Genomic DNA, 57,671 nt, shown 5'->3' on the forward strand with positions numbered 1-57,671 from the left:
TTTCTACCTACACGCGGCGCGCGGTAGTGAAGTGAGAAACTGCCGAAACCTCTAATTTCAATACGCTCACCCTTTTGAAGAGTTTGCGCCATTTGCTCTAGAAGCTCTTTAATTGCTAGTTCAAGTTCTTTCGCTGGAATGTGACGCGCTTCATCCGCGAGCCGTTCAATTAATTCAGACTTGGTCATGCTTAACCTCGTTGTCAATATTATTGTTCAAACAGCTATCGCGAATTGGGTGTGCATATGCACACCCACAAAAGCATTATTCGCCTTTAGCAGCTTTAAATGCTTCTGCCATCGCGTTAGCGAAACCAACATCTTCTTGTTGGTTAACTTTATCGATAGCTTCTTTTTCGTCAGCCTGATCTTTCGCTTTAACAGATAGGTTAACAGTGCGGTTCTTACGGTCAACGCCCATGAACTTCGCTTCAATGCTATCACCAACGCTTGCTACTTCAGTTGCGTCTTCAACACGCTCTACAGCAAGATCTGCAACGCGGATGTAGCCGTCAACTTCTTCAGCTAGGTTTACAGTAACGCCTTTCGCATCAACTGCTGTTACTGTACCAGTAACGATAGCACCTTTCTTGTTATCTGTCAGATACTTGTTGAAAGGATCTTCTTCGATTTGCTTAACGCCTAGAGAGATACGCTCACGCTCTGGGTCGACTTGTAGTACAACTGCAGAGATTTCGTCGCCTTTCTTGTAGTCGCGAACCGCGTCTTCACCAGACTTGTTCCAGCTGATGTCAGAAAGGTGAACTAGACCGTCGATGCCGCCGTCAAGACCGATGAAGATACCGAAGTCAGTGATTGACTTGATCTTACCAGACACTTTGTCACCTTTTTCGTGTGACTCAGCAAATGTTTCCCAAGGGTTAGCAATGCACTGCTTAAGACCTAGAGAAATACGACGACGCTCTTCGTCAATTTCAAGAACCATTACATCTACAGTGTCACCTAGGTTAACAACTTTAGATGGGTGGATGTTCTTGTTAGTCCAATCCATTTCAGAAACGTGTACAAGACCTTCAACGCCGTCTTCGATTTCAACGAAGCAGCCGTAGTCAGTAAGGTTAGTAACCTGACCGTTGATCTTAGTACCTTCTGGGTAACGAGACGCAATTTCTTGCCATGGATCGTTGCCCATTTGCTTCATACCAAGAGAAACACGCTGCTTCTCTTTGTCGAACTTAAGTACTTTAACGTTGATTTCGTCACCAACATTCACGATTTCGCTTGGGTGCTTAACGCGCTTCCAAGCCATATCTGTGATGTGTAGTAGACCGTCTACGCCACCAAGGTCAACGAACGCACCGTAGTCGGTAAGGTTCTTAACGATACCCTTGATTTCGTGACCTTCTTCAAGGTTAGCAAGAAGTGATTCACGCTCTTGGCTGCTTTCAGCTTCGATAACTGCACGACGAGAAACAACAACGTTGTTACGCTTAGCGTCAAGCTTGATAACTTTAAACTCAAGCTCTTTGCCTTCAAGGTGAGTAGTGTCACGTACTGGACGTACGTCAACAAGTGAACCAGGAAGGAACGCACGTACACTGTTAACTTCAACAGTGAAACCGCCTTTAACTTTACCGTTGATAACGCCCTTAATAGTAACTTTATCTTCGTAAGCTTTTTCCAGCTCAACCCACGCTTCGTGACGCTTCGCTTTTTCGCGAGATAGGATAGTTTCACCGAAACCATCTTCAACTGCATCTAGTGCTACGTCTACTTCGTCACCGATAGCGATTTCTAGTTCGCCTTCAGCGTTTTTAAATTGGTCTGCTGGGATAGCACTTTCTGATTTCAAGCCCGCATCAACAAGAACGATGTCTTTATCGATAGAAACAACAGTACCTTTTACAATTGAACCAGGACGTGTTTCTAGTTCTTGTAAGCTTTCTTCAAAAAGTTGTGCAAAATTTTCAGTCATAAGTCTCAAATAACTTTTAAGTTGATATCCACGCTTCTTATCCGGATAACGAGGGGTTATTAAAATTAGTCGCCACTTCCTGTAGCAACGCTGCTTTGGATGCGATCAGCTCTCGTCTTTACAGGCGTGAGGAAATAATATCCATCGCTTTTTCAAAGACTTGGTCTATATCCAAGTCTGTCGAATCAATAATTACAGCATCTTCTGCCGGTACCAAAGGAGCAACCGCGCGCTGTGTATCACGCTCATCTCTTGCCTTGATATCGGTTAAAAGGCGCGCAATATTAACATCCATGCCCTTTGCTTTCAACTGGCTATAACGTCGCTCGGCACGCGCTTCAGCGCTAGCCGTAAGGAAAATTTTCACCGGTGCTTCTGGAAACACTACTGTGCCCATATCGCGACCGTCTGCAACGAGCCCTGGTTCTTGTTGAAATGCTCTTTGGCGACGAAGTAGCGCTTCGCGTACACGTGGTAGTGCTGCTACTTTTGACGCAACGGCACCCACTTCTTCAGTGCGAATATCGTCTGTAACATCTTCGCCTTCAAGAATAATGCGCGTTGTATCTTCATTCGTCTCGAAACTTACATCAAGACCGGTTGCCAGTGGAACAACACATTCTTCATCATCACACGGAAGGTCGTGGTGTAGCGCAGCTACTGCTAAAACGCGGTAAATTGCGCCGCTATCTAGAAAGTGCCACCCTAGTTTCTTCGCTAATAAGCTACTCAACGTACCTTTACCAGCACCACTAGGACCGTCAACCGTGACTACGGGTGTGGAATGCATACCTGCTCCATCAATTATTTACTTAAAAAAACGCGCGCAATTATACGCTTTAGTACAAGATAAGCAATGCCACCTAACTGAGGCGGCATTGATATGTTTAGGCATGTAACAAATTTAATTTGCGCATATTGGCTCGCGTCAGTGTAACCAAAGCGTTTTTTATGCAGAATAAAGGGTTTTAAAACGCGTAAAATAATCTGGAAATGTTTTACGTGTGCAGCCTGGGTCATTAATAGTTACTGGCGTATCGCTTAATGCCACAAGCGAAAAGCACATAGCAATTCGATGATCGTTGTACGTATCTATCTCTGCATGATGTAGTTGGTCAGTGGGCCAAACTGTAATGTAGTCGTGCCCTTCTTCAACTTTCGCACCTAGCTTTTGAAGTTCTGTCGCCATGGCATTTAGTCGGTCTGTTTCTTTAACACGCCAATTATAAATATTGGTCATTGTCGTTGGACCTTCCGCAAATAAAGCAGTCGTTGCAATGGTCATTGCCGCATCAGGAATGTGGTTCATATCCATATTCACGCCTTTAAGCGGAGCACCAGTCACTTCAACATATTCGTCATGCCACACCACTTTTGCGCCCATCGCTTCAAGCACATCAGCAAAACGAATATCACCTTGAATGCTGTTTTGGCCAATTCCGGTTACGCGTACCGTGCCACCTTTTATAGCTCCAGCTGCAAGGAAGTAAGAAGCAGAGGATGCATCGCCTTCAACCATGAATTTACCAGGCGCAACGTATTTTGCTTCGCCAGAAATCGTAAATGTTTGGTAGTTATCGTTATCAACCGATACACCAAATTTAGCCATGGTGTCTAACGTGATATCGATGTAGGGCTTAGAAACAAGTTCGCCTTTAATGCGAATAACCACATCACCCGTGAAAAGTGGTGCAGCCATTAGCAGTGCTGTCAAAAATTGACTTGAAACGCTACCGTCAACCGACATCTCGCCGCCGCTTAATGTTCTTCCCTTAATATGCAGAGGTGGATAGCCATCGTTCTTCATGTAGGTTACATCAGCATTTGCTTCTCGAAGTGCATCTACCAAATCGCCAATTGGGCGCTCTTCCATGCGCGGCTCACCAGTAAGCACCGCGTCTACGTTACTTGCGGCTAGTGCGGCGCATAGCGGGCGCATCGCTGTTCCGGCGTTTCCAAGAAAAAGCTCAACAGGATTGGTTACTTCAAAAGCACCACCATTCCCCTGCACTTTACAACGTGTTTTATCGTCGTTAAGCGTGTAAGCAATACCTAGCTTGGTTAGCGCGTTTAGCATGTGTGAAATGTCATCGCTGTCTAACAAGTTAGTAAGTTCTGTTTCACCTTCTGCAAGTGCTGCAAGCAATAAGGCACGGTTGGATAAACTTTTTGAACCAGGTACATTGACCTCGCCCGACACACTTGAAATCGGGTCTAATGTTAACTGCTCCATCTTTATCCATTCACTCTTTCAAATTCACGCATAAACTCAACTAGCGCAACAACGCCATCTACTGGCATTGCGTTATAAATACTGGCACGCATGCCCCCTACCGAACGGTGCCCTTTTAATGCAAGTAAACCCGCTGCTTCAGACTCTTGTAGAAACAGTTTATCAAGCTCAGGGTTTGCTAAATGAAATGGCACATTCATTTTTGAACGGTTGTCAGGGTGCACCTTACTCGAATAAAAATCGGAACTATCGATAGCTGAATACAATAGCGCCGCTTTTTCTTGATTACGCTTGGCCATTGCTTCTACACCGCCCATATCTTTGAGCCACTCAAAGACTAAGCCAGCTAGATACCAGGAAAACGTAGGAGGCGTGTTGTACATAGAATCTGACTTCGCTGCCAGCGCATAGTCGAATATTGATGGCGTTTCCTTGCGAGCCTTACCTACTAAGTCTTCACGCACAATAACGACCGACAAACCACTTGGGCCAATGTTTTTTTGTGCGCCAGCGTAGATGACGCCGTGCTTAGCGACGTCAATAGGTTGTGACAGGATAGTTGAAGACATGTCTGACACAATAGGCACATTGCCAGCGTCAGGAAGCCAGTCGAACGCAATTCCGTCAACTGTCTCGTTTGGACAGAAATGGTAATAGACAGCAGATTGGTCAATGTCTTCAATTGAAGGATTAGCAACATATTGCAGCCCTCCTTTTTCAGACACATTTCCCACGACAATCGCGTTGTTATATTTGTTGGCTTCTTCAACAGCGCCTTTCGACCATGAGCCACTTACAAGGTGTAAGCTTTTGTCGTTGCTGTTCGATAGATTAAGAGGAACAGCTGCGAATTGTCCTCGACCACCACCATGAGTAAATAAAACGTGGTAATTAGAGGGAACAGACAGTAAGTCTCGAAGGTCTTGCTCTGCCTTTGCTGCTATTTCAATGAAGTCTTTGCCGCGATGACTTACTTCCATTACAGAGCAGCCAAGGTCGCGCCAGTTTGTGAATTCAGATTGGGCCTTCAGCATGACTTCTTTTGGAAGCATTGCCGGGCCAGCACAAAAATTAAAAACCTCTTTCATTGCGTTTTTCAACACCTGTAAAAAATAACAAGCGGCAAAAGCCGCTTGTTTGAAAGAACACTGATAATGCGCATGGACTATGCCTGCGCGTCATCCCTACTCTTCTGTCGTTGAGCTATCACCGTCTTCTGCGGTGTTTTCTTGCTCTTGAACAGCAGTTTCTGCTTGTTCTGGCGCATCTTCAGAAATAATTGGGTTACCGTCTTCATCAAGTTCTTGTAACTCTTCTACTTCTTCAATACGTTGTAACCCTACAACGTGCTCACCTTCTACAGTACGTATTAAGCGAACACCCTGTGTGTTACGGCCTACAACTGACACTTCGCTTACACGGGTACGAACCAGTGTGCCTTGGTCACTAATAAGCATAATTTCGTTGGTTTCATCTACCTGAACAGCACCAACCACTTTGCCGTTTCGCTCAGAAACCTTAATTGACACAACACCTTGAGTTGCGCGGCTCTTCGCTGGGTAATCTTCTAGTGGTGTACGCTTACCGAAACCGTTTTCGGTTGCGGTAAGAATAGGCCCATCGCCCTTCGGTACAATAAGCGAAACTACTTTTTGACCATCTTGCAGACGAATACCGCGAACACCTGTTGCTGTTCTGCCCATTGGACGAAGCGCAAGCAGTTCTTCGCCTGTTTCTGGGTCGCGTTTTACTTCACCCGTTTCGCTGTCGCGAAGCTTCTCGTTGAAACGAACCACTTTACCTGCGTCAGAGAACAACATGATGTCGTCATCACCGTGGGTAATATCAACGCCAATGAGTTCATCACCCTCGTTAAGGTTTACGGCAATAATACCGCTTGAACGAGGACGAGAGTATAGGCTTAGGTCAGTCTTTTTCACTGTACCGTTTGCCGTTGCCATTAACACAAACTTTCCTTCTTCAAATTCTTTGATTGGAAGAATGGCAGTAATACGTTCATTTTCTTCAAGCGGCAAAATGTTAACGATTGGACGTCCACGTGCATTTCGGCTTGCAAACGGCAATTGATACACTTTTAACCAATACAAACGACCGCGGGTAGAGAAACAAAGAATGTGATCGTGGGTGTTTGCCACAAGCAGCTTTTCAATGAAATCCTCGTCTTTCATCTTCGTCGCTGACTTACCACGACCACCACGGCGCTGTGCTTCATAGTCAGTTAGTTTTTGATACTTAACATATCCTTCGCGAGAAAGCGTAACTACAACGTCTTCTTGCTCAATCAAATCTTCAATATCAATATCGTGACTCGCCGCAGTTATTTCAGTACGACGTTCGTCACCAAATTCATCGCGTACTTTTTCAAGTTCTTCTTGAATTACTTCCATCAAACGCGCAGGGCTGTTTAGGATGTGAAGAAGTTCTGCGATGAGCTCTAGAAGTTGTTTATATTCTTCTAGAATCTTTTCGTGCTCTAGACCCGTTAGTTTGTGAAGACGTAGGTCAAGAATAGCCTGTGCTTGCTGCTCAGTTAGGTAGTATTTGCCATCGCGAATACCAAACTCTGGCATTAACCAGTCTGGACGCGCTGCGTCATCGCCAGCACGCTCTAGCATTTGCGCAACGTCACCTAAATCCCAACCTTGTGCAACGAGTGATTTCTTCGCATCAGCCGGGCTTTGCGATGCTTTTATCAACTCGATAATTGGGTCGATGTTTGCAAGTGCAATTGCCAAACCTTCAAGGATGTGAGCACGGTCACGCGCTTTACGTAATTCAAATACGGTACGACGAGTAACCACTTCACGACGGTGAAGAATGAACGCCTCAAGCGTTTCTTTAAGGTTGAATACCTTTGGCTGACCGTTATCAAGCGCAACCATGTTAATACCGAATACCGTCTGAAGTTGGGTATTGGCATACAGATGGTTAAGAAGAACCTCTGCAGACTCGTTTCGCTTAACTTCAATAACAATACGCATACCGTCTTTGTCAGACTCGTCACGTAGTGCAGACACACCTTCGATACGCTTCTCTTTTACAAGTTCTGCTATCTTTTCGATAAGGCGTGCTTTGTTTACCTGATAAGGGATCTCGTTTACGACAATAGTTTCTTTGCCGTTAGCATCTGTTTCAATCTCCGCTTTGGCGCGCAGATAAATTTTTCCACGACCCGTACGGTAAGCATCTTCAATACCCTTGCGGCCACTTATCATTGCTGCCGTTGGGAAATCTGGGCCAGGAATGTGCGTCATCAAGTCGTCAATGGTAATTGAAGGGTCCTGAATAAGCGCAACACACCCATTAATGACTTCTGTAAGGTTATGCGGCGGTATATTGGTTGCCATACCTACCGCGATACCAGATGAACCATTAACAAGAAGGTTTGGAACTTTGGTAGGCAATACCTCAGGAATATGCTCTGTACCGTCATAGTTGGGCACAAAGTCGACTGTTTCTTTGTCTAAATCCGCAAGTAGTTCGTGGGCGATTTTTGCCATACGGACTTCGGTGTAACGCATTGCAGCTGCCGAGTCGCCATCGACTGAACCAAAGTTACCCTGGCCGTCAACTAGCATATAGCGAAGCGAGAATGGCTGCGCCATACGTACAATAGTGTCGTAAACTGCTGAATCACCATGAGGGTGATATTTACCGATTACATCGCCTACCACACGGGCAGACTTTTTGTATGGCTTGTTGAAGTCGTTTTTTAACTCGTTCATTGCAAACAGTACACGGCGGTGCACTGGTTTTAAACCATCTCTAACGTCGGGCAATGCTCGCCCGACAATAACGCTCATCGCGTAATCAAGGTATGAGTTCTTTAACTCTTCCTCAATATTAACGGGGAGGATTTCTTTAGCGTTATCAGACATAAACTGCTTAATCCCTTTATCTTGATTTGTTCTGCGTTTCCCTTGCAGCCACTTTACATGAACTGTTAAAGCGGCTCATAGGCGCGCACTGTTATTATTATGTGGGTCATAATCGTGTCTCGAGTGTACCACTTGATGACAGATTTATGTAGCGCTTAATTACGCATATTAATACACAAAAATGCAAGCGATTATTTTTCATTCATACAGCGCGTAAAAAAGCATAGATTTGACCAAAAACAGTGAAATACATCCGCAAATTGCGATATGTTAAAAGGAGAAAAATTAAGGACTGTTTTATCCATGTCGAATGTAGATCAACAAGAAATTAGCAAATTCTCTGAACTGGCCTCGCGTTGGTGGGATCCAGAAGGTGAATTTAAGCCTCTGCACCTTATTAACCCACTGCGCTTAGATTTTATAAACCAACACAGCGGCGGCCTTTTCGAAAAGAAGGTATTAGATATTGGCTGTGGTGGCGGCATTCTTGCTGAATCGATGGCAAAGGCAGGCGCAAAGGTAACTGGGCTTGATATGGCCGAAGCATCGTTAGAAGTGGCTAAGCTACATGGTTTAGAGTCTGGCGTGAAAGTTGAGTACGTATGTGTTACTGCTGAGGAGTTTGCTGCGCAACATAAAGGGTCATTTGACGTAGTGACATGCATGGAGATGTTAGAGCACGTTCCAGATCCAGCGTCGGTAGTTCGCGCCTGCGCAGAATTAGTTAAGCCCGGCGGCCATGTATTCTTTTCTACCCTTAATAGAAATATTAAGTCGTATTTGATGGGGATCGTTGGCGCAGAATATGTACTTAAGCTAGTGCCAAAAGGCACTCATGATCATTCAAAATTCATCAAGCCATCTGAGCTTATGGCAATGACCGATCAAGCAGGTTTACTCCCTCGCGATATGACGGGTTTACACATGGACCCAATCTCGCAAGGTTTTTACTTGTCATCAAGTAATGTCGATGTGAATTACCTACTATATACAGTATCGCAAGAATAATTTAACACTACATATTGGGCTGCGGCGATAATTTAAACACCATATATCGTGTTTTTATAAAAACTTGTTTCTAAGAATAAATTAATTTTTTTCTGAATCATTTAAAGAAAAATGCTTGCATTCCCTTTGTTTTACGCTTTTACAAAGCTAAAAAGTTAGTTGTTACTAACGTAAATTTCATGCCAATTTGAGTGCTTGAAATACCACCAGATATTGGGTTGCATTCGAGACAAAACCTCACTATCTTGTGTTTAATCCAGACAGCGATCCTACAGTTCGATCAGCGGTTTTCTGACACGACTAATACGGGATCGCGTACATCGCACAGTCGCGTAGTGATACGCCACTCTTTATCACTGGATAAACTAACGAAACGAATTTAAGTAGCAGTACAAAAAGCAGTCTTCACGTAAAGCCTCACTTCGTAGAATGTAGAAAGGTAACGGTTAGGACCGCTTTGGTGTGTGTTTTATTTGAGCGTTTATCGCATGTTGTGTTAAGAACAGAACTGTGCTCAGAACGCTAAGAGAAAGCACTCACACAAACAAACACAAATTAAAAAATTAAAATGGGCAAAAAGCCCACGCTTCAAGCGCTAACAGACAAACGGCCAGTAACATGAACAACAATCTATTCGTCACCAAACGCAACGGTGAAAAAGAGTCAATCGACTTGGAGAAAATCCACAAAGTCGTCACATGGGCAGCAAAAGGACTTAAAAACGTCTCTGTTTCTCAAGTTGAAATCAAAGCTCAAATTCAGTTTTTTGACGGCATTAATACTAGCGAAATTCATGAAACGCTAATTAAGTCGGCAGCCGACCTTATCTCCACCGACGCGCCTGATTATCAATATCTGGCTGCACGTTTAGCTATTTTCCACCTTCGCAAGAAAGCGTACGGCCAGTTCGAGCCGCCAGCGCTTTTCGAGCACGTTGGTAAAATGGTAGACGCTGGCAAATACGACAATCACCTTTTAGAAGATTACACGCCTGAAGAATTCGCCGAAATGGACAGCTACATTGACCATTGGCGCGATATGAACTTCAGCTACGCGGCCGTAAAGCAGCTTGAAGGCAAGTACCTTGTTCAAAACCGTGTTACCGGTGAAATTTATGAAAGTGCACAGTTCCTTTACATTCTTGTAGCAGCGTGCCTTTTTGCGAACTATGACAAAGCAGTGCGAATGGACTACATTCGTCGTTTCTACGATGCAGCATCAACGTTCAAACTGTCTCTACCTACGCCTATTATGGCAGGCGTACGTACACCAACACGTCAGTTTAGTTCTTGTGTACTTATTGAAACCGGTGACAGCCTGGACTCTATCAACGCGTCAGCGAGCGCTATTGTAAAATACGTGAGTCAGCGTGCTGGTATTGGTGTTAACGCGGGTCGCATTCGTGCTTTAGGTAGCCCTATTCGTGGCGGTGAAGCCTTCCACACCGGCTGTATACCTTTTTACAAGTATTTCCAAACTGCGGTTAAGAGCTGTTCACAAGGCGGTGTTCGTGGTGGCGCTGCTACCCTGTTCTATCCAATTTGGCACATGGAAGTCGAATCACTTCTGGTACTTAAAAACAACCGTGGTGTAGAAGAGAACCGCGTTCGTCACCTAGACTACGGTGTTCAGTTCAACAAGCTAATGTACCAGCGCATGATGAAGGATGGCTACATCTCATTGTTTAGCCCTTCTGACGTTCCTGGATTGTACGATGCGTTCTTCGCTGACCAAGATAAGTTCGAAGAACTTTACGTCAAGTACGAAAATGACGACAGCATTCGCAAAAAACAAATAAAAGCGATGGAGCTTTTCAGTTTGTTTATGCAGGAGCGCGCAAGCACAGGTCGTATTTATCTTCAAAACGTTGACCACTGTAATACGCACAGTCCGTTCAACCCAGAAGTTGCGCCAGTTCGTCAAAGTAACCTTTGTCTTGAAATTGCGCTACCTACTAAGCCGCTTCAGCACGTTAACGACGAAAACGGTGAAATTGCGTTATGTACCCTGTCTGCATTTAACTTAGGCGCTATCGAATCGTTAGACGAATTTGAAGAGCTTGCAGACCTTGCCGTACGTGCTCTTGATAACTTGTTAGATTACCAAGACTACCCTGTGCCAGCTGCATACAATGCAACGATGGGCAGACGTACATTAGGTGTAGGCGTAATTAACTTTGCTTACTACCTTGCGAAAAATGGCGTTAAATATTCTGACCACAGCGCGAACGGTCTTGTTCACCGCACGTTTGAAGCTATGCAGTATTATCTACTGAAGGCGTCGAACAACTTAGCTAAAGAGAAAGGCGCATGTCCGAAGTTTAACGAAACTACGTACTCTCAAGGTATAATGCCAATCGACAGCTACAAGAAAGATCTTGATAGCGTGTGCAACGAGCCGCTACATTACGATTGGGATACACTTCGTGAAGAAGTGAAAACTCACGGATTGCGTAACTCTACACTGTCAGCGTTGATGCCGTCTGAAACGTCGTCACAAATTTCTAACGCAACAAACGGTATTGAGCCGCCTCGTGGCTTTATCAGTATCAAGTCAAGTAAAGACGGTGTACTTAAGCAAGTAGTACCTGAGTACGAAACGCTTAAAGACCAATACGAACTACTTTGGGACATTCCATCTAACGACGGGTACCTTCAGCTTGTTGGTATTATGCAGAAGTTTATTGACCAAACTATCTCTGCAAACACAAATTACGACCCAAGTCGTTACGAAGGTAATAAGGTACCTATGAAGCTTCTTCTTAAAGACCTTCTTACTACGTACAAACTTGGCGTTAAAACCCTTTATTACCATAACACTCGTGACGGTGCATCAGACACATCTGCGCTAGATGCCAAAGCGAATGTGCCTTTACCTCGCCAAGAAGAGGTGGTAGTAGAGGAAGATGATGATTGTGCAGGCGGTGCGTGTAAAATATAACAACAGCACGCACTACCCTGTCTGATAGCAAGCGCATGAAAGTGCGTTTGTTATCAAAGAAGTATCGCAGCAAGAACACAAATAATAACACGCGTTAATCATTAAGTTTTTAGTTAGGCCATCATGAAATACACTACGTTTAATCAGCAAAGTACAAATCCATTGGTTGAGCCAATGTTTTTCGGTAATCCGGTAAACGTTGCCCGTTACGACCAACAAAAGCATGCCATTTTCGAAAAGCTTATTGAGAAACAGATAAGCTTCTTTTGGCGTCCAGAGGAAGTTGACGTGTCTCGTGACCGCGTGGACTTTCAGAAACTCACCGATCCTGAAAAGCATATTTTCATCTCAAACCTAAAATATCAAACCCTGCTTGATTCGGTTCAAGGCCGCAGCCCAAACATTGCGTTCTTACCAATCATCTCACTGCCAGAGCTTGAAACTTGGGTTGAGACTTGGTCGTTCTTTGAAACCATTCACTCGCGTTCATACACGCACATTTTGCGTAATCTCTTTTCAGATCCGAGTGAAATTTTTGAAGACATTGTAGTTAACGATGAAATTAAGCGCCGTGCAGCCGATATTTCGAAATACTACGACGACCTAATATTTGCTACACAGCTTTGGCAAACTCAAGGTGAAGGCGTTCACACTGTGAACGGCTCTACTTACACCGTGAACATGTACGAACTTAAGAAAAAGCTCTTCCTATGCATGAACTCGGTAAACGCGCTTGAAGCGATTCGTTTTTACGTTTCTTTCGCCTGCACATTCGCATTTGCAGAGCGCAAGTTGATGGAAGGTAACTCGAAAATTATTCGTCTAATTGCACGTGACGAAAACCTTCACCTTTCCTCAACACAGCACATTCTTAACCTGTGGGCAAAAAGCAAAGACGACCCAGACATGGCGCAAATTGCTGAAGAATGTAAAGACGAAGCACGTGATATCTTTTTGAACGCTGTTGAACAAGAAAAACAGTGGGCCGACTACTTGTTCCAAAATGGTTCAATGATTGGACTTAATAAAGAGATCCTTTGCCAATATGTTGAATATATTGCTAATCAACGAATGACTGCAATTGGTCTAGACGCACCGTTCGATGTTAGCAGCAACCCACTTCCATGGATGAACAACTACCTTAACTCTGACAATGTACAAGTTGCACCGCAAGAGTCTGAGATTAGTTCATACTTAGTAGGTCAAATTGATTCTGCGGTAAGTGAAGACGACTTTGCTGACTTCGAACTGTAATCTACAGTTCGATGAGCAATCCGCCAAACAGGCTTCGCATCGACATTGTCGATGTGGGGCCTATTGAAGCCCCTGCCGATAAAACCATTCTAACTGCACTTGAAGCAGCAGATGTCCATATTCACTACCATTGCCGTGAAGGCTTTTGTGGTGCATGCAGGACCAAGCTAATTGAGGGTGAAGTAGAATACACTACCGATCCTCTGGCCTTTATCGATGACGATGAAATACTGCCTTGCTGTTGTGTAGCAAAGTGCCCATTGAAGATCAAAGTGCCGCTGTAAGTCAGTATTCTTTTTAATCGACTAAAAGGTTACGATTAACACTTAATACCGCATACTGTGCTATTGATCAATCTCTTCAACAACGTCTTTGCTTTTGCGCATTTTAGTCTTTAATTCTCTCTCATATTCGCGCTTTTCTTTAGCCGATTCACGCTTTTGCTTTTCCCACGCTCTTTTTTCTTCACGCTCGTTTTTTCGCGCTTCTTTTAACATCTCACGTTTTTCTTTTGCCGCTTCACGCTTCGATTCTCGTTCTTGTTTAGCGAATTCTCGCTGTAACTCTCTTTGCTCTCTAGCTGCATCGCGTTCAAGCTCAGCTTCTTTTTTTGACATGTCACGAAGCAAGTCGCGCTTCTCTTTTGCAAGTTCACGCTCTTTCTCCGCTAGGGCTTTTCGTTTCTCTTTGATAACTGTCTCTTTATCCTTGAGCCTTTCATTTACAACACTTTCATTTTCCTGAGAAAGTAACGGGTTAGAGAACGCTACGGCAATAATTAATAAACTTGCTGATGTTAAGCTTTTCATCTTCATTTTCCTTTTAACGTAGGTACTGTTTTGCCATGTTTTCTTAGGCAGAAAAACAGTGTCTAGTTGGTCAATGCCGCCATTGCTTCATGCAAACATTGCCACTCCCAACTGAGCAAAAAACACACTCTACACTTACCTTAAAGCAACGGTAGATAACGTTCAACAATGGTAAATGCTAGTTACAGATTATGAATGGAGATAAAAGCCTTACACGCTTTGACTTTCACTGAAAAGAAGATGGTGTTGAACCAAACCATTTTATAAACGCACGCCTGAAGTTAGACGGGTCGGCGTACCCAAGGATATCGGCAGTTTGCTGTACGCTTAACCTTTTAATGTGAAGTAGTTCATAGGCTCGCAGCATTAGAAAGGTGTCTCGCTCTTTTTTAAAACTTGTGTGTTCTGCCTCCAGTTGACGGTGTAATGTACGCTTACTCATATTCATGGCGCTCGCAGCGTCATCTAATATAGGCATACCATGACATTCATTTTCAAGGTAACGCTTAAGTTTGTGGGAAAGACTATTTCCTATAATACGCTCTTTATCCGCCTCACATAACTGCACTGCATACTGATAACTTACTGGGTCGCTTCCTATTAACGGTCTGTTCGCGTTTTCTGCATCAACAATTACGCCGCATAAAGGCTGCTGAAACTTACAGTCAAAGTTTGCCGTGATGTCTTTGCTTGTTTCATCAGTGTGTTTTGAATAATCGAACAGTAAACCTTTAATAATAGGCGGGTTACCGGCCTGAGTGATACCGTTATGTAAATTTATGAAGGCAGCCGTTAATACATCGATAAAAAAACAATGAGTTTCATCTTTCCAAAAACGGTCGATAACGTTAACTGTAATAAGGTTTTCATGCTCAATAACATTAAGCGATACGTACGGAATTAGCACGTTAATAAAACGCTGAACTAACCTAATAATGCCCATTCCTGAATTACAGTTCATAACGGCTAAGCCAAAAGAGCCATGGTGTATAGGCTGCAGCGCACTACCCAGCAACATGCCTGGGGAGCAAACATTTTTTTGCGTTACAATATGCGTAATAAGTCTTCTAAAAACCGGCGCGGGAACCCTAACGTTTAACGACGTATAGTCAGACATATTAAGCCCTAACTCAGTAAAACACTCGCTTAGACACACTCCCTGCTTAGCAAGCACATTACTAAACTGCATAATATAAAATGTTGGAACGTCGTGAGTAGTACTCTTCATTACTTCGCCAACTTCATAATCTCCTATCAAGCCAGCCTAAATCAGTTACTCGCAATTGGCAATAAATGACCGCACTTTGTCAATTAATACGCTCTTATATCTTCTTGCTTTATTTCACACTAAAGAAAAACAAAAAATGAGGATAAAGCCATGTTGCATTATATAAAGTTCTTCAATTTTTATTTTGCTGTCTCACTTGGGCTGGTGTCTATTTGGCTAGGAGGAATGTACATTGTTTACGGTTATGCATTGTATCTCGCCTTTTATATCATTGGTGATGCTGTACTTGGTGACGATGTGTCAGAGCCTCCATTGCTTAACGATACGTTGCTGCGCTATATGCTTTACAGTGCACTGCCCTTAAGTACTGTGATTTATCTGTCTGGATTATGGTTAGTATTGCCGAATGACAGTGCTTTATGGCAATGGCTGTCTCCTTACCTTCCTACCTTGTTGATTAAAGCGAAAAAGGTAACTACGTGGTGGCAAATAGCCGTAGCCGTTCCATTTTTAGGGCTAATGTTAGGCGGTGTTGCCACCGTTGTAGCGCATGAGTTAGTGCATAAGATAGGTAACCCAGTGTCGGTGACTATTGGGCGCTGGCTACTTGCTTTTAGTTTTGATGCTAACTTTTCTGTGGAGCATGTTTACAACCATCATATTAAAGTTGCTACTGCCGATGACCCCGCTACGGCTCCAAGAGGAAGAGACGTTTACAGTCATTTTGTGAAAGCATTTATTGGCACACAAAAGGCTGGCTGGCGAATAGAAAAGAAACGACTCACAAGAAAAGCGTTACCGTTTTTGAGCTGGCGAAATGCCTGTATACGCGGATGGTTAATGAGCGTAACGCTACTAGGTAGCGCATATTTGTTAGCCGGTATTGCAGGTGTGCTAATGTTTGTTGCCCTAGGGCTTACTGCAAAATTCACATTGGAAATTGTTAACTATATGGAGCACTACGGCTTAGTTCGTCACCCAAAGCAGCCGGTTAGACCACGTCATTCTTGGAATTCTAATCGACGCGTAAGTTGCTGGACGATGTTTAATTTACCACGACATAGTCATCACCATGCACAAGGTGCTGTTCCGTTTGAGAAACTTAAAGCCCTACCCGATTCTCCTGAAATGATTGGTGGTTACATATCGACTATGGGCATAGCGTTAATCCCCCCACTTTGGTTTCGTATTATGAAGAAGAAGCTTGCCCATTGGGATGAACATTATGCTAATGAAGAAGAGCGCAAAATAATTGCTCAGCTAAACAATAAAAATTAGCTGTATATCTGCGTTTGGTTATAACTCACTATTAGTAATTGAAAATTGACTGGCTGTAACCATAACTTACACTGATAAAAATTTATTTAAACACTAGTGGAGTTTTTATGCCAAAGGCCAGTCTTTTCTCGCGCTTTGCCTGTAACAGCCTTGAATTAAGTAATCGTATTGTAATGGCGCCTATGACACGCCAATTTTCACCCAACGGCATACCAACAGCTGACGTTGCAGCGTATTACAAGCGCCGTGCACAAGGTGGTACGGGCCTAATTATCACTGAAGGCACTACAGTAAACGATGCAGTAGCCACGATGGATGCAAATATTCCCCAGTTTCATGGCAAAGAAGCTCTTGCAGGTTGGGAGAAAGTTGTTGGCGAAGTGCATGCCGCTGGCGGGAAAATTATGCCACAGTTATGGCACGTAGGTATGGCTCGCGTTGCTGAAAAAGCCCCTCATCCAGAATTGCCCAGCGCAGGGCCTTCAGGGCTCTTCAAACCAGGCAAGCAAGGTGCCGAGCCTATGACACAGCAACATATAGAATCAGTTATTGCTGCCTTCGCGCAGGCTGCAGCAGACGCAAAAGCCATTGGTATGGATGGTGTAGAGATACATGGTGCTCATGGTTATCTTATCGACCAATTTTTCTGGGAAGGCACGAACCAGCGTACAGACAGTTGGGGCGGGAATATGGAAAATAGAGGTCGTTTTGCTGTTGAGATTGTTAAGGCAATTCGAAGTGCCACATCGCCTGATTTCCCCATCGTACTGCGTTACTCTCAGTGGAAACAGCAAGACTACACGGCAAGACTTGCATCAACGCCTAAAGAACTTGAAGCATTTTTGCAGCCGCTTAGTGATGCTGGCGTCGATATCTTCCATTGCTCGCAGCGTCGTTACTGGGAAAGTGAATTTGAAGATAGTAATTTAAACCTTGCTGGATGGACTAAGAAACTTACAGGCAAGCCTACAATTACCGTTGGTTCTGTGGGGTTAAACGATGACTTCTTTGGCGCCTTTAAGGGGCAAGATTCAAGCACACGCTCTATTGATGATTTACTTGAGCGACTAGACTCGCAAGAATTTGATCTTGTGGCCGTCGGACGAGCCCTATTACAAGATCCTGAATGGGTAAACAAAATTAAAGACGAACGTACAGATGAACTTCAAACGTATTCAGCAAGTTCACTTGCCACGTTGTCTTAACCCGCTTTTTGCGCCCTTGTTGAAGTTATTAGCAATTAAAATGTTTGAATAAATATTCTGCTGACAATGCTATCGCTCTTAAAATCTCAACTGCAGCGGCATTGTCGGCGTTATTTCAGCAAGCAATTGCATGTTAAGACAATTTTTCACTACTTGTTGTAACGCTCTAAATACGTCTCAAAATTCGCTTTGCTTAACGGCTTGGAAAATAGATCGCCCTGTCCGTAGTCACGCCCCATAGATTTAAGAATAAGTAGCTGCTCTTTGGTCTCAATGCCTTCGGCAACCACCTTGATTCCCAGCTCCTTAGCCATGACAATAATGGCCTCACTCAGCACCTTGTCGTTGCTCACTTCTGTCATCGAATGAACAAAGCTTCTATCTATTTTTAAAATATCGGTGGGAAATTTCTTGAGTTAAGAAATAGAAGAATGGGGTCGTTTAGCTTCATCCTTTATAGTCGCCTTTCACGTTGAAAATCAAAGCTAAAACCAGCAGTGAGTTATAAGTAAATGAATTACCACATTTGGCTAATATTAACGAATGTGAATGCTTTTCCGCTCCTTTTCTCTTGCTATGTAAATTCCAAAAATGGTTAAAGCACATGACATTGTGACTAATAAGGTTAAAGGCTCGTTTAAAAACAGTATACCCATGGCAATAGCGATGACTGGGACTGAAAGCTGCACTAGCGCTGCGGTGGTAGCTCGAATATTGGGAAGACAGTGGTACCACAAAACATAACCACAAGCAGATGCAAACGCACCGGATAATAAGGCATACAAAATGCCTGCAGTATCAATATTAAGGTTAGAGCCTATCGTTCCGGTTTGTATCAACACAATGTTAATTAAAAGCGCAGCAACCGCCAGTAACGTACCGATAACGAAATTCCCGGTAGTAGATATAACGGGGGCGTTACTTTTTTTACCATGTAACGTGTAAAAGCCCCATGCCATTCCTGAAAGTACCATGGTTATTGCGGCGCCAATGGAAGGTGTTGTTGCACTTGGCAGTAAAAGCATTAACACACCAGCGAAGGCCATGATAAAACCAAGAGACTGTCGCAAACTTAAGCGCTCTTTGTTTAGTAAACCAGCGCTTATCATGGTTAATTGCACCGTACCAAAAAGAATAAGCGCACCAGTACCGGTGGATAGTGACACATAGGCAATGGAAAAGCATAACGCATATAGAAATAATGAAATGCCTCCTTTAACACTGGTGGTACTAAAGATGGAACGATACGTAATAGGTGTCTTAGAAACTCGCCTTAGACTGCTCAAGAGTAGAAGCGAGACCGCACCAAAACATAAGCGAAGCGTTGTAAAACTGACTGGATCGATACTTGTTGACGATAGCGCTAGGCGACAAAACAATGAGTTTGCCGCAAATGCTACCATTGCTGTCGCTATCCAAAAATAAAGCGCCATCGCTTGTGTTCCAACCTCAGTTTCGTAATTGATGTACCAGTAACAAAAAGAGGACCTCAAAGGTCCTCTTACTATTTCATTTAAAATGAAAATTTTGTTAACGCGCCAGACTTTTGCAAAGCGCCAAGCTTGATTAAAGCGAGAGCCCTAAACGCTCTGCTACTTCAATATAGGTCTCAACAACAGACCCTAGCCCTTGTCTAAAACGGTCTTTATCCATTTTCTTGCGAGTTTCTTTATCCCATAAACGGCAACCATCAGGGGTAAATTCGTCACCAAGCACAATGTTGCCGTCTTTATCAACGCCAAACTCAAGCTTGTAATCAACTAGCAGCATGCCTGCTTCGTCAAATAGTGCTTTAAGTACTGCATTAACTTTAAACGTCAGCGCTTTCATTTCGGCAATTTGCGCTTCAGTAGCCCAACCAAATGAAAGGATATGGTAATCATTTACCATAGGATCATGAAGCGCATCGTTTTTCAGGAAAAACTCGAAAATAGGCGGATTAAGCTCTTTGCCTTCTTCCACACCAAGCCTGCGAACTAAAGAGCCAGCAGATAGATTTCTCACTACGCACTCAACAGGGATCATGTCGAGTTTTTTAACTAAAGACTCAGTGTCAGAAACAAGCGCTTCAACTTGCGTTGCAATGCCAGCTTCCTCAAGTTTTGTCATAATAAAGTGATTAAACTTATTGTTTACCTCACCCTTGCGCTCTAGCTGCTCAATTTTCTCTCCATCAAACGCAGAAGTGTCGTTTCTGAAGTGAAGGATTAGCTTGTCGCTATCATCAGTGTAATAAACAGTTTTTGCTTTACCACGGTAAAGCTCGTCGCGTTTTTCCATTCTCAGTCTCAGTTATATATCAAGGTTATCTTCTGACATGACCTCAGCAAAGCTACTGTATAGGTCGGAAACCTGATTTGCTTCAAACGGCTTACTTTCGTTGTTCATGAAAGTAATTGACGTGCGTTCAGCACCCGCTCTTGCAACTTTCAAGCGATAGTCCCCTTTTTTCAGTAGTTCTTTATCGCTTGAGAATAAACCGCCCCACCAGCTGTCTTCGCCACCATTATAAGAAACAAACAGCAGGCCGTTCGATTTATCTAAATCTTTAACATCAAAACCAAGTTTTCTTAATACTAACAAGGTACGCGGCCATGCCACATCGTATTGAGCACCCACGATGTACGCGGCATCGCCATCGGCATTGAAGCCCAACTCAGTACTTAAGCCTTGACGAATCTGGGCAATTCTACGTGTTTTTTCTAGTTGAATTTGATATTCATAATGGCCGATAACCTGATTTAACACATCAACTTCTTCGCGACGCTCTTGAAGTTCATCTACCTCGGCAATTACGTCATTGCCAAGCGTCTGCATATAATCTTTTAAATCAACGGTTAATGCTGCACTTCGACCGTGAGGTTTTACATCAAGCTTGAATTCAAAACGGCGGCCAATTTCGCTCTCATCGTCAATAACGCTATACCAAGGCCCTTCAATCTCTTGCGTGATAATCATCCAGTCGGTAATTAGCACTTTATTTTCTGGACTAAAGCTGTCTACGCCAATGCCCTTTTCATCAAGGAAGCTTAGCAGCGAATTCCATATTGCTTGGCTGAGTGGCTGGCTGTCATCAACTTGGTCGAACCAAATTGTCGCTGAGCTCTTGCCCTCTTCCACGTGCGAACCGGTAACTAACGGTAAAACTAATGAGGGTGATCTTACGGGTAGTTGTTTCCCAACTAGGTTAGGATTTGCACCTTTACCTAATTCTGGAAGCGCAAACTCGCGAGACGTTTCTGGTGTATCTAACCCTTCGGGTACTTTTAGTTCTTGTTGTTGCTGAGTTTTAAGATATTCAAAACTACCCGATGCAGCTTTTCTATCTGCTTTGCTTGCACAACCTGCAAGAGCAACCATGGCCACTGAACCTGCTATAGCCAGCGTTCTTTTCATTTCGTTTCCTTCTTAGCCAGAAATCAATGCGTATTTTTTTAGTAGTTCTTCGATACGTTTTTGGCTTGTTAGTTCCGGTAAAACCATCGGTAATCGCATAACCGCGCTTTCCATCATACCCATTTTATACAATGCCCATTTCGGCATTACTGGGTTTGGCTCAATAAATAGCTCACTGTGTAATAGCTCTATGGTGGCATCGATATCACGGCATCTTGTGAAATCTTTGTTCAATGCAGCTTCGCACATTTGTGCAATAGCTTTAGGTGCAATATTGGCCGTAACAGAAATAACCCCATGACCACCTTCACACATAAATTCACAGCTTGAACCATCGTCGCCACTTAGCAGCACAAAGTCTTCAGGAACCAGTGGCTGCGTTTGTTTTAAACGAGCAATATCACCCGTTGCGTCTTTTAAACCAACGATGTTTTTGTGAGTGGCAAGCTCAGCAACCGTTTCTGGGAGCATGTCTGCCACAGTACGTCCGGGTACATTGTATAGAATAACGGGAAGGTCACTGGCGTTAGCAATTGCGTTAAAGTGCGCAACCATGCCAGCTTGTTGAGGCTTATTGTAATAAGGTACAACACTTAGAAAACCGTCTACACCCACTGCGCCAAGCTGTTCAGTAAGGAATATTGCTTCGGCCGTGGAATTTGCGCCACTTCCTGCAATAACTGGGATAGCGCCTGATGCCATTGCAACGGTTTCTCTAACAACGTCTACGTGCTCATCAAAAGGTAGTGTTGCAGATTCGCCAGTAGTACCGACAGAAACTATGCCGTGTGTACCCTGCTCAACATGAAATTTGACAAGTTTCTCTAGAGACTTGTAATCAATATCGCCGTTTTCGAACATCGGCGTGACGAGTGCTACGTAACTACCAGTAAACATAATCTCTCCGCAAAATGTGAGCGCACATGTTAATTATGTATATGGGTAAACACAAGCGATAGCGCCAGTAAAATGATAAGTATTTGACAATAACTTCTCCAATCACTCGAAAAAGGCGCTGACTTCTAAAAAAACTCTGTGCTAACATCCTGCCATTATTAGCTTTGAAGTGAACTAAATGTCTAAACAACAACTGATTGTTACTATTCTCGGCACAGATAAAAGTGGCATTTTAAGCGAAATTGCCACCACGGTCTCTGAAGCCCAATGTAACATCCTAGACAGTAGGCAAGCCATTTACGGTAAAGAGTTCTCGCTTACTATGATTATTGAAGGTACACAAAGTGCTATAACAAAAGCAGAATGTATTCTTCCTTCTGTTTTTCAACGCTTAGACCTGCTGTCTATGATGAAACGTACCAGTCATCACGAGAAACAGAATTTAGAACACCTGTTTAGTGTGGAATTTAGTGGAGAAGATGCCGCAGGTCTTATAAAGGCAGTAACAGGTTTTTTTGCACAACGCCATGCCACGATAAGTGCATTTCGCCAACGCACTTTTAAAGACAAAACTACCGGTAAAGACAGTATGCGATGTAAATTCGTAGTGTCGCTGCCAGCCTCAGATAATTTAGATGCGCTTGAACCTGATCTCATTAGCCTGTTTGACTCGTTAAACGTGACAGGCAAAGTAATAGATAAACAAAAAAAGGATCCAAATGAAAACGCTACAAGCTGGTGATAAAGCACCACAATTCTCATTACAAAACCAAGATGATGAAACCGTATCGTTAGTTGATTTTGCTGGTAAGAAAGTACTTGTGTACTTTTATCCGAAAGCAATGACGCCAGGATGTACTGTTCAAGCCCAAGGGCTTCGCGACGTTAATAATGAGTTAGCAGCCAAGAACGTGGTGGTTTTGGGTATTAGCCCTGATGCAGTGAAGCGCCTGCCAAAGTTTATTGAAAAAGAGAACTTAAATTTTACCCTGCTATCAGATGAAGATCATTCAGTTGCCGACGCTTTCGGCGTTTGGGGTCCGAAAAAGTTTATGGGTAAAGAATACGATGGCATTCATCGCCTAACATTCCTTATTGATGAAGAAGGAAACATAGAGCACGTTTTCAACAAGTTTAAGACCAAAGACCATCACATTGTTGTGTTGGACTATTTAAACAACCAGTAGCACATCACATTCCAGCGCCCCTTGTAAAAACGGGGCGTTTCACCACATGCCCATCACTAACATTTAATTAACATTCAAGCACTTTCTTTTTTACAGAATTTAGCTATATGTTAAGTCAGCGTATCCTTAAAACATCTTAATCATCAGTCTGTTTACTAGCTTCTGGATGCCGCTACAAACATCTACAATACTGTAAATATGAGAAAAGCGAATGAGCACACTTAAATCTCAATTCAAAGCGGCTTGCATTGTAAGCGCTATCATTTCATTAACAGCTTGCCAAAACGATGACGAAGCCATTGGTGGCTCATTAGAAAATCCTCCCCCGCCAACATCTGCAAACTACGAGTTAGTATGGGCCGATGAGTTTGATGGCGATAGCATTGATACTACTCGCTGGGATATACAGGAGGGCGATGGGTCCTCGGAAGGCCTACCTCCGGGATGGGGAAACAATGAATTACAATATTATACGGCTGATAATCTTACCGTAGAAAACGGCGCTTTGGTTATTGAAGCACGCGTTGGCGATTCACCAGATCCAAATTTTGACTTTACATCAGGAAGAATGCGAACCCAAGGTTTATTTGATTTCACCTATGGTCGAATAGAAGCAAGCATTCAAGTACCCGAAGGGCTGGGACTATGGGCAGCTTTTTGGACGCTTGGTAGCGACCCGTCTCCGTTCGGAGAATGGGCTGCACGAGGCGAAATCGATGTGATGGAATCGTTCGGGCAGAGTACACCTTTTATAGCCGGTACGGCACACTTCGGTCAACGATTTCCACTAAATGTTAGCACTAGCAAGACCGTTGACATCGACCCAACTGACGGTTTTCATCAATATGCCGTTGAATGGGACTCTCAACGTATAAGATGGTTCGTTGATGGTACACATTATTTTACCGTTAGCCGCGATACTTACTGGAACTACTACTATAAAAACATCACGGAAGGGTTTGTGAATGGCGCAGACGATGCCCCTTTTAACGAAAACCAACACCTTATTGTTAATTTAGCTGTCGGTGGAAATCCTGCTGGAACACCCAACCCGAACGATGCTGATGTTTTTCCTGCTCAAATGTTAGTTGACTATATTCGCGTCTATCAATGTCCACTGCCACCAACGACGGATGGACTTGGATGTGAAAATAGTATCGATCAAGTCGACCCCTTCATCATCACTCAAGGTGGAGACGGTACACCTCCACCTCAAGAAGTAGCAATAAACACATTTACCTTATACGACGATGCGCCGGGCATACTTTACCAAGGTACAAACAGCGAACGTCCGCTTGGTATTGGTGTGTTTGACAACGATGGTGCGCTAACAGTAGCGCAAGTAGAAGCGTCAGATACGTCTCGTGGTACCGTTATTGAAATAACCACGACTGGTGGCGGCAACATTCAAATAAACGATCCAGAAGGTAATACTTTTGCATTATTTGGTATGGGACGGGCTGATGATGATGCCTTCTTTGGTGGTGAACTCTCTTTTGATGTCTATGTAGAAAGTGCGCAAACGCAGGCTACCGCACTACAAGTAGCCGTTGACAGTGGTTTTCCTGACGTTGGCTTTATCCAAGTGCCATTAGCCGATATAGCACAAGACGAATGGGTATCCGTTTCGTTACCATTAAGTGATGTTATTCAAAGTAACATTGGTGCGTTTGGTGGAGCGCCTCTGAATATCGAAGAAGTGGTTAACCTAATAGTGTTTGAGCCTGTGGGTGGCGCAGCCACCATGCGTTTCGATAATGTTTCTTTATCATGTGGATCACCACAATCTGAGCCGTGTGGCATCGTCCAAATTACCACTGTTCCACAAAATGTATTCATTGACGAAGTAGATCCATTTTGGACATTTGGTATTGGTGCCGTAGACAGTGGCTCTAATTTTGAAACATACACAGATGGAACTAATCCGGATGGCGAGAATAAAATTGAATGGGAAATAGTGACCAGCGAGGATGCTGCACGTGATCAAGTAATCGATATTGTTTTCAACGGAGATGGAGAGTCAGGCGTCTGGTTTATCGCTACCGATCCACAAAACTTAGCGGGCTATAACAATGGTGCCGTGGTTTTTGATTTGTTCGTATCAGATTTTGGTAGTGACACCAACACGATAACCATGCAAATAGACTGCGTGTTCCCCTGCACTAGCGGACCACAAGATTTGGGGCGTCCAGCTGACGGCGAGTGGCAAGAAATTGAAATACCTCTCGCACAGTTAATCAATTCAGGGCTTAATACCACTACGGTAAGCGCGGGATTAGTTATGTCGGTTACCGACGTAAATGCCACAACAGCGTTTACTATCGACAATGTCAGGTGGGAACCGTTCACTGACATAGTTGAAGAAGAAGTACTACCTCTTAATTTCTATGCTGATTTTGAAGGTGTTGACCCAAGTGCCAGTGCGCTTGGCAATAATTGGCTAAGTTTTGGTACTGTATTCACGGCAGATGGAAGCTTTGTGTATAACTACGGTGCGCCATTTGGTACGCCTCTTAATAGTAACAGTTTTGCTAACATAACTGTTGGACAAGGAAGTGCAGCACAAGGTGAGCAACAGCTTGTGCTATTCAACGACTATAACAACCCTGACCATGGTAACGGGCTGTTTATTGAAGCGGCAACATTCCAGCAAGTCACACTTACAACCGACGATGTAGGTATCTACACCTTCAGTTTCGATGCGCGTGTTCCAAACGAAAACGCCATAAGCGACCCTACTATCGCAACGGCTTATGTCCAGACACTTGACCCTAATAACGGCTTTTCAACTACAGCTCGCGTTGAGATTGATTTGTCGATGCTAAACAGCACCGATTGGCAAAACTACGCAATCGATTTCGAAGTTACCGAAGCGATGCAGGGTCAGTTGTTAGAATTTGGCTTCACAAATCGAACAACAAACTTTGCGCCTTCGGCAATTATTGTAGATAACGTTGGTTTCAGCCCTGCCCAAGTGGGTGTGTTTTATGAATCAGACTTTGAATCTGGAAACGCTGCAGGGGCGGAAATTGGCGATGGCTGGTTAAGCTTTGCCGCCGTATTTAATGCTGGCAATTTTGCTTATAGCTATGGACCCTTCCCTGCGCCAAACAATACAGGTGGCTTCACAAGCTACGCCACAGGGGAAGCAGGAGAAGCGCAAGGTGCTCAGTATTTGAACGTATTCAGCGACTACAATAATGGCGATCACGCAAATGGCCTTGTGATAGAAGCTGCGAGTTTTCAGGAAGTGGTATTTAGCGCGTCTGATGCAGGAAACTATGTATTTGCCTTCGATGCTAAGGCCCCCTCTGACGGCGGTATCGCGCCACCTACAACTGCATATGCTTATATTCGCGTACTTGACCCCAATAACGGTTTCGCCTCCAGCTTAGATGTGCGGGTTGATATGAGCTCGGTTAGCAATACGGAATGGGCACGCTTTAGTGTAGAGGCGACACTGGATGAAAGCCTTGACGGCCAAATCCTTCAGTTTGGTTTTTCTAACTCAGCAACGAGTTATAACCCTAGCGGTGTCTTTTACGACAACGTGAATTTCTCCATTGTTGAGTAAGGAGCTTCTAAATGACACGTGTAAACAAAAATAACCATATTCAAAATAAACAGAGATTCATGGCTTCTCGTTTAAACAATAAGCTAGGACGCTATGCATTGTTATCGCTATTAGCTTTCGGTAACGTTTCAGCCTATGGCCAACAGGCGAATGAAGAGACTGAAAAAGATGAGTCAGACGTAGAGCGCATAGTTGTCACCGTTGAACGTCGTTCTCAAGATATTCAAGATTTAGGCGGTACCGCTTTTGCGTTTTCAGGTGAAGAGCTTAAATCGCAAGGTATTCAGGACATTACTGATATCGCTGAGTCAATTCCTGGGCTGGAAATTGGGAACAATCAGGGTAATGTTGAGGTTTGGATCCGTGGTATCGGTAGCTCAAACAACACAGAATTAGGCGACCCAGCAGCAGCTACACACCTTGATGGCGTCTATATACCAAGGCCCTCTGGTATCGGCTCTGCGTTTTTCGATATTTCGCGAGTGGAAGTAAACGTAGGGCCGCAAGGTACGCTTCGCGGTCGTAATGCTACAGCGGGCTCTGTCAATATCATTCCGTGGCGTCCAGCCATTGGTCAGTGGAACGGTAGCGCGGAAATTGAGTTTGGTAATTACAACCATCGTACGGTTACCGGAGCGCTCAACATCCCTGTTAATGATGAACTGGCATTTCGCGTAGCTGGCATAAAGACAGACCATGATTCTTATTACAACGATGTAGGCCCTTTGGACCTTGAATTAGCGGAAGCGGCTGATAACTTGGGCCTTCGTTTTCAAGCATTATACGAACCGAATAAGGATTTAAGTATTTACCTTTCTTATGACTTTGCTCGCGAACAAGGCACAGGTTATACAGGCACAAATTACGCACTGCCGCTGGGTTTAGGCATTGACCCTGATACCATCGATGACCCTCGCGATGTTGTTGGTCGTGGTTTCAGCCCAATACAAGACACCATTCATGACGGGTTTAAAATTGAAATTACCTACGACCTTGGTGATGTAAAACTAGAGTACAACGGAAGTTATCGTGATTTAATTTATGACTATCAGGCCGCTACACCATTGTCGCCTGATTTCCCTGGCGTATTTGATGCCCTTGCGCCATTAGATCAAGCTCTTGATGATTTCTCTCGCTTTCAGTTTTTAACAGACTCTGAGTCGGTGATTCACGAATTGCGTTTACTATCAGACGATGACGCAAGCCGGTTAACCTATACCGCAGGCATCTTTCTTTTTGATGAACGGCAACAGACGTTTCTTGCATCAGCGGGAGATCGCGGAGGTTTCTTCCAAGGTGCAGAATTTAATCAGCCAAATACAGATACCGACTCGTTTTCAATCTATGGTGATGCAACCTATGAGTTCAGTGCCGATACACGCTTAACAATGGGCTTACGTTTTACAAAAGACACTAAAACACGCCAAGGTGTGAACGCCCGATATGCATTTGCACTGGGTGGATTTGACGTAAACACTGGTAACCCTTTCGGTTGTTGTATGGGCGCGCGCGTCGGAACCGAAGGTTTTAAATTCGCAGGTTTCGGTAGGTCTATCTACGACCCTGACCAAGACGGGGACGGAAACGTGTCAGACGATGAGTTTCTTGCCTTCTACTTCGACGGCATTGCCCAGTTTGGTGACAGAGATACGCTTGACGATATCTTCGCCAACGGCATTACACCCGGTGGTTCAGAAAATCGCCCCGAATGTAGCGACAGCGACGTTACCGACAATCTCATTTGTAACCAAGATGGCACTCATTCTTTTGCCGTCCCCATTTCTCCTAATAATTCAATTACTGTTCAAGACGGTCGTATAGACAATGAATTTGTTGATTGGCGTATCCGTTTAGAACACGACCTTAATAACGACCAACTGGTTTATGGTTTAATTGCAACAGGACACAAATCGGGTGGATTCAACGACACCTTTAGCGACCCAACTACAGGGCTCACACTTGCACCAACGTATGATGAAGAAAGCGTAACCTTATTTGAAATAGGCTCTAAAAATGAGTTCGATTTAGGCGAAGTTCCAACTACTTTCAACGTCTCAGCCTTCTATAACGACTATCGAGATCAGGTTTTTACCAACCTGCTCTCAGTTGAGCAAGCACTCGAGTTCAATTCAGGCGCCCCCGTTGACCCATTGGACGCAACGCCTGGTGCATTGGTGGTATCATTTAGCTTCAACGCTGCTGACTCTGCTATTTACGGTATGCAGTTTGATGGTAAGTTCGAGCTACCATACGATATCAACTTCAATTGGACAGCACTTTGGCTAGAAGCTGAAATTGAAAATAGCGACGAAATCCAAGATTCACGCTTTCAAGCCGACGTAGCGCCGGACGAAGCAGTATTCCAGTCGATTGATGGTAACCGCTTGCCGCGAACGCCGCGCTTCCAACTTAACGCGTCTTTAAGTCAAATTTTTGATGTGGGCAGCGGCACACTGGATTACGTTATTTCAACCGGTTGGCGAGATTCTCAATTTTTGACCATCTTTAACAGTATTGACTATCAGAACCCTGATAACCCTCGTAGAAGATTAGACGACTCGGTTGATCCTTACTGGACGGTTGATGCTGGTATGGGCTATACCCATGGAGACGGTGCATTACGCATAGAAGCATTTGCGAATAATCTATTCGATGAAGTCCGCACGGCGGCTACTATCATTACTCAATTTGATAATACTCGCTTCTTCACGCGCCCTAGAACTTTTGGGGTACGCTTACGTTACACCTACTAAAAATAAGTATCGCTACCGACATACGCATACGTTATTAGGCAAGTGTAAAATGACGAGCAAACACCGCAAAAGAATTCTGCTGCGGTGTTTTTTTTAAGCTGTAAATTAAGGAGTTTTAGTGTTTGTTCTTATGATTTCGATTTTACGCAATGTAGCATGGCTCCCAATAGCAATATTACTAATGAGCTTTTTTGGTTTACACGTTTCGTATGCAACTGCGGCTCCTGTTCACGTTGAAATAAAAAAAGATGAAAGCGGCAATTACTCATTAGTGCGTGATGGCAAACCTTATGTAGTAAAAGGTGCAGGTGTAGATGGTGCAGATTTATCTGTTCTTGCTGCGCACGGTGCGAACTCTATTCGCACCTGGTCTATTGACGGTGGCGCAATACCGGCACAGGAGTTGCTCGACAAAGCACATTCACTGGGGTTGACCGTATCGTTAGGCATCGACTTTGCCAGAGAGCGACATGGTTTTGATTATAATGATGATAAAGCCATTGCAGCACAGTTAGAAAAAGTTAAAGCAAATGTACTTAAGTACAAAGACCACCCAGCACTGTTATCTTGGTTTATAGGCAACGAACTGAATTTCGATTTTACCAATCCGAAGGTTTACGATGCGGTGAACGACGCTGCTAAGCTTATCAAATCGATAGACCCCCACCACCCTACCACCACAACTATTGCAGGGTTTGACAAAAAAGCGCTAAAGGCAATTCAACAACGAGCACCAGATCTCGACTTCGTTAGCTTTCAACTATATGCCGATGTTGTAAATTTACCCAAGTACATTAGAAAATTTGGTTACGAAGGGCCCTACATGATTACCGAGTGGGGTGCTGTTGGTCACTGGGAGGTATTTAAAACCAAATGGGGTGCACCGGTTGAAACAACGAGTTCAGAAAAAGCCAGTAATTACGCAAAAAGCTATGTAAAAGCTATTGAGCCTGAAGGTAAACAGCTTATCGGAAACTACGTGTTTCTATGGGGACAGAAGCAAGAGCGAACCAGTACATGGTACGGCATGTTTTTAGACTCTGGCGAGCGCACAGAAGCTATAGACGTTATGCACTATGTATGGCGAGGAAGTTGGCCGGTTAATCGTTCGCCGAGGGTTAGCCCTATTGCGCTTGATGAAAAGGTGGCTTTTGACAATGTCTATTTATTTTCAGGTGACAGCTATGAGGCAACAATTAACGCAGTAGATCCCGACAATAATGAACTGCAATTTCGCTGGGAAGTACGAAAAGAATCCACTGCCACAGAAGTTGGAGGCGACCAAGAGGCGATTCCGCCTGTAGTAGAGGGATTAATTAAAAATGCGGGAAAACAAACGATTACACTTACCGCGCCGCAGGACGCTGGCGCTTATCGACTGTATGCCTATGTGTACGATGGAAAAGGGAACGCCGCACATGCCAACTTCCCTTTTTTTGTGAAATAGACCTGTAGGTCTTTGTTAAATAGCGCCACGAGTGCTCAATTAACGTTGCAACGTTTCAACATTTCAACGATTAGACTGAGCGTGTTGAGTTGCAGATGAACCGGTTTTATAACGTTTCATCTGCAGCATATGATTGTAGGTTTTATTAATTACGCGCTCTCTTCGGGCGCAGGTAACGGGTTAGAAGACCATGCGGTTATAACGGCCTTTACCAAGGTTGCAAGCGGAATTGCAAAGAACACGCCCCAAAAGCCCCACAGGCCGCCAAAAACCAATACTGCGATTATGATGTAAAGCGGATGCAAACTAACTGCTTCTGAAAACAATAATGGCACTAACAGGTTTCCGTCTAACGCCTGAATGATGCCGTAAGCTATCATTAGATACCAAAACTCTGGCGTTATTCCCCATTGGAACATGGCAACTACGGCCACAGGAATAGTGACCACAGCAGCACCAATGTAAGGAATAAGCACTGAAAACCCTACTAACACGCCAAGTAAAATGGCGTATCGTAAATCCATCAATACAAACGTTACGCAGCTTACGGCACCAACAATAACTATTTCGATGACCTTTCCACGTATGTAGTTAGCAATTTGGGAATTCATTTCATGCCCTACCTGCGTAATAAGACGTCGCTCTTTCGGTAAAAGGCGCGATATGCTGTCTAAGAAAAACAGCTTGTCTTTGAGCATGAAAAACACCATAAGGGGAACCAAAATAACGTAAACTAGCAGCGCCGCCACGTTAGCAATATTGCTAAAAGAGGCAGATATAAGCGTTTCGCCCACTTCTACTAGCTTGTCGTTAAGGCCTTCCATCATTTGGTGTATTTGGTATACCTGAACGTAGTCAGGGTACTTGTCTGGCAGCGTTAAAATCCATTCTTGTGCTTTCTGCCAAATAAGCGGCGTCTCTTGAATTAAATTAACGCTTTGCTTCGAAACAATGGGAACCAAGCCAATTAAGGTTAAAATAGTAACGGTAATAAAGCCTAGCAATACCACGCCACATGAAAGTGTGCGACTTACCCCGACGTTTACCAACCTAGTAACTGGCCAATCCAGTAGATAAGCGATAACCGCGGCAACTAATACCGGCATAATAAGCTCGCCCCACAGCAGTAGTACTGCAGTGGAAAGCAGAATAAGGATAAGCAGCATTGCTGCATCAGGATCGGAAAATTTGCGTCGGTACCAACGACCAAAAACGCTAATCATAAAAACGTCCAGAAATTACAAAGAATAGGACACGCATCATAGTTGATTGCCCTAGTGGTTAGCAACATGCAGTGTGTAAGATTCTATTAAAATCAAACTGGTATGATGTTTTGAACGTAAACTAACTTCAAACGCTAAATACGATAAACTCGCTTGGTAGTACGACAATTCGATAGTGCCTCGCTGGTATAAGCGTTACATGTGGTGCATTATGCTGTAGATCGTTTGGAAAAAATTGAAACTGTTTAGTAACTTAATGCTCTAAGTAGTAAGAAAGTTAACAATATAAGTAAATAGTAGGTACATGATAAAAACGCTTTCTGCATCTCTAGCCGCCTTTTCCTTTGCGCTCACAATGAGCTTGGCTGCCGTCGCACAAGATGCCAATTACAGCAATAAAAATGCGTTACCCGAAATAGGTGTGGTGGCGTCTGATGCCATATCCCTTGATAAAGAAATGATTGTTGGTGATGCTGTCATGCGCCAAATGCGCGGACAGAGCCCTGTTATTTCAGATCCTGTACTCGATGAATACCTACAAGATCTAGGTAATCGTTTGGTGCTACATGCCGACAATGCAAAGTTCCCTTTCGAATTTTTCTGGGTAAACAATGATGCCATTAACGCATTTGCGTTTTTCGGCGGTCACATCGGTGTACATACGGGCCTAATGCGCCGCGCCAATAATGAAAGTGAATTGGCTTCGGTGCTTGCTCACGAAGTATCACACGTAACCCAACGTCACATCGCAAGACGTATGCAGGCGCAGCAACGTTCATCGCCTCTAGCACTGGCATCGTTAATTGGCGGTATTTTAATTGCTATGGCAAACCCAGAAGCGGGTATCGCAGCTATGCAAGCGGGAAGCGCTGCTAATGCGCAAATGCAGATAGACTATACTCGCTCTAACGAACAAGAGGCAGATCGTATTGGTATTGCCATGTTAGCACGTGCAGGTTTCGACCCTGCTGGTGCAGCTAGCTTCTTTTCAACAATGGCTGAAGAATACCGCATGGTGTCAAAGCCTCCTGCAAGGCTGTTAACTCACCCTTTAACTGAGACCCGTATTGCCGATGCGCGAAGTCGAGCTGCTGATTACCCAAGGAGGTTTCTTCCTATTAATAAGCAGTTTGAACTTGCAAAGGCGCGTATTAAAGCGCGCTATTCCTTTGAGGACGATTACGCCGTGGAATATTTCAAAGCATCCGTAGACCAAAGCGTACAGCGGAGTAAAGAAGCATCGATGTACGGTTTAGCGTTGGCGTACATGCGTGTAGATGAAATTGAAAAAGCAAAAGCGATAATGGACAAATTGTTGGCAAGCGACAAAAGCAACTTGTTTTATTTAGACGCCATGACCGACATTTATATTTCAATGGGCCAGCCACTTAATGCGGTGAAAATGCTGTCGCCTCATATCGAACACAATCCACGCAACCAAGTATTAGCACTTAATCACGCCAACGCGTTAATCAGTGCGCAAAAATATGACGATGCCATTTCGTTATTGAAAGACTTCTTGTTGGTTAAGAAAGACTATCAAATTGCGCATCAACTTATGAGTGAGGCTTACCAAAAAGCAAAGCGTTTTTCTCAGATGCATCAAAGTAAGGCTGAAGTTTATGCACTCTACGGTGCTTACAATCGTGCTGTTGATGAACTTCAATATGCTTATAATTTTGCAGGTGACGACCACCTTCAGAAGCAGCGAATTCGAGCGCGAATAAAGCAGTTTAGAGATCAAGAAGAGCGACTAGAAAGGTTGTAGCGTCAGAACTATAAATAAGAAGGTCGAAGTGAAAGAAAACCGACCTCGCTTCGCTAAAGCAGCAAGTACTTTTAAAATTAATCGAGCTAAAAAACGCCAGTATTAGCTGGCGTTTTTTAATTTAGCTAAACGTTCTTTTAGCATACCTGCAGAGACCTCACCTAAAACAGTATCTACCACCTTCCCTGATGGCCCAATAATAAACGTTGCGGGTAAATAAGGCGGCTTTTCCATCGGTAGCTGTGTATTAGGTTCAGATACAATCAATGGTAACTCGATGGAAAAACGCGTTTTCATTTCCTGCATTTGTTCAAGGGTTTGTGCATCGTAATTAATCGCAAACAAATGGGTGTTAGCAGGCAATTGTTGGCTTAAGGCATTAAGTTCCGGCATCTCTCGTAAACACGGCGCACACCATGGCGCAAAGTAATTAACAATAACCCAACTATCGTCAAGGTCGGCCCAGCGGTATGTTGAATTGTCTAACGTTTTAAAATCGTACTGCGTACTTTGGTAGGCAAAAAAACCAGCAGCCGCTGAAACGACGAGAAGTAGAGCAACACTTATTCCCTTAACAAACGTGTTCATGATTTTTGGTCTCACTTTTTATATTGTTCTGACTATAGCTTTATTGTGCTTTGATTCTTTTTTATCGTTTTAACAACGATACTGCCAGATAGATACACAGTTTCACAGCCGTTTTAACCTCAAGTGTTTTAGGAAAAATTAACATTGTATTTTTCTATCAGAAAATAAGCTAATAACACGGTATACTGTTTTCAAATCAAAGCCAAACCACCGTTTTTGCCTTAAAAATTGTGCGTAAAGTAAAAGAATTACAAAACGAGAAAGCGATATGACAACCATCACTATTCTACACAACCCACGTTGCTCAAAAAGCCGTCAAACCTTAGCCTTACTTGAAGAGAACGGCGTTAAACCAGACGTTGTAGAGTACCTTAAAACACCATTGGCCAAGCACGAGCTTCAGGATTTGTTTAAAAAACTTAACCTTGAAACGGTTCGTGACATGATGCGTATAAAAGAAGCGGAATATAGAGAAGCCAATTTAGGTGATAAAGACGTGACTAACGATATGCTGTTCGAGGCAATGGTAGAAACACCAAAGCTAATTGAACGCCCAGTTGTGATTAATGGAAGCAAAGCCAAGATTGGCCGCCCACCAGAAGCCGTATTGGACATTATTTAGTGAAACCTGTTCTTATTGTTTATTACAGCCGCAACGGCAGTACCAAGCGACTGGCCGATGCCATAGCACAAGGCGTTACATCAGAAGGTGTACCCGTCATTGTGCGCACTGTTCCTGCAATTTCATCAAACATAAATGAAGACACAAACGAAGAGCTCACTACACAAGCGCAGCCAAGCTCAAATGATGCACCTTTTGTAACACCTAAAGAGTTGGCAGATTGCTGCGCTTTGGCTTTAGGAAGCCCAACGCGTTTTGGAAACATGGCCGCGCCTGTAAAACATTTCTTAGACAGCACCAGCAATTTATGGCTTAAAGGCGCGTTAATAGACAAGCCTGCGTGTGTTTTTACGTCTTCGTCATCGATGCACGGCGGACAGGAATCGACGTTGCTTTCAATGATGCTACCGCTTATTCATCACGGCATGGTGTTTTGTGGTCTTCCCTACAGTGAACCTGAGTTACACAGTACTACAACGGGTGGAAGCCCGTATGGCGTTACCCATGTAGCACACCACAATATGACTACGCCTAACCAATTAAGCGATGACGAAAAAGCACTGTGTTTTGCCCAGGGCAAGCGCCTAGCAACACTTGCTAAAAAACTATCTTCAACCTCTTCCTAGGAGTTCTATTATGGCGTCTGATACGCGTTTTTTTCGTTATCTAGCACTTGCTAGCCACACTCTACTTATTGTTTGGGTCACATTGTGGCAATTCACATTTACTAAAGACCATACTTATTCGGTAACTTTCATTGCATTGTTTTACGTGTTACCACTATTGTTACCGTATTGGGGCGTACTGAAAGGTAAACCTTATACCCATGCGTGGGCTAATTTTGTGGTGTTGTTTTACTTAATTCATGGTTGTACAGTGGTCTACGCTGTTCCAAACGAACGTTGGTACGCCGTTGTCGAAATACTGCTGTGCACCGGCATGTTCGTTGGTTGTAGCGCCTTCGCGCGTAAACGCGGACGTGAATTAGGCCTAGGCCTTAAAAAGCTCAAGGAAGAGATGAAAGAAGAGAAGGCTCTTTTTGAGGGTACAAATAACTCTGAGGGATAATTATGAAGTACTGGCTATTACCTGTTTCTGTTTGTTTAGTGGCTGCTTGCGGCGGTTCTGGTTCTGATTCTGAAATTCCGGCAACACCGCCAGATCCTACTATTCCCGCAGGACTTACTATTTCAGGTAACACCAGTGCACAAGTAGGCGACACCGTAGACTTCGCTGTCGCTGCCCCTCGTGGTCGAACTATTACGGCTATTAATTGGCAAGTTACGGGGGTAAATCAACAGCCTTTGGGTGCGCATACTCAAGCCATAGGCTTTGATGTAACGGCCTCTGGTAATGCTACTATTGAAGTTCAAGCAACATTTGATAACGGCGAAACACTGTCAGACTCTCTCTCCCTTGCCATCTCAGAAAATTCTAGCCCTGTAGCTACCGTGCGCCTAGGGCACGAAGCCGCTGAAGGAGGCAGAGTTTCACTGCGTGTAGATACCGCTTATGCAGAAGGGCTTGAAATAAGTGACATTGACTGGCAACAAGTGGGTGGACCCAACGTAAGTAGTTTCGAATACAATGACGGTGACTATTCAAATAGCGTGTTTTTCCAAGCACCTCTTGTTAACGCAGACAGCATTATTACAATGCAAGCTACTGTTCGTTTTTCTAACGGAGAGTCTGCAGTTGATACTGCACAAGTTGTTGTAAAAGACGTTGCAATAGACGAAGGCGGTTTTTTCGTCGATAACGACTCTGCTATACCGGAAACGGTAACCACACACATGCAGCCATATAATCCTAACAGCCCCTATGCGTCGGCATTGAGTAATTGTGTGTATAACAATGTGGTTGAAGATAGCTGTCAGTTTTCTACTTTGCCATTAATTGGTCAGGTAACTGAAAACCCTACTGTACAGGATGTCTTAGATAGAACATACGTTTCGCATCCTTGGATGGGTGACGCTTTCAAACATTTTTTGGAAACCTCGGCAACGCAAGACGATATGCTAAAGCTGCTAAGAGCAACTACTGCTGTGGTCATTTCTTATGACATACGCCCTTCATTCTATTGGGTTGCAACCGGCGCAATCTATCTTGACGCAGGTAGTTTGTGGCGCACACCTGAAGAGCGCGATACATTGAATACTCGCCCAGACTATCGAAGTGGTTTTGGCAACGACTTAAACTTTTCCACGTCATGGCGCTATGTTAAAAACGGTGAGTATTACTACCCTGTTATTACAACGGGCAATGCGAGCGAAAGGCTGTCTAGAACTGACAGTGAACTTGAGGCATCGCTAGGCTATCTGCTTTATCATGAACTGGCCCATGCTAATGACTTTTTTGATCACACCGAATGGGGTGAGTTGGCGATGAGTGAAAGCCCTTTATCGTCTTACAATGACTCAAATCCACTGAGTACAGGCCTTGATAATGCAATGCCGCTTACGTCGTCTGAATTACATGCATTGGCCGATGTTAGATATAGTGGCGAGCAGTCTTCGGCAACACAGCGCAGTTACACAGCTTCACAAGTAGCTAACTGGTTTGAGGAAGACGGTGCAGTAACTTTTTATGCCTATTCAACTGAACGTGAAGATCTAGCAACGTTGTTTGAACGATTCATGATGCTTTACCGTTTAGGCGCAAGTGCCGATGTGGGGGTATTCTCAAGAGAAAATATCGATGACGGAAGCTTTGTTATTACTTGGGGACAGCGCGACCGAATAAACGATAGCAACCTAACCATGCGCTTAGAATACGTAGCCAGCAGAATTTTACCGAATTTGAATGTGCCGGCTATTCAAGCGCAGCTTCCAGAACCTGTCGAGTTACCGGCTGGCGTTAACTGGAGAGAACTAGCAGGCTTTAATGCCCAGAGCGGTTCTGATATTCAAATACCTCTACAGGCGCCCTCTTCTAATGCTATTGGCGTAATGACAATGGAAGATGAGCTTAGACAAGTTCAAGGTTTACGTCACTAATTTGTGGGGTTAGGCATAAGCTTAACCCACGGTCTCAGCTTAACCCGAGTTCTCGCTTAACCATTGCTACTGATAAACGTTTTTGTTCTTGTAACGAGCGCGTGTCTAGCCTTGCTAGCAGTGACATAAGGCTTTTTAAGTCTCGCTCGCTGTGATGAAACAAAAACTGTAGCGCTTGGTTTGACAACGTTAGGCCCCGTTCCTGAGCTCGCAGACTCACCGCCTCCTCTCTGCCTGCATCATCTAATTGATTAACATGATAAATCACCCCCCACGCAAGCCTAGAACGCAAGTCGGGAAGCACAAAAGCAGGGTTAGATGGCCCCAAATGACTGGTGCACAGCACTAATGCTCGTTGCGTTTCAATAACGCGATTAAGCAGGTCGAACAAGGCCTCTTCCCATTGCGGTTCGCCCGCAATAGCGTGCACGTTATCCAATGCAATGACTGACAGCTCTTCAAGCCCTTCGAAAATATCTAACGACCAGGCTTTGTAATCGTTTAAGTTCAGATATAGGTGGCTAACGCCCTTCTCGGCTAACTGGTGACACGTAGCAAACAACAAATGGCTTTTACCCGTGGCAGTGCTACCTAGTAGTGTTACCAATGGCAGTTTTAATGAAGCAAGCTGCCCAAGCGTTTTTGTATCACGCCAGTTGGGCAACGCCTGAACTACCGAATTAAGCACGGCTACCACCTCTTCGTTGCCTGTGGCAACAAAGCTGTCAAAGTTCTCATCAACGGGTAGCGTAACCGGCAAAGGTAGCTGCATTAGATTTTATTGGCTCCAGTAAAAATTTAAGGCTTCCACTTTTTGACCATAGGCATCGGTTACCTGCTTCATTGCAGACTCGAGACGCAATGCGTTCAAAAAGTCATCAACTGTACCTAAAAGTGTTACCGAAAATGTGGCAACAGTACCTTGCTGCTGAGTTAGCGTTGCACTTTCAACTACGCTTAAATTGTTAAGGTATTTATTTGCCTTAGCATAGCTATTAATGGTGCCAACATTGGCTACGGAAATACTAATAACTTCTCGGTCAGCGGCTTCAATTCCCACCACAGCGTATAGCGATGAAAGGTAATTTGAATAGGCATCTACTAATTCAGCGGCAAGCGCTTCAGGCGAGTCACCATATATACTGCCATAGCTAACGTTACTTTTTCCTATAAACACCCAGTCAAGTGCATAGTCTCCCTCATCTGCACGTTTCGCATGCGCTTCGAATTCATCCATGGTAAAAGGCGCTGTAGCAGTTTCAACTTCATTGCTCTCAACATCATTTATCTCGTCAATTGATCCCGTCTCGTCTATACCACTTGTGTCGCCCATTACGTTTACTGACGTAACATCGTTCTCAGCGTTGACCTCTTTCTCTACATTAGCGTTATCAGAAAGTGCGCCAAACGCGCTCTCTTGATTTTTATCAGCAGCGATATTCGCATCGGCGATACCTGTTTCTTGGTTACCCATAGCATCTTCAAGCGTTTCTATGGTGCCAGACGGCACAGGGTTTTCTGGTAACTCTGGAATGGCACTGGCATCGTTCTTATAAATACGAGCACCAATAATATTGTCGGTAGCGTAGCGAGAAGATGCCAACTTGAGCGGCTCAACAAAACGCCCCCACACATCAAACGAGGTAATATTTACGCTGTCTGTCAAATCCATTAGCGGCAAGCTAAGTGGAACACCACGCTCTTTTGCCGTTGCTTGCAACGTGTCTTTCAGTACACTGGGAGACGTTTCATCTAGAATTGTGCGCGATGCATTGCCCTGCTCTTCGGCAATCCAAACCAAAGTTTCAGGACGCACAGCCCCCCAAAGCGGCAGCATTTCTCGCTGCAGTAAACTTGAAAGCTTTGCTTGATCGAAGTCTGCTATATAAAACGTCTTACTGTCTTCAAAACCAAAGCGATAAGAACGTAAATAAGATTGCGGAGAAGAAAGCGCAGCGCGAACACCGGGGTTTGTTAGTACGTCAGCGCTACCAGATAGCTTTACGATAACTTGTCGAAGTGCCTGCTTAAGCGCGCTCTGTTGAGTACGCTGGCTTTGGTCTTCCACCTGAATTTGTGCTTCATTAACAATGATACGCTGCGTAGCACTTACCAATGGCGCATAAATAACCGATGCACACATAACGCTAGCGATAACGGCTTTAATAAGCCTAATACGTTTATATAAAGATGCCGTATTGTTTAAGTAGCGATGTTCTTTTTTCGTTGCCTTAATCATTGCTTTAATTATTGCCTTTTGGCTTGCCTTTGTAAGTGACGACCTTGTAACACTCGATGTTCCATTACTACTGAATATCAAATCCTTACTCTCTCTTGCTGTAAAGGCAAAAACCTTATGGATAAGCGTACGTTGCAATTATGATTTTTTACTATTCTCTTTTATATTGACCCGAATTTCACCCATAAATTGCAAAAGATTAGCACACTAGCCTTATCACATTTCTAAACAGCACTGCGCGCTTATTGGTGTGGTATTAAGCCAAAAAGCAAAATAGCGCTGCAAAAAACCGAACAAAAAAACCGCGACAAATTGGACTTGTGGCAATGAACTGGTAGAATCCGCGTTTTTCTACCTCTTAGTGCCAGGGCCCAACCGTGAGCGAAAATAAAACCTCTTTAAGTTACAAAGATGCAGGCGTAGATATCGACGCTGGAAATCAACTTGTTGAACGTATTAAATCTGTGACAAAGAAAACTCACAGACCAGAAGTAAAAGGTAATTTAGGGGGCTTCGGTGCACTATGCGAGCTACCAACTAAATACAAAAAGCCGCTGTTAGTATCGGGTACTGATGGTGTAGGCACTAAACTTCGCGTTGCGATGGATGCTAACCGTCACGACGGCGTTGGTATTGACCTTGTTGCAATGTGCGTAAACGATTTGATAGTACAAGGCGCAGAGCCACTATTCTTCCTAGACTACTACGCAACTGGCAAGTTAGATGTTGACGTAGCCGCGTCGGTTGTCACAGGCATAGGCGCAGGCTGTGAACAAGCTGGCTGTGCACTGATTGGCGGTGAAACCGCTGAAATGCCAGGTATGTATCACGATGGCGACTACGACATCGCAGGCTTCTGTGTCGGTGTTGTAGAAGCTGATAAGGTTATCGACGGAACGAACGTAAAACCAGGACAAAAATTAATTGCACTGGGTTCATCAGGTCCTCATTCAAATGGTTACTCGCTTGTTCGCAAAATTATCGAAGTTAGTGGCGCCGACGTAAACGCAGAACTTAACGGCCAACCTATTATTGACCAACTACTTGCACCAACACGCATTTACGTAAAGTCGGTTCTAGCATTGCTTGAAGAAGTTCAAGTTAGCGCGATTTCTCACATTACAGGCGGTGGTTTTTGGGAAAACATTCCTCGTGTACTTCCAGAAGACGCAAAAGTGGTTATTGATGAGTCTACTTGGGAATGGCCAGCTATCTTTTCTTGGTTACAGGAAAACGGCAACGTAACACGCCATGAAATGTACCGCACATTTAACTGTGGTGTGGGCTTGGTTATTGTGGTTGATGACGCAGACGTAGACAACGCCCTTAGCATTCTTAAAGCGCATGGTGAAAATGCATGGGTAATAGGTGACATTGAGGCCAAAAACGGCGACGAACAAGTAGAGATTAACGCGTGAGTCACACTCCAACCAAAATATGTGTGCTAATTTCGGGCAATGGTAGCAATTTACAAGCTATCATTGACGAAGTTGCCGCCAAACGCCTAAATGCCACTATTACTGGGGTTATCAGTAATCGACCTGGTGCCTATGGTTTAGAACGTGCCAGTCAAGCTGGTATTGAATCGGTTTGCTTAGATCACACAACGTTTGAAGATCGCGATAGCTACGATAGTGCCTTGAAGGAACAAATTGAGGCTTTCGGTGCCGATTGTGTTGTACTTGCTGGCTTTATGCGAATTCTAACGCCAGAATTTGTAAACCATTTTTCTGGAAAATTAGTGAACATTCATCCATCTTTGTTGCCGAAGTATAAAGGATTGAATACGCATCAGCGCGCTATCGACAATGGTGACAAGGAACACGGCGTTAGCGTGCACTTTGTAACACCAGAACTGGATGGTGGCCCGGTTATTATTCAAAGTCGCGTACCGGTATTTGAAGATGATTCGGCCAGCGATCTTGCGGAGCGTGTTCAGGAACAAGAGCGTCGTATTTATCCGCTAGTGCTGTCTTGGTTTAGTGCCGGCAGACTTATGATGCGAAACAATAAGGCTGTTTTAGATGATCAAGAACTTCCAGAATCAGGTTATGCGAGCGAGTAAACTACTCGCCGCGGGTACTGTTTGCGCGCTATGGTTTTCAACGGGCGCGCAGGCACAATCTGACAATTCATTTACCCTCACTCCCTACAAAGCATCTTATACTGCATATAAATGGGGTGATGATGTAGGTGAAGCGCATATAGAGCTATCAGAATTAAGTGACAATCAGTACTCGCTTCTCTACACCTCTAAAGTGTCTAAGTTTTTCCTCTCAGATAAGCGCAGTGAGCATTCAATTTTTACGCTGAATGATTCTACAGTAGTGCCTTCACAGTACTTTTATAATCGCTCAGGTACAGGGCCAGACAAAGAGCTTGTTGTCACCTTTGGTCAGCAAGGCGGCGAAAAAATTGTAGTTGAAAATGGCGACATCTATAATTGGAACGGCGAATTCGACAACCAAATTTACCGTTTAGATTTAGCCAAACAGTTAGCAAAGGGCGTTACTGAATTAGACTACAGCTTTGTGAACTACCGTGGCGAGCTTCGTAATTACGGCGTAAAGGTAATTGAAACGGAAACTCTTACCCTTCCCTATGGAAAGCTGGACGCGGTTAAAGTGAAGTTAATACGCGATTCAAAAAAGCGCGAAACCTATGCGTGGTTTGCCCCCTCACTTGACTACGCCCTAGTTCGGTTACAGCAGTTCAAGGATGGTGACGAACAAGGCGATATTAAGCTTAAGTCGTTTCAACCCGAATAAGCGAATAATAAACACTCTGTTTTAAAGCATATTCAAATACGCTCAAGGCCGATGCAAAGTCGGTCAAGGCGTTATATCGCTCAGGGCTGTTGACGCTGCGCAAGACTGTTGGCCCCGCTCAAGGCTGTTAAACTCGCTAAAGGCTTTTGCTTTCAGCGAGTTTTTTTGTTGTGAAAACTTGCCATTTGTTAAAGACAAAATTTGTATAACATTCAGCGTAGTATCGCTTTGGCTAATCTATATCTATCACTCATGACTATACTTAGAAGGCCTGCTTATTATTAACGCAATGATTAATGCATTATTCATGTAAAAATCTTGATCTTTGCGCTATTAAATAATAGGTTTACTGCATGCTGGTCAGACCATGATATGAGCTTACAAGTGTTTGTTCAAACACACGAAATACAAGGCTATCAGCGTAATGTTCAACGCCTTTTCAGGAGTGAAGTATGGCAGATTTTATATGGTTTTTACTGGTTGTTGTTACGCTAGCTATCGCTAGTTATCAACGTACCAGTTTGGTAACAGCAGTTGCCATGGGCGCAGGTGTCATGATTCTAGGCACCCTTTTCGGCGACATCGGCCTTTTAGGCTGGGTTGTTTTCCTTGCTTTAACACTTCCATTTACCTTGTCGAACATCAGACAACAGCACATTTCTACCAAGCTGCTAGCGTTTTACCGCAGTGTAATGCCTGAAATGTCTAGCACCGAACAAGAAGCTATTGATGCAGGTACTGTTTGGTGGGATGGCGATATTTTTAGCGGTAAGCCAGACTGGGACAAGCTACACCGTATCCCTAAAGGAAGATTAACGGCAGAAGAACAAGCGTTTCTTGATGGTCCCTGTGAAGAAGTGTGCTCAATGGTTAACGAATGGCAAGTTAACCACCAAGATGCCGACCTTTCACCTGAAGTGTGGCAATACCTCAAAGAACACAAGTTCTTTGCCATGATCATTAAGAAAGAATATGGCGGCCTAGAGTTTTCAGCTTATGCGCAGTCTCGTGTATTGCAGAAACTAGCAGGCGTTAGTGCAGTACTTTCAAGCACCGTTGGTGTTCCTAACTCATTAGGCCCAGGTGAATTACTACAGCACTATGGTACCAAAGAGCAGCAAGATCACTACTTGCCGCGTTTGGCCGCTGGTGAAGAAATTCCGTGTTTTGCACTTACTGGTCCTGAAGCAGGCTCAGATGCTGGTGCAATCCCTGACGTAGGCATTGTATGTAAAGGCGAATGGAACGGCGAAGAAGTGCTCGGCATGCGCCTAACATTTAGCAAGCGGTACATTACCCTTGCACCCGTTGCTACGGTTATTGGTCTTGCGTTTAAACTACAAGACCCAGAGGGCCTACTTGGCGATAATAAAGAGCCTGGTATTACCTGTGCACTTATTCCACGCGATACAAAAGGCCTTGAAATTGGTCGTCGCCACTTCCCGCTTAATACACCATTCCAAAATGGTCCTATTAACGGTAAAGACATTTTTGTTCCAATCGACTACATCATCGGTGGACCGAAAATGGCAGGACGTGGCTGGCGTATGCTGATGGAGTGCTTGTCAGTTGGTCGCTGCATTACGCTTCCGTCTTCAGCTGCAGGTGGTGCAAAATCAGTATCACTTGCAACCGGTGCCTATGCACGTATTCGCCGTCAGTTCCGTATGCCTGTAGGCCATATGGAAGGTGTTGAAGAAATGCTAGCGCGTATTGGCGGTAACGCTTATCTAATGGATGGCGTAACACGCTTTTCAACTGTCGGTGTTGATTTGGGTGAGAAACCATCGGTTATCTCAGCCATCTGTAAATACCACCTTACCGAGAAAATGCGTCAAGTCATCAACGACTCGATGGACGTTCACGGTGGTAAAGGCGTAATGCTTGGGCCAAACAACTACTTGGGCCGCGGATATCAAGGCGTACCAATTTCAATTACCGTTGAGGGTGCAAATATCCTAACGCGTAACATGATGATTTTTGGTCAAGGTGCAATGCGTTGCCACCCGTTCGTGCTTAAAGAAATCCAAGCGGCGTCTATTGAAGACAGAAAAGAAGCGCTAAAAGCATTTGATAAAGCGGTATTTGGCCACATTGGCTTTGCCGTATCAAACACAGTACGCAGCATTTGGTTCTCGTTAACTAACGGCGCGTTTAGTAATGCACCATTTACCGACGAAACATCGCGCTACTACAAGCTGTTACAGGGTTACAGTGCGAACCTAGCATTGCTAACCGATGTTTCTATGGGTGTGTTAGGTGGCGACCTTAAGCGTCGCGAGCGTTTGTCTGCACGTCTAGGTGATATCCTAAGTGGTCTATATCTAGGTAGTACTACATTGAAGCGTTTCGACGAAGAAGGCCGTTTGAAGGAAGATTTACCGTTGCTTCATTGGGCAATGCAAACTACCCTTCACGATATTGAAACCGCTATCGACGATTTCTTAGCTAACTTCCCGAATAAGGCAGTAGGCACAGCAATGCGCGTTATGGTAATGCCGTTTGGCCGTCGAATTGGCAAGCCATCTGACAAAATCGAGCATGCTATCGCACAAATGCTTCAAACGCCTTCTTCTGCGCGTAGCCGTTTAGGTTATGGTCAGTATCTAGCTCGCACAGAAGGCAGCTTGATGGGTGATTTAGAGCAGACGCTTGATGATGTAATAGCATGCGAGTCCATCTTCGAACGTATTTGCAGCCATAAGAAAGCTAAACTGCCGTTTACACGACTTGACGTGTTGGCCGATGAAGCACTTGCTGATGGCGTAATTAACGAAGAAGAAGCTAGCTTAATGCGCAAGACCGAAGCCGGTCGCCTGCGCACTATCAACGTGGATGATTTTGACCACGAGGAATTGGTAGCCCAAGTTAATTCAACCAGCAAAGCCACTAAAAAACGAGGTGGTAAAGCTGCGTAATTTAACTCACTCTATAAAGGGTCGCATTCGCGGCCCTTTATTTTTATATTCCTCGCTTTGCACTGTTTTATTCACTGCTATGTTTAACAACTCGGCATTAGCTGAAGCGATAACATTCGACTGTGGAAACTCAGAACAAGCAAAAGCACTAGCTAACTTAATCGCAACCGATAAAAACCAACAGCGCCCAATTCTTGTTTGCCACCCTACTTTGGTAAAGCTTGCCGAAGAAAAAGCAAAAGATATGGCATCGCGCGGTTTGGTTTCACACTTTTTGGGCGGCAGTCCAAATAGCCGCATTCGTGATGCAGGCCTTGTACTTCCAGATTACTACGGCGATGCTATGAGTAATCAGGTAGAAGCATTGGCAGGTGGTTATATCAATGCGGAAGATGTGTGGTATGCACTGCAAACGTCAACAAGCCACCGTCAACATTTATTGGCTGAAGTGCCTTTTTATCAGGAACAAGACCAAATTGGTGTAGGCTTTTACAAAGACTACAGTACTCCCCATGTGGAATACTGGGCAGTTTATTTAACTAAGCTTGAAAGCGATACTGATATAGCGCCAGAAGACAGCACTATAAAGTTGGTTCGTAAATCGAAGAAGTTTGATGAAATACCCGACAAAGGGCTTGGCATAGTGACAAAAGACGGCGAAGTTATCTTAAAAACAAAAAAACCGGATTAATATCCGGTTTTTTTTAACGTAAAAATGTGTTTATTTCTAGCTTAGTTGAAGCTTGTCCATTAACAGTACTGCTTGCGTACGCGTGTTAATTTCCAGTTTACGCAGAATAGCGCTTATGTGAGCCTTTATCGTTGCTTCAGTCACATTCATTTCGTGCGCTATTTGTTTATTCATTAAGCCTGCGCGAAGATATGACAACACTTGAATTTGCTTTGGCGTAAGCTCTTGGAAACGCTTGAGTAGCACCTTAAGTTCGTCGTCAACTTTTTCAAGTTCTTCTTCCATGCCTTCAGGTAGCCACTTTTTACCTGCAATAATATCAACAATGGCTTGTGCCATTTCACGAGTTGCAGATACTTTCGGGATAAAGCCTTGTGCACCTAGGCTCATTACCTGTGCAACAACTTCAACACTATCGCTACCCGATACCACACCCACTGGGATATTTGGGAATTGCTCGCGCAGAGTAATTAAACCATTGAAATACTCACCACCCGGCATGTTTAGGTCAAGAAGCACTAATTCTACGCCGTCGAACTCATTAAGTATTGTGATTGCCGCGTCAAGACTACCCGCTTCAAGTATCTGCGCGTTCTCAAAATAGGGTTCTAAAGCGCCACTTAACGCTTCGCGAAACAATGGGTGATCGTCTGCTACTAGAATTCTTGTCATTAGCGTTACTGCTTCCTTTTCTTGTTCAATGTATAGGGTAATACTTTCGGCTAATTTCTAAAAGCCCTTATGTTACAAAAATAGCGTAAATATCAACAAAATTAGTGTTTTCGATTGGCATTTATATTTCAAACGGTAAAATTGCGCACCAATTAAGTAAATCTAAGGTTTATTGTGAAGAAACACGACAATATTTATGCAAACCCGCTCAATAAAGTAGCTGACTTTAAATTTGACGAGTCTGTGGTAGACGTGTTTCCCGATATGATTCAGCGTTCAGTACCGGGATATGAGTCTATCATCCATACTATTGGTGAAGTAGCAAAAACCGTTGTGACTAATAACTCAAAGGTATATGACTTGGGTTGTTCGTTAGGGGCCGCGAGTTTATCGGTAGCAAGAGCCACACAAGATAAACAATGTGAAATTATTGGCGTTGATAGCTCTGAAGCCATGGTTGAGCGTTGTAAACGCGTGGTTCAGGCTTTCACCCTCCCCAACCCAATAACCATCACTAAAGCTATGGCTCAGGATGTCGCCATAGAAGATGCGTCGATGGTTATTATGAATTTCACCTTACAATTTATCCCACCAGCAGACAGAGAAGCGCTGCTTCATAAGATATACCAAGGTTTGAACCCAGGCGGTATTTTATTGTTGTCAGAAAAAATTAGGCACCCCACTATTGCGGGCAATGAGCTGTTAATTGACCTTCATCACCAGTTTAAACGTGACAATGGTTATAGTGAGCTTGAAGTTAGCCAAAAACGTGCTGCACTTGAAAAAGTCATGCTTACCGACACCTTTAGCGACCATGAAACGCGCTTGAAAAGTGCAGGTTTCGACGATGTGGTTATGTGGTTTAAGTGCTACAACTTCACATCAATGGTGGCAATTAAAGCCTAGCGCCTAATATTGCAGCGAAAATATCGCAGCGCAGATATTTCTGCGAACATGCGCAAAGCAAATACGAGATTAATATGAGTAAACTTGAACAAACGTGGCTAAACGACTGCTATAAGTCGTTGCTCGACAGCCCACTGTCACATTGGTTACAAACGTTACCCGCGCTTATGGACTCATGGCAGCGAACCGGCAAACACGGTGAGTTTGATAAGTGGTGCCGACTGCTAAATAAATTACCGTCAACTACGCCTTCTAGTGTTGATTTATCGTCTTCTGTCACCGCTGGTTCAAGTAACGACATAGATGAATATACGTCTAAACAAATCGAGGGGCTACTGAAGCAATTCATGCCTTGGCGTAAAGGCCCATACCACATCCATGGCATTCATATCGATACAGAATGGCGTTCAGATTGGAAATGGGATCGCGTAGTACCACACATTTCTTCGCTTAAAGACAGAAGTGTTTTAGACGTTGGCTGTGGAAGCGGCTATCACATGTGGAGAATGCTGGGCGAAGGGGCTTCCAACGTTATCGGCATCGATCCAACACAGCTTTTCCTTATTCAATTCCATGCAGTAAAACACTTTATGCAGCACCAAGGCGTTAGGCGTGATGATATTCATTTCTTACCTATGGGTATTGAAGACATGCAACCTTTAAAAGCCTTCGATACTGTATTTTCTATGGGTGTACTGTATCACCGTAAAGATCCGATGGCCTTTTTAACTCAGTTGAAAGACCAATTGAGAAAAGGCGGCGAACTCATTCTAGAAACATTGGTTGTTGATGGTGATGAAAACACCGTGCTAATGGCCGGTGAACGTTATGCTCAAATGCGCAATGTGTGGTTTTTGCCTAGCACTGCAGCGCTAACTGTATGGCTGTCTAGGTTAGGCTTCGAGAATATTCGCGTGGTAGATGTTAATCATACGACGCTTGATGAGCAACGTTCGACACAATGGATGGACACGCAGTCTTTGAAAGATTTTCTCATGCCGGAAGATATTACGCGCACCATAGAAGGTTACCCTGCACCACAACGAGCCGTAATAGTGGCCAATAAAAAGTAAAAACGGGCGTTTCTAACAAACCGTTTCTTATGGCACAAATGTTGTAACCCTAATCTGCTAGAGTGTAAGTATTCTGCATTGATTAGGGTGACAACATGGATATACATGGCTTTTTAGCCGTACAGCAATTGCCAAATAGCTACGCAGCAATTGCACAAAAATGGTTCACTCCACTTTGCGATAGGCTACTTAAGCACCAAGAAGGTGCAAAATCCCCACTAATTGTTGGCATTAATGGATGCCAAGGTTCGGGTAAATCAACCCTTACCAGCTTTATCGACGCCTATCTTTCATCGGTTCATAATAAGAACGTTGTTTCTTTATCTATTGACGACTTCTATCTAGATCAGTCAGACCGTAATGAACTCGCTAATAAAGTGCATCCACTTTTAAAAACACGTGGTGTTCCCGGCACTCACGACATTACCCTTGCCCTAAACACATTCAGACAGCTTAAAGCCGGCGAAACAACGCAGCTGCCGCGCTTTAATAAAGCAACTGACAACCCTTTTCCCAAAGCCCAATGGCCTGTAATAGAGGTAGTTCCAGATTTCATTATTCTTGAGGGCTGGTGTGTGGGTGTGAGCGCTGAAGACACTGCCTCATTGAAAAACCCCATTAACAAACTTGAAGAAATTGAAGACTCAGAAGCCATATGGCGCACTTTCGTAAACGAGGCCATTAGCGATCAATATCAAGCGTTGTTTAATCAAATAGACTATCGCGTAATGCTAAAAGCCCCATCATTTGATTGCGTTTACAAGTGGCGTTTAGAACAAGAACACAAATTAGCAAAGTCGGCAGAGTCTGACAGCAAAGGCGTAATGAGTGATGATGAAGTGGCAAACTTTGTACAGCATTATCAGCGTATTACCGAGTTTGCGTTGCGCACAATGCCCGATAAATGCGACACCGTATTCACGCTTGATTCAAGCAGAAGTATTATTGAACAGGACGTACGTAAATGAATAAAACGCTTGTTTTCACCGACATGGACGGCACGCTGTTAGACCACCATACCTACTCTTTTGAAGCGGCGAAACCGGCCTTAAGTGCACTTGAGTCTAAATCTATCCCCGTAATCCCCACCACCAGTAAAACGTTTGCTGAATTGCAGCCGCTACGAGAACGTATTGGCTTAGATGGCCCGTTCATTGTAGAGAACGGTGCAGCTATTTTTATTCCTCACGGCTTTTTTAAGCAAAAACCCAGTGGCACAGTGTGGGTAGACGGTTACTGGTGCAAAGCCTTTATTTCGAACAAAAACTATTGGATTAAGCTTCTAGAAAAAGTAGGAAGTGAGTTCGACGGTAAGTTTACGCAATTCTCAAAGATGTCTCTTGAAGAAATTCAAGATAGCACTGGCTTAGATGAAAAGTCGGCATCATTGGCTGCCAAACGTCAATTTGGTGAGCCAGTGTTATGGCTTGGCACTGACGATGAAAAAAAACGCTTTTTAAACGCTATCACTGAACGCGGCGCGTTCCCACTAGAGGGCGGCCGCTTTATTCATATTTCTGGTAATTGTGACAAGGGCCAAGCACTTAAATGGTTGGCCAGCGAATACCAAAAGCAGTACGTTACCAAGGTACAAACAGTGGCCTTAGGTGACGGTAAAAACGATATTGCCATGCTAGAGGCGGCACATATCCCTATACGTATTCTTTCACCGGTAAATCTTCCACCAGCGGTTCAAAAAGAAGAGGTTTATACCAGCACCCTCACCGGCCCTGAAGGCTGGAACGAAATGCTTACTCAACTATTATCTCTATGATCAGGAGGACACATGGCTGATTTTTATCAAAATGGTGTGGTTACTACGTTACATAACTTGGCTCGACGTCCTACCGAGGAACTAGAAGCAGAACTTCTTCAATTTTCAAAAAAACGTCCAATGGCACTTATTCTGCCATCGCTTTTTTCTGAACTTGAAGGCGACGCACTTCCCCATATTGTACAAGAACTAACAGAAGTACCGTACTTATCTGAAATTGTTATTGGCCTAGATCGCGCGTCAAAAGACCAATACAAACACGCTCTGAAATTTTTTGGAAAATTGCCGCAGCACCACCGCGTGTTGTGGAATGACGGGCCGCGATTAAAAGCATTGGATGAAGAACTCCAAGCACAAGGCTTAGCGCCAAAAGAATTGGGTAAAGGCCGAAACGTCTGGTATTGCATGGGTTATGTGTTAGCGTCTAATCGGGCCGAATCGGTTGCGCTGCACGACTGCGACATTGTAACTTACGAAAAAGACTTACTTGCTAAGCTTATTTATCCAGTAGCAAACCCACAGTTTAACTATGAATTCTGTAAAGGGTATTACGCACGTGTTGCCAACGGAAAAATTAACGGTCGTGTGTCTCGTTTGCTTGTTACTCCTTTACTGCGCGCACTTAAACGCATCATGGGCGACAACGAGTACTTAGAATTTATGGACAGCTTCCGTTATCCGCTTGCGGGTGAGTTCTCGTTTAGACGTGATGTACTCAACGATATTCGCATTCCAAGTGACTGGGGCTTAGAAATTGGCGTACTGTCGGAAATGCACCGCAACTATTCACATAATCGCCTATGCCAGGCTGATATCTGCGATATTTATGATCACAAGCATCAGGACCTTTCGCTAAATAACGATCAGGGCGGTTTATCAAAGATGTCTATCGACATCACAAAAGCTATTTTTAGAAAGCTCGCGACGCAAGGCTATACCTTTAGCAACGAAATGTTCCGCTCAATTAAAGCCACATACTTCCGTATTGCGCTAGACTTTATAGAAACCTATCACAACGACGCAGTAATGAACGGCTTGTCTTTGGACATTCACAGCGAAGAAAAAGCGGTAGAAATGTTTGCCAGCAACATTATGAAAGCGGGTCAAAACTTCTTAGAGAACCCGATGGAGACCCCGTTTATTCCTAGTTGGAACCGTGTAACAAGCGCTGTACCAGATATTCTTGAGCGCTTGGTTGAAGCGGTTGAAGCCGATACTGCTGAATTTATGGAGTAAGTTATATGGCGTGGACACTCCTCCATGACAAGGTAAAACACCATTTAGAAAGTATTTATGCTGATGTAGCGTTAAGCGTGTCTTACGACGCGCTTGCTACTGAGTTAATGCACACCATTGGTTTAAAAGAAGAAAGTGATATCGCTTCTCCGCAGTCTCACCATAACTATTGGGATGAAGACGATATTGTCATGATCACTTATGGCGATAGCGTAATTTCAGAAGGCGAGAAGCCGCTAGTCACGCTAAATCGCTTTTTACATCGCTACTGTAAAAACACGATCAACAACGTGCATATTTTACCTTTCTTCCCTTACAGTTCTGACGATGGTTTTTCCGTTATCGACTACTCTACCGTAAACGAAGCGTTAGGCTCGTGGGATGACATTGAAGCCATCTCAAAAGATTACGGCCTTATGGCAGATCTTGTTATTAATCACTGTTCTGCACGTAGCGTATGGTTTGATAACTTTATTAAGGGAGAAGGTCCCGGCTCAGACTTTTTCTTCACAGCCTCACCTGATGACGATTTGTCGATGGTTACACGTCCGCGCGTATCGCCATTACTGCGCGAAACCGAAACGGCTGATGGCACCAAGCACGTGTGGTGCACATTTAGCCATGACCAAGTAGATTTTGATTTTAGAAACCCCAAGGTACTGTTGGCCTTTGTTGATATCATTCGTCTTTACATTGATAAGGGCTCGAAGCTGTTTCGTTTAGATGCGGTGGCGTTTCTATGGAAAATCATTGGAACGAATTGTATTAATTTAGCGCAAACCCATGAAGTTATTCGTTTACTACGTACGCTTATAGAGCATGTTGACCCTAGTATTATAATTATTACTGAAACCAACATTCCTAACAGAGAAAACCTAACCTATTTTGGTAACGCAAACGAAGCGCATGCCATTTACAATTTCTCTTTGCCTCCGCTGTTGGTAAATACCTTGGTAACGGGCGACTGTACCTACCTTAAAAGTTGGATGATGAGCATGCCACCTGCACAAAACGGCACGGCTTATTTTAACTTTATTGCATCGCATGACGGTATAGGCTTGCGTCCAGCGGAAGGGTTACTAGATGATGATGAAATATCAGAGCTGGTACATACCATGCAAAGTTTTGGCGGCAAAATTTCTTGGCGAGCGTCGGATCATGGACAGCAAAAACCGTATGAAATAAACATTACCTTATTTGATGCACTTCAAGGCACAACGAAAGGCCCAGACAAGTATCAGGTAGACCGCTTTATATGCGCTCATGCCATTATGTTAGGCATGGAAGGAATTCCTGGTTTATATATTCATAGCTTGTTGGGTACATCGAACGATTATGAAAAAGTGGCTAATACAGGCCAAAACCGCTCGATAAATCGTCGTAGATGGGACTTAAGCGAGCTTGAAGCCTTGCTAGATTCGCCATATTCGCAGCATCATAAAGTGCTAACGCGTGTGTCGCAGTTAATTCGGATACGTAAAGCACAGCCAGCATTTCACCCTAATGCCACGCAGTTTACACTGCAGCTTGGCACTACGATATTTGGTTACTGGCGACAAAGCTTGGATAGAAAACAGAGTATTTTTTGTGTAAGCAACATTTCTGATGAAGAGCAAACCATTGCACTTACCGACATCAATTTGATTGGAACTGATAATTGGATAGATCTCATCACACGTGATGAAATTTGTTTGTCGGATAGCGCGTTAACGCTTATGCCCTATCAAGTACTGTGGATCAGTAATCAGGACTTTGAGAAATAGAGCAAGTAGCAACGAAAGTAGCAACGAAAATTAATAGCTCAATGCCGCGGTACTGATACCGCGGCATGTGTTACATTCATATCAACCAACGTATTTTCTGATTTTAATTAATCGCTTTATGACAGCCATCACCACTCTACTTTTCGACTTAGACGGAACACTAATAGACTCAGTACCCGACCTTGCACTAGCGCTGAACAATACGCTTCAGGATAATGGGCTACCCACCTACTCTGAAAGCACCGTAAGGAACTGGGTGGGCAATGGTGCCCGCGTACTGCTGCAGCGAGGCTTAAGTGGCAGCACCAAAATCAGTGACAACATTGCGGCGCAAAACAGTTATGTTGATACCTTGCTAGTCCAATTTCTAGCCCATTACAATAAAACCGTTTGTAGCGCATCAACACTGTATGACGGCGTACACCAAACCTTAATCACATTAAAAGAGAGTGGTTATACCCTAGGCTTGGTAACCAACAAACCGCAAGACTTCATTCAACCAATATTAACCCACTACTTACTGGATAACGTGTTTGGTGTAACTGTTGGGGGCGATACTCTAAAACAGAAAAAGCCTGATGCCGCACCGCTATTGTATGCTTGTGAAAAGCTAAACGCAGAGCCACAAAATTGCGTGATGGTGGGCGATTCAAAAAATGACATATTGGCCGCAAAAGCTGCCAATATGAGAAGCATTGGCTTAACCTATGGCTACAACTACGGCGAAGACATAGGCCTGTGCGAGCCCCGATGGGTTTGCAACCACTTCAACGACATTTTAGACGTCTTAAAAACAAATTAACGCGGAAACAAGCTTCGAAAAATAGAGTGCGCCATAAGTAGAGAGTGCGTAAACAGCTAACGTTTTAATGTCTAAAAACAATTAGTTACAAATTATAAGGATAACTCTACTGTTTTCAGCGCAATGTATATTGCGTACCCAATCGTTTTTTAAGTACTATCCTCGGCAGAAGATTGGATGCTACTGGCTCAAAGGATTGACGTCGCCTAACCCCTAGATACGCTGTCGTTCCCTCCTGAATTGCCTAAGCCAAACCTTCTAATGTAAAAAACAACATTGCATCAACAAGGATTTGAAATGTTTAAAAAAGCAATATTATCAGCTGCGCTTCTTACTGTTTCTATGTCAGCTTCTGCTAACTGGGAATTTGGCATTGGTTACACTAACGTTTCTGATGACGATGGTGACATTGATATTAGTCTAGGCGGTATCGTTGCCTCTGCTGGTTATCAATATCAAGTTAACGATGGCTTTCAACTAGTACCTGAAGTACGCATTGGTACTGGCGTAAGCGACGATACTGTATTTGGTGTTGACGTAGAGCTAGACTCTTTTTATGCGGTATCGCTTCGCGGTGAATACAGCCTTGCAGACAACATGTACGTTTACATTGTTCCGTCTTACGGCAAACTAGAACTTACTGCAAGCGCTAACGGGTTCTCTGAATCTTCAGATAGCGACTGGGAATTCGGCCTTGGTGGCGGCTTTGGCTTCATGGTTACTGAAACGACTTCAGTAGAAGTGTCTTACGAAACATTCGATGACGCTGACGTACTAAGCATTGGCGCAAAATTCGCGTTCTAAGAAACGCATTTAGCATGCTTTAACAGTGAGGAGGCCCACACGCCTTCTCACTTTTTATTCATTAGCCTATTCCCTAGTTTTTCACTTTACACTTTGCATTGCATCCAGTTTCCATATTAGCACTTTCCATATTAGCCACCTGAAACGCTGTAGCCTTCCTTAATTAAGCATACAATAGTGCATATTAACCTTTGGTATAGCACCGACTTTTTCGGTAATATCCTGCTGAATTTTATTGCCTTTAGGGAGTTGGTATGTCGTCAAAATGGCTTTCACTTGAAGAAGCATTAGCAAAAGCACTTAATGCAGCAACACCTATAGTTGAAACCGAAGAAGTAAGCCTATTTGAAGCTAATGGCCGAGTTTTAGCGCAAGATGCCATAGCCACGCTTGATGTACCTCCTTGGGATAACTCTGCTATGGATGGTTTTGCCGTTAACAGCAGTGACATTGAAGATGGCACCACGCTTAACATACAAGGCGTTATTACAGCAGGAATGGAAGCGGCTACACCACTTGCGCCCCACAGTGCATTTAAAATAATGACTGGCGCCCCAGTACCGCCTAACGCCGATGCTGTAGTGATGATTGAAAACACAGCAACTGATGGCGACAGCGTTAAAATACAACAGCTGCCCAAATCAGGTGAAAACATACGCCGAAAAGCCAACGATATTGCTGTTAATGACGTGCTAATAAAACAAGGTACAAAACTGAAGGCCGAGCATCTAATGCTGCTTTCATCTCAGGGAACAAGCTCGGTTAAAGTATTTAGAAAACTGAAAGTGGGCATAGTGGCCACAGGTTCAGAATTAGCAGAGCCAGGACAGGAACGCTTAGCCACGCAAATATTTGAGTCTAACCGTGTAGGCCTTAGCAGTATTTTACACAACGAAAACGTTGAAATTATCGATTTCGGCATTGTTGAAGATAATGAAGCATCTCTTCGAAAGCTATTTACAAAAGCTAGTGCTAGCGTTGATGTAATGGTAAGTAGCGGTGGCGTGTCGGTAGGTGATGCTGACTACGTGAAAGACATTATTAGTGAGCTAGGTAATATCGACTTTTGGAAGATAGCGGTTAAGCCCGGCAAACCTTTTGCGCTAGGCAGCATAAACAATACTCTTTTTTGTGGTTTACCTGGCAACCCAGTGTCTTCGTTTGTAACAGCAAAGCTATTAGTTGTGCCCATCATTAAAAAAATGCAGGGCCAGAAAGGCAACGCAGCGCCACTTTTCGTTAGTGCTAAAATTACCCGAGACATAAAACGCAGAGCCGGCCGACGCGATTTTCAGCGCGCAACTATGACCAAAGACGATAAAGGTGAATGGCATGTTACCCCTTTTAAAACACAAAGCTCTGGGGTTATGACATCCATTACTGCTGCTAATTGTTTAATGGTAATACACGAATCGATAAGCACGCTTAATGAAGGTGACATAGTACCTGTAATGCCACTTTACTAACCAAAAGTGGTTACGCGTACCCCTAACAATAATTATATTTCCGTATTTTTAGCAGATTCAATTGTCATACTTTTGCAGAATTTTAGAGAACACCAACAGTGAATAAAAAACGCTTCCTTTTGGAAGGAAGAGACATCATTAAACTTGCGTGGCCGTTACTTGTGGCGCAAATAACCCAGATGCTAATGGGCGTAAGCGACACCATTATGGCTGGGCGTTACAGTGCCACCGACATGGCAGCAGTGGCGTTGGGCTTTAGCATTACTGTACCACTTTTATGTTTTATTCAAGGTATAGCGCTAGCATTACCGCCTATCAT

At 43.9% G+C, this 57,671-nt stretch carries 48 protein-coding genes and 1 pseudogene (2 of these 49 running past the window's edge); 31 read left to right on the forward strand and 18 right to left on the reverse strand.

Going from position 1 to position 57,671, the window contains the following annotated elements:
- The 6 genes from ihfB to gyrA form a co-directional block, all read right to left on the reverse strand.
- Positions 1-188, reverse strand: the 5' portion of a protein-coding gene (gene ihfB / locus V7R35_RS15810) for an integration host factor subunit beta (protein WP_131093311.1). It extends 100 nt beyond the left edge of the window; only the first 188 of its 288 coding nucleotides appear in the window; its start codon is at positions 186-188; the stop codon falls past the left edge of the window.
- A gap of 76 nt (positions 189-264) precedes the next feature.
- The gene (gene rpsA, locus V7R35_RS15815) at positions 265-1,935 is read right to left on the reverse strand and encodes a 30S ribosomal protein S1 (protein WP_159624680.1); all 1,671 of its coding nucleotides are present in this window, start codon (positions 1,933-1,935) and stop codon (positions 265-267) included.
- A gap of 118 nt (positions 1,936-2,053) precedes the next feature.
- Positions 2,054-2,725 (reverse strand): (d)CMP kinase, encoded by a 672-nt coding sequence (gene cmk, locus V7R35_RS15820; protein ID WP_334015899.1) that lies wholly within the window; start codon positions 2,723-2,725, stop codon positions 2,054-2,056.
- Between the two features lie 159 nt (positions 2,726-2,884).
- A complete protein-coding gene (aroA, locus tag V7R35_RS15825) occupies positions 2,885-4,168 on the reverse strand; it encodes a 3-phosphoshikimate 1-carboxyvinyltransferase (protein WP_334015900.1) in 1,284 nt (427 codons plus the stop codon).
- 2 nt (positions 4,169-4,170) lie between these two features.
- Positions 4,171-5,256: a 3-phosphoserine/phosphohydroxythreonine transaminase gene (serC, locus tag V7R35_RS15830; protein ID WP_334015901.1), complete on the reverse strand. Its 1,086-nt coding sequence runs from the start codon at positions 5,254-5,256 to the stop codon at positions 4,171-4,173.
- 96 nt (positions 5,257-5,352) lie between these two features.
- Positions 5,353-8,067, reverse strand: a complete 2,715-nt coding sequence (gyrA, locus tag V7R35_RS15835) for a DNA topoisomerase (ATP-hydrolyzing) subunit A (RefSeq protein WP_334015902.1) — start codon at positions 8,065-8,067, stop codon at positions 5,353-5,355.
- 303 nt (positions 8,068-8,370) lie between these two features.
- Between gyrA and ubiG the strand changes: the two genes are divergently transcribed.
- From ubiG to yfaE, 4 genes are all read left to right on the forward strand, one after another.
- Positions 8,371-9,075, forward strand: coding sequence for a bifunctional 2-polyprenyl-6-hydroxyphenol methylase/3-demethylubiquinol 3-O-methyltransferase UbiG (gene ubiG / locus V7R35_RS15840; protein ID WP_334015903.1), 705 nt, complete (start codon positions 8,371-8,373; stop codon positions 9,073-9,075).
- A gap of 618 nt (positions 9,076-9,693) precedes the next feature.
- Positions 9,694-12,015: a class 1a ribonucleoside-diphosphate reductase subunit alpha gene (nrdA, locus tag V7R35_RS15845; RefSeq protein WP_334015904.1), complete on the forward strand. Its 2,322-nt coding sequence runs from the start codon at positions 9,694-9,696 to the stop codon at positions 12,013-12,015.
- Positions 12,016-12,138: 123 nt separating this feature from the next.
- Complete coding sequence (gene nrdB, locus V7R35_RS15850; protein ID WP_334015905.1) at positions 12,139-13,269, forward strand: class Ia ribonucleoside-diphosphate reductase subunit beta; 1,131 nt, start codon at positions 12,139-12,141, stop codon at positions 13,267-13,269.
- Positions 13,270-13,280: 11 nt separating this feature from the next.
- Positions 13,281-13,553 carry a class I ribonucleotide reductase maintenance protein YfaE gene (yfaE, locus tag V7R35_RS15855; RefSeq protein WP_334015906.1) on the forward strand — a complete coding sequence of 91 codons (273 nt, stop codon included), beginning with the start codon at positions 13,281-13,283 and terminating at the stop codon, positions 13,551-13,553.
- A gap of 60 nt (positions 13,554-13,613) precedes the next feature.
- Here yfaE and V7R35_RS15860 read toward each other — a convergent pair whose 3' ends face one another.
- Together V7R35_RS15860 and V7R35_RS15865 are read right to left on the reverse strand one after the other, a co-directional pair.
- Positions 13,614-14,078 (reverse strand): hypothetical protein, encoded by a 465-nt coding sequence (locus tag V7R35_RS15860; protein WP_334015907.1) that lies wholly within the window; start codon positions 14,076-14,078, stop codon positions 13,614-13,616.
- 226 nt (positions 14,079-14,304) lie between these two features.
- Positions 14,305-15,306 (reverse strand): AraC family transcriptional regulator, encoded by a 1,002-nt coding sequence (locus V7R35_RS15865; protein ID WP_334015908.1) that lies wholly within the window; start codon positions 15,304-15,306, stop codon positions 14,305-14,307.
- A 150-nt stretch (positions 15,307-15,456) separates the two neighbouring features.
- On the opposite strand from V7R35_RS15865, the gene V7R35_RS15870 reads away from it, so the two are divergent.
- Both V7R35_RS15870 and V7R35_RS15875 read left to right on the forward strand, forming a co-directional pair.
- Positions 15,457-16,584 carry an alkane 1-monooxygenase gene (locus tag V7R35_RS15870; RefSeq protein ID WP_334015909.1) on the forward strand — a complete coding sequence of 376 codons (1,128 nt, stop codon included), beginning with the start codon at positions 15,457-15,459 and terminating at the stop codon, positions 16,582-16,584.
- Between the two features lie 107 nt (positions 16,585-16,691).
- Complete coding sequence (locus V7R35_RS15875) at positions 16,692-17,789, forward strand: NADH:flavin oxidoreductase (RefSeq protein ID WP_334015910.1); 1,098 nt, start codon at positions 16,692-16,694, stop codon at positions 17,787-17,789.
- Between the two features lie 149 nt (positions 17,790-17,938).
- Here the strand turns inward: V7R35_RS15875 and V7R35_RS15880 are convergent.
- The 5 genes and pseudogenes from V7R35_RS15880 to dapA form a co-directional block, all read right to left on the reverse strand.
- Positions 17,939-18,205: pseudogene (locus tag V7R35_RS15880) on the reverse strand (EAL domain-containing protein); the annotation flags it as partial.
- A 120-nt stretch (positions 18,206-18,325) separates the two neighbouring features.
- Positions 18,326-19,222, reverse strand: a complete 897-nt coding sequence (locus V7R35_RS15885; protein ID WP_334015911.1) for a DMT family transporter — start codon at positions 19,220-19,222, stop codon at positions 18,326-18,328.
- 133 nt (positions 19,223-19,355) lie between these two features.
- On the reverse strand, positions 19,356-20,069 hold the full coding sequence (gene purC, locus V7R35_RS15890; protein ID WP_334015912.1) for a phosphoribosylaminoimidazolesuccinocarboxamide synthase: 714 nt from the start codon (positions 20,067-20,069) through the stop codon (positions 19,356-19,358).
- A 12-nt stretch (positions 20,070-20,081) separates the two neighbouring features.
- Positions 20,082-21,185 carry an outer membrane protein assembly factor BamC gene (gene bamC / locus V7R35_RS15895; RefSeq protein WP_334015913.1) on the reverse strand — a complete coding sequence of 368 codons (1,104 nt, stop codon included), beginning with the start codon at positions 21,183-21,185 and terminating at the stop codon, positions 20,082-20,084.
- Positions 21,186-21,197: 12 nt separating this feature from the next.
- On the reverse strand, positions 21,198-22,082 hold the full coding sequence (gene dapA, locus V7R35_RS15900) for a 4-hydroxy-tetrahydrodipicolinate synthase (protein WP_334015914.1): 885 nt from the start codon (positions 22,080-22,082) through the stop codon (positions 21,198-21,200).
- A 178-nt stretch (positions 22,083-22,260) separates the two neighbouring features.
- On the opposite strand from dapA, the gene V7R35_RS15905 reads away from it, so the two are divergent.
- The 5 genes from V7R35_RS15905 to V7R35_RS15925 all read left to right on the forward strand — a co-directional run bounded on the left by V7R35_RS15905 (position 22,261) and on the right by V7R35_RS15925 (position 31,043).
- Positions 22,261-22,824 carry a glycine cleavage system protein R gene (locus tag V7R35_RS15905; RefSeq protein WP_334015915.1) on the forward strand — a complete coding sequence of 188 codons (564 nt, stop codon included), beginning with the start codon at positions 22,261-22,263 and terminating at the stop codon, positions 22,822-22,824.
- Positions 22,802-23,269: a thioredoxin-dependent thiol peroxidase gene (gene bcp / locus V7R35_RS15910; protein ID WP_334015916.1), complete on the forward strand. Its 468-nt coding sequence runs from the start codon at positions 22,802-22,804 to the stop codon at positions 23,267-23,269. The genes V7R35_RS15905 and bcp overlap by 23 nt, the downstream gene beginning before the upstream one ends.
- Positions 23,270-23,480: 211 nt before the next feature.
- Positions 23,481-26,843 (forward strand): family 16 glycosylhydrolase, encoded by a 3,363-nt coding sequence (locus V7R35_RS15915; RefSeq protein ID WP_334015917.1) that lies wholly within the window; start codon positions 23,481-23,483, stop codon positions 26,841-26,843.
- Between the two features lie 11 nt (positions 26,844-26,854).
- Complete coding sequence (locus tag V7R35_RS15920; protein WP_334015918.1) at positions 26,855-29,596, forward strand: TonB-dependent receptor; 2,742 nt, start codon at positions 26,855-26,857, stop codon at positions 29,594-29,596.
- A 181-nt stretch (positions 29,597-29,777) separates the two neighbouring features.
- Positions 29,778-31,043 carry a glycoside hydrolase family 2 TIM barrel-domain containing protein gene (locus V7R35_RS15925; protein ID WP_334015919.1) on the forward strand — a complete coding sequence of 422 codons (1,266 nt, stop codon included), beginning with the start codon at positions 29,778-29,780 and terminating at the stop codon, positions 31,041-31,043.
- Between the two features lie 149 nt (positions 31,044-31,192).
- Here the strand turns inward: V7R35_RS15925 and V7R35_RS15930 are convergent, their stop codons facing one another.
- On the reverse strand, positions 31,193-32,266 hold the full coding sequence (locus V7R35_RS15930; RefSeq protein ID WP_334015920.1) for an AI-2E family transporter: 1,074 nt from the start codon (positions 32,264-32,266) through the stop codon (positions 31,193-31,195).
- Positions 32,267-32,570: 304 nt separating this feature from the next.
- Between V7R35_RS15930 and V7R35_RS15935 the strand changes: the two genes are divergently transcribed.
- Positions 32,571-34,034 (forward strand): beta-barrel assembly-enhancing protease, encoded by a 1,464-nt coding sequence (locus V7R35_RS15935; RefSeq protein ID WP_334015921.1) that lies wholly within the window; start codon positions 32,571-32,573, stop codon positions 34,032-34,034.
- 102 nt (positions 34,035-34,136) lie between these two features.
- On the opposite strand, the gene V7R35_RS15940 is transcribed toward V7R35_RS15935, so the two are convergent.
- Positions 34,137-34,622 (reverse strand): TlpA family protein disulfide reductase, encoded by a 486-nt coding sequence (locus V7R35_RS15940; protein ID WP_334015922.1) that lies wholly within the window; start codon positions 34,620-34,622, stop codon positions 34,137-34,139.
- Positions 34,623-34,890: 268 nt separating this feature from the next.
- Between V7R35_RS15940 and arsC the strand changes: the two genes are divergently transcribed.
- Genes arsC through V7R35_RS15960 form a run of 4 tightly spaced genes read left to right on the forward strand, consistent with a single transcriptional unit; the run spans position 34,891 to position 38,240 of the window.
- Positions 34,891-35,244, forward strand: a complete 354-nt coding sequence (arsC, locus tag V7R35_RS15945) for an arsenate reductase (glutaredoxin) (RefSeq protein ID WP_334015923.1) — start codon at positions 34,891-34,893, stop codon at positions 35,242-35,244.
- The gene (wrbA, locus tag V7R35_RS15950; protein WP_334015924.1) at positions 35,244-35,870 is read left to right on the forward strand and encodes an NAD(P)H:quinone oxidoreductase; all 627 of its coding nucleotides are present in this window, start codon (positions 35,244-35,246) and stop codon (positions 35,868-35,870) included. Before arsC ends, wrbA begins: the two co-directional genes overlap by 1 nt.
- Before the next feature lie 10 nt (positions 35,871-35,880).
- On the forward strand, positions 35,881-36,312 hold the full coding sequence (locus V7R35_RS15955; protein WP_334015925.1) for a DUF2069 domain-containing protein: 432 nt from the start codon (positions 35,881-35,883) through the stop codon (positions 36,310-36,312).
- Positions 36,313-36,314: 2 nt separating this feature from the next.
- Positions 36,315-38,240 carry a hypothetical protein gene (locus V7R35_RS15960; protein WP_334015926.1) on the forward strand — a complete coding sequence of 642 codons (1,926 nt, stop codon included), beginning with the start codon at positions 36,315-36,317 and terminating at the stop codon, positions 38,238-38,240.
- A 34-nt stretch (positions 38,241-38,274) separates the two neighbouring features.
- Here V7R35_RS15960 and hda read toward each other — a convergent pair whose 3' ends face one another.
- Positions 38,275-39,012, reverse strand: coding sequence for a DnaA regulatory inactivator Hda (gene hda / locus V7R35_RS15965; protein ID WP_334015928.1), 738 nt, complete (start codon positions 39,010-39,012; stop codon positions 38,275-38,277).
- A gap of 6 nt (positions 39,013-39,018) precedes the next feature.
- Entirely contained in the window at positions 39,019-40,479 is a 1,461-nt protein-coding gene (locus tag V7R35_RS15970) for a DUF2066 domain-containing protein (RefSeq protein WP_334015929.1), read from the reverse strand.
- Between the two features lie 377 nt (positions 40,480-40,856).
- On the opposite strand from V7R35_RS15970, the gene purM reads away from it, so the two are divergent.
- The 5 genes from purM to V7R35_RS15995 all read left to right on the forward strand — a co-directional run bounded on the left by purM (position 40,857) and on the right by V7R35_RS15995 (position 46,856).
- The gene (gene purM / locus V7R35_RS15975; protein WP_334015930.1) at positions 40,857-41,897 is read left to right on the forward strand and encodes a phosphoribosylformylglycinamidine cyclo-ligase; all 1,041 of its coding nucleotides are present in this window, start codon (positions 40,857-40,859) and stop codon (positions 41,895-41,897) included.
- Positions 41,894-42,544 carry a phosphoribosylglycinamide formyltransferase gene (purN, locus tag V7R35_RS15980; RefSeq protein ID WP_334015931.1) on the forward strand — a complete coding sequence of 217 codons (651 nt, stop codon included), beginning with the start codon at positions 41,894-41,896 and terminating at the stop codon, positions 42,542-42,544. Before purM ends, purN begins: the two co-directional genes overlap by 4 nt.
- Positions 42,504-43,247 carry a DUF3108 domain-containing protein gene (locus tag V7R35_RS15985; protein WP_334015933.1) on the forward strand — a complete coding sequence of 248 codons (744 nt, stop codon included), beginning with the start codon at positions 42,504-42,506 and terminating at the stop codon, positions 43,245-43,247. The genes purN and V7R35_RS15985 overlap by 41 nt, the downstream gene beginning before the upstream one ends.
- A gap of 452 nt (positions 43,248-43,699) precedes the next feature.
- Entirely contained in the window at positions 43,700-46,165 is a 2,466-nt protein-coding gene (fadE, locus tag V7R35_RS15990) for an acyl-CoA dehydrogenase FadE (RefSeq protein ID WP_334015934.1), read from the forward strand.
- 79 nt (positions 46,166-46,244) lie between these two features.
- On the forward strand, positions 46,245-46,856 hold the full coding sequence (locus V7R35_RS15995) for a CAP domain-containing protein (RefSeq protein WP_334015935.1): 612 nt from the start codon (positions 46,245-46,247) through the stop codon (positions 46,854-46,856).
- A 36-nt stretch (positions 46,857-46,892) separates the two neighbouring features.
- Here V7R35_RS15995 and V7R35_RS16000 read toward each other — a convergent pair whose 3' ends face one another.
- Positions 46,893-47,528, reverse strand: a complete 636-nt coding sequence (locus V7R35_RS16000) for a response regulator transcription factor (protein WP_334015936.1) — start codon at positions 47,526-47,528, stop codon at positions 46,893-46,895.
- Between the two features lie 174 nt (positions 47,529-47,702).
- Between V7R35_RS16000 and cmoA the strand changes: the two genes are divergently transcribed.
- The 10 genes from cmoA to V7R35_RS16050 all read left to right on the forward strand — a co-directional run.
- A complete protein-coding gene (gene cmoA, locus V7R35_RS16005) occupies positions 47,703-48,434 on the forward strand; it encodes a carboxy-S-adenosyl-L-methionine synthase CmoA (protein WP_334015937.1) in 732 nt (243 codons plus the stop codon).
- 74 nt (positions 48,435-48,508) lie between these two features.
- A complete protein-coding gene (gene cmoB / locus V7R35_RS16010) occupies positions 48,509-49,507 on the forward strand; it encodes a tRNA 5-methoxyuridine(34)/uridine 5-oxyacetic acid(34) synthase CmoB (RefSeq protein ID WP_334015939.1) in 999 nt (332 codons plus the stop codon).
- A gap of 95 nt (positions 49,508-49,602) precedes the next feature.
- A complete protein-coding gene (locus V7R35_RS16015) occupies positions 49,603-50,475 on the forward strand; it encodes a kinase (protein ID WP_334015940.1) in 873 nt (290 codons plus the stop codon).
- Positions 50,472-51,281, forward strand: coding sequence for an HAD-IIB family hydrolase (locus tag V7R35_RS16020; protein ID WP_334015941.1), 810 nt, complete (start codon positions 50,472-50,474; stop codon positions 51,279-51,281). The genes V7R35_RS16015 and V7R35_RS16020 overlap by 4 nt, the downstream gene beginning before the upstream one ends.
- Positions 51,282-51,293: 12 nt before the next feature.
- Complete coding sequence (locus tag V7R35_RS16025) at positions 51,294-52,517, forward strand: glycosyl transferase (RefSeq protein ID WP_334015942.1); 1,224 nt, start codon at positions 51,294-51,296, stop codon at positions 52,515-52,517.
- 5 nt (positions 52,518-52,522) lie between these two features.
- A complete protein-coding gene (locus V7R35_RS16030) occupies positions 52,523-54,280 on the forward strand; it encodes a sugar phosphorylase (RefSeq protein WP_334015943.1) in 1,758 nt (585 codons plus the stop codon).
- A gap of 118 nt (positions 54,281-54,398) precedes the next feature.
- Positions 54,399-55,082 (forward strand): phosphoglycolate phosphatase, encoded by a 684-nt coding sequence (locus tag V7R35_RS16035; protein ID WP_334015944.1) that lies wholly within the window; start codon positions 54,399-54,401, stop codon positions 55,080-55,082.
- A 297-nt stretch (positions 55,083-55,379) separates the two neighbouring features.
- The gene (locus V7R35_RS16040; RefSeq protein WP_334015945.1) at positions 55,380-55,886 is read left to right on the forward strand and encodes an outer membrane beta-barrel protein; all 507 of its coding nucleotides are present in this window, start codon (positions 55,380-55,382) and stop codon (positions 55,884-55,886) included.
- A gap of 254 nt (positions 55,887-56,140) precedes the next feature.
- Positions 56,141-57,352, forward strand: coding sequence for a molybdopterin molybdotransferase MoeA (moeA, locus tag V7R35_RS16045; RefSeq protein ID WP_334015946.1), 1,212 nt, complete (start codon positions 56,141-56,143; stop codon positions 57,350-57,352).
- A gap of 98 nt (positions 57,353-57,450) precedes the next feature.
- Positions 57,451-57,671, forward strand: the beginning of a protein-coding gene (locus V7R35_RS16050) for an MATE family efflux transporter (protein WP_334015947.1). The gene runs 1,144 nt beyond the window's last position; only the first 221 of its 1,365 coding nucleotides appear in the window; the start codon lies at positions 57,451-57,453; its stop codon lies beyond the right edge, outside the window.

The sequence above is a fragment of the Alteromonas sp. S167 genome (assembly GCF_036864375.1).
Lineage (GTDB): Bacteria > Pseudomonadota > Gammaproteobacteria > Enterobacterales > Alteromonadaceae > Alteromonas.

Bases quoted from the DNA above. Each gene is read 5' to 3' on its own strand.
- hda (WP_334015928.1), bottom strand. From the start codon at position 39,012: ATGCAGCTACCTTTGCCGGTTACGCTACCCGTTGATGAGAACTTTGAC.
- V7R35_RS15860 (WP_334015907.1), bottom strand. From the start codon at position 14,078: ATGAAAAGCTTAACATCAGCAAGTTTATTAATTATTGCCGTAGCGTTC.
- gyrA (WP_334015902.1), bottom strand. From the start codon at position 8,067: ATGTCTGATAACGCTAAAGAAATCCTCCCCGTTAATATTGAGGAAGAG.
- V7R35_RS16035 (WP_334015944.1), top strand. From the start codon at position 54,399: ATGACAGCCATCACCACTCTACTTTTCGACTTAGACGGAACACTAATA.
- V7R35_RS15940 (WP_334015922.1), bottom strand. From the start codon at position 34,622: ATGAACACGTTTGTTAAGGGAATAAGTGTTGCTCTACTTCTCGTCGTT.
- V7R35_RS15870 (WP_334015909.1), top strand. From the start codon at position 15,457: ATGTTGCATTATATAAAGTTCTTCAATTTTTATTTTGCTGTCTCACTT.
- V7R35_RS15905 (WP_334015915.1), top strand. From the start codon at position 22,261: ATGTCTAAACAACAACTGATTGTTACTATTCTCGGCACAGATAAAAGT.
- moeA (WP_334015946.1), top strand. From the start codon at position 56,141: ATGTCGTCAAAATGGCTTTCACTTGAAGAAGCATTAGCAAAAGCACTT.
- serC (WP_334015901.1), bottom strand. From the start codon at position 5,256: ATGAAAGAGGTTTTTAATTTTTGTGCTGGCCCGGCAATGCTTCCAAAA.
- yfaE (WP_334015906.1), top strand. From the start codon at position 13,281: ATGAGCAATCCGCCAAACAGGCTTCGCATCGACATTGTCGATGTGGGG.
- V7R35_RS16000 (WP_334015936.1), bottom strand. From the start codon at position 47,528: ATGACAAGAATTCTAGTAGCAGACGATCACCCATTGTTTCGCGAAGCG.
- dapA (WP_334015914.1), bottom strand. From the start codon at position 22,082: ATGTTTACTGGTAGTTACGTAGCACTCGTCACGCCGATGTTCGAAAAC.
- V7R35_RS15935 (WP_334015921.1), top strand. From the start codon at position 32,571: ATGATAAAAACGCTTTCTGCATCTCTAGCCGCCTTTTCCTTTGCGCTC.
- bcp (WP_334015916.1), top strand. From the start codon at position 22,802: ATGAAAACGCTACAAGCTGGTGATAAAGCACCACAATTCTCATTACAA.
- nrdB (WP_334015905.1), top strand. From the start codon at position 12,139: ATGAAATACACTACGTTTAATCAGCAAAGTACAAATCCATTGGTTGAG.
- nrdA (WP_334015904.1), top strand. From the start codon at position 9,694: ATGAACAACAATCTATTCGTCACCAAACGCAACGGTGAAAAAGAGTCA.
- V7R35_RS15955 (WP_334015925.1), top strand. From the start codon at position 35,881: ATGGCGTCTGATACGCGTTTTTTTCGTTATCTAGCACTTGCTAGCCAC.
- V7R35_RS15930 (WP_334015920.1), bottom strand. From the start codon at position 32,266: ATGATTAGCGTTTTTGGTCGTTGGTACCGACGCAAATTTTCCGATCCT.
- V7R35_RS16020 (WP_334015941.1), top strand. From the start codon at position 50,472: ATGAATAAAACGCTTGTTTTCACCGACATGGACGGCACGCTGTTAGAC.
- arsC (WP_334015923.1), top strand. From the start codon at position 34,891: ATGACAACCATCACTATTCTACACAACCCACGTTGCTCAAAAAGCCGT.
- purC (WP_334015912.1), bottom strand. From the start codon at position 20,069: ATGGAAAAACGCGACGAGCTTTACCGTGGTAAAGCAAAAACTGTTTAT.
- V7R35_RS15875 (WP_334015910.1), top strand. From the start codon at position 16,692: ATGCCAAAGGCCAGTCTTTTCTCGCGCTTTGCCTGTAACAGCCTTGAA.
- V7R35_RS15915 (WP_334015917.1), top strand. From the start codon at position 23,481: ATGAGCACACTTAAATCTCAATTCAAAGCGGCTTGCATTGTAAGCGCT.
- cmk (WP_334015899.1), bottom strand. From the start codon at position 2,725: ATGCATTCCACACCCGTAGTCACGGTTGACGGTCCTAGTGGTGCTGGT.
- V7R35_RS15970 (WP_334015929.1), bottom strand. From the start codon at position 40,479: ATGATTAAGGCAACGAAAAAAGAACATCGCTACTTAAACAATACGGCA.
- V7R35_RS15920 (WP_334015918.1), top strand. From the start codon at position 26,855: ATGACACGTGTAAACAAAAATAACCATATTCAAAATAAACAGAGATTC.
- V7R35_RS15995 (WP_334015935.1), top strand. From the start codon at position 46,245: ATGTTTAACAACTCGGCATTAGCTGAAGCGATAACATTCGACTGTGGA.
- cmoB (WP_334015939.1), top strand. From the start codon at position 48,509: ATGAGTAAACTTGAACAAACGTGGCTAAACGACTGCTATAAGTCGTTG.
- ubiG (WP_334015903.1), top strand. From the start codon at position 8,371: ATGTCGAATGTAGATCAACAAGAAATTAGCAAATTCTCTGAACTGGCC.
- V7R35_RS16015 (WP_334015940.1), top strand. From the start codon at position 49,603: ATGGATATACATGGCTTTTTAGCCGTACAGCAATTGCCAAATAGCTAC.
- V7R35_RS15960 (WP_334015926.1), top strand. From the start codon at position 36,315: ATGAAGTACTGGCTATTACCTGTTTCTGTTTGTTTAGTGGCTGCTTGC.
- V7R35_RS16040 (WP_334015945.1), top strand. From the start codon at position 55,380: ATGTTTAAAAAAGCAATATTATCAGCTGCGCTTCTTACTGTTTCTATG.
- rpsA (WP_159624680.1), bottom strand. From the start codon at position 1,935: ATGACTGAAAATTTTGCACAACTTTTTGAAGAAAGCTTACAAGAACTA.
- V7R35_RS16025 (WP_334015942.1), top strand. From the start codon at position 51,294: ATGGCTGATTTTTATCAAAATGGTGTGGTTACTACGTTACATAACTTG.
- V7R35_RS15865 (WP_334015908.1), bottom strand. From the start codon at position 15,306: ATGAAGAGTACTACTCACGACGTTCCAACATTTTATATTATGCAGTTT.
- V7R35_RS15985 (WP_334015933.1), top strand. From the start codon at position 42,504: ATGATCAAGAACTTCCAGAATCAGGTTATGCGAGCGAGTAAACTACTC.
- bamC (WP_334015913.1), bottom strand. From the start codon at position 21,185: ATGAAAAGAACGCTGGCTATAGCAGGTTCAGTGGCCATGGTTGCTCTT.
- V7R35_RS15925 (WP_334015919.1), top strand. From the start codon at position 29,778: ATGAGCTTTTTTGGTTTACACGTTTCGTATGCAACTGCGGCTCCTGTT.
- aroA (WP_334015900.1), bottom strand. From the start codon at position 4,168: ATGGAGCAGTTAACATTAGACCCGATTTCAAGTGTGTCGGGCGAGGTC.
- fadE (WP_334015934.1), top strand. From the start codon at position 43,700: ATGGCAGATTTTATATGGTTTTTACTGGTTGTTGTTACGCTAGCTATC.
- V7R35_RS15885 (WP_334015911.1), bottom strand. From the start codon at position 19,222: ATGGCGCTTTATTTTTGGATAGCGACAGCAATGGTAGCATTTGCGGCA.
- V7R35_RS16030 (WP_334015943.1), top strand. From the start codon at position 52,523: ATGGCGTGGACACTCCTCCATGACAAGGTAAAACACCATTTAGAAAGT.